Genomic DNA, 57,671 nt, shown 5'->3' with positions numbered 1-57,671 from the left:
ATGGTCGAGGCGTTTAAAAATAGTGTTGCTGTGTATCCGAATGGGATTACAGTTGAATTAAATGATCAGCGACAAGGTGTTGTTGTAAGACAAAACAAGCATTTATGTGATCGGCCGGTTATTCGTATTATAAAGGATGGGATGAATAATCCGGTAGAACCATATACGGTGGATTTGTCTAATCAATTGAATATTACGATTACGAAATGTAATCTCGGCTAAAAATCGCTAAATTAACATGTCTAACCCCCTTCAAACAAGCATAGATTGTTTTGAGGGGGTTTTTTGGTATGAGGCAGCGAATGGGGTTTAAAAGAAGACGAACGTCACCTCCATCATCAAGATATATCATAATGATTTCCTTTATATTATTTATTGTGATTACTTATATCAGTTTAGAATTTATAGATGAACAAATAACACCAACCATTATGGAGGTAGCGGAACAAAAAACTACTGAATTTGCCACTAGAGGGATTAATTCTGCAGTGAAATTTGCTGAAGCATATACATTTGAAGACGTCGCGATTTCCGAGAAGAATGAAGGTGGCAATATTTCAATCGTTGGTTGGGAACAGTCCGTTGTAAATAAAATTAATCGAGCTGCTACAGATCGAGTTGAAGAATTTTTTCATAGTATGAATAAAGGTACACCTCCACAATATAGCGATCCTCTTGGGAAGCCGGAAGTTTATGGAGATACAGTAGAGGAACTAGTTGATCGTGATCCAACTGTAATCGAAATACCAATAGGTCAAGCAACAGGGAATTCGATATTAGCTAACCTAGGACCAAGAATACCAGTAAACCTTGAATTAACAGGAAGCGTTCGTACAGAATTAGTCGATGAAATAGAATACGGTGGCATCAATAATGTGTTCGTCTCAATTTGGGTTGAGGTAGAGGCGGATGTTCAAATTGTTGTTCCATTCATGACGGATGTAAAAACTGTGAGTACAAGAATCCTAATCGATAAGGCCCTCGTTATGGGAGAGGTACCAGAGTTTTATGGTGACAGTACTGATGGACCATCCATCGCTGTCCCAAAGGAAGACTTGCAAAATGATGAATAATCTAGTATAGTATTTGTATTAATTGAATAATTACCTTGTCAGATCGGTGAGGTAGAGGCGCATGCAAGATTAGTAGTCAATCGGAGAATGACAACGATGATGATTGATAAAAGGCTTGTGTGCCGAAGCGTAATAAGGGTCGAACTTATTATTGCTGGGGTGTCTTTGAATAAGAGGCAGACTGTCATGCTAACGTACGCATGGAGAACTACTGATCAATTTGGAGGATAACGTATATTGTAAAACAATGATGGGTTATTTTCTGTCATTGTTTTTTTGTGTGGAAAAATCTATTTTTTTCTTAAGCGTATCTCCATGTACGAACAGCATAGATTAATAAAAATAATAAAAATGGGGGTATTCTTGATGGAAGGAACAATTTATTCCATTATTCCGGCACTAATTATGTTAGTGCTCGTGTTATTAACTAGAAAAGTATTATTATCGTTAGGAATTGGCATTATCGTTGGAGCATTATTTATCCATGATTTCAATGTAATAAGCAGTCTACAAGAAATATGGTCGGTGTTTTATAGCATTTTTATTTCTGATGGTGCACTTAATATTGGGGATCTTCAATTAATTGGTTTCTTGCTTTTACTCGGAGTGATGACCGCATTTCTACAAGCATCTGGTGGTAGTAAGGCATTTGGGGATTGGATGATAAGCAGAATTAAGACGCGTAGAGGCGCACAATTCATGGCACCAATATTAGGTATCATCATTTTCATTGATGACTACTTTAACGCATTAGCTGTTGGCCAAATTGCTCGACCATTAACAGATCGTCATCGTATTTCTCGAGCAAAATTAGCTTACTTTATTGACTCTACATCAGCTCCAGTAACCGTACTTTCTCCAATATCAAGCTGGGGTGCTTATTTAATAGGGTTAGTTGGCGGCTTGGTAGTGGTAACAGATTTACAACCATTAGAAGCATTCGTGCAAATGATTCCCTACAACCTATATGCAGTCGGTGCCTTGGTACTCGTATTTTTAGTTGCAACTTTTAATTTGAATGTCGGTCCGATGAGAAAACACGAGGAATTGGCACAGGAGACAGGTGAGGTTATCCCAGCAGGTGCAAAAGTGCCTGGGGATTTAACGAATACGTTTGAACCTAGTCAGAAAGGTAAAATTTATCACTTACTTGTTCCGATCATAGCCTTATTAGTAGCTACGATTTTATCAATGTTTATTACCGGTGCAAATGCAAGCGGTGATACAGTTACGATTTTATCTATTTTTGAAAATACCAATGTTAATTTTTCCTTGTTTATTGGTGGTATCGTAGCTGTAGTAGTTGCATTGCTGATGTACCTTATGCAAGCAAATTCTGATGCCAAGACTGGATTAGTATTTGTGGAAGGCATAAAAGCCATGCTGCCAGCCATTTATATATTATTATTAGCTTGGATGATTGGTTCCATAATTTCTACCTTACAAACTGGTGAGTATCTTGCGCAAGTAGTAGAAAATGCTAACATTAGTTCCAATCTATTACCTTTACTATTCTTTGTCATAGCAGGATTCATGGCATTAGCTACCGGTACATCATGGGGAACCTTTGGCATTATGTTACCAATTGCGGCAGATGTAATGACCATTGCAGATGTATCGTTACTTATCCCATCACTAGCTGCAGTATTGGCTGGGGCTGTATTTGGAGATCATTGTTCACCAATCTCGGATACAACGGTTCTATCTTCAACAGGTGCGGGTTCTAATCATATTGATCACGTCATTACACAGTTACCGTATGCCTTAATTGTTGCAGTAGCATCAGCAATCGGCTATCTCTTAATTGGCTTAACGAGTCAACTATATCTAGGCTTAATTATCACGTTAGTATTAATTGTCTTAATTTCTGTTATCGTGCATAAACTTTCAACAAAATAAATGATCCTAAAAAGACCTTTCATGCATTAAATTGAAAGGTCTTTTTTAGATAGTTACCCACAAGTTATATTGTATAGAAAATTTAAAAAATACTTTGACACAGGTAAAAAGTACCGTTATAATACAGACAAGTTTAGTAATTTCAGAAAAAATAAAATATACATATGAATCTGTAATTACGAATATTTAAATTCTTGTTACCGATACGAATCGTGTAATAAGAATATAATGATGAGGAGGTCTTTAAATGGAAACTCGTTCTCAGTGGGGAACAAGAGCAGGCTTTATTTTGGCTGCAGTTGGATCTGCTATTGGTTTGGGAAATATATGGCGCTTTCCATCGGTAGCCTATGAAAATGGCGGTGGGGCATTCCTCGTGCCATATCTATTCGCACTATTAACAGCAGGGATTCCGTTGTTGATTTTAGAATTTACAATGGGTCAGAAGTATCGAGGTTCTGCACCACTTACGTACAGACGCATGAATAAGAAAACTGAGTTTATAGGTTGGTGGGCTGTACTAATTGCCTTTGTAATCTCAACCTACTATTCGGTTATTATTGCCTGGGCAATGTCTTATTCCGTATTTTCATTCAATCTGAGCTGGGGATCAGATACACAAGGTTTCTTGTTAAATGATTATTTAAAGGTTGTAGATGCTGGTCAGGTAGGAAGTATTGTCCCTGGCGTTTTCATTCCATTGATTTTAGTATGGGTCATTACATTAGGGGTTTTATTTAAAGGAGTTAAAAAAGGAATTGAAATTGCAAATAGAATTTTTATTCCAGCATTGGTCATTATATTCCTTATTATCGTTATTCGTGCCATTACATTACCTGGAGCAATTGATGGACTGCAAGCTTTCTTTACTCCAGATTTCAGCAAGATTTTAGAACCAGATGTGTGGGTAGCAGCATATGGACAAATATTCTTTAGTTTATCCATTGCATTTGCGATTATGATTACGTATGCAAGTTATTTACCGAAGAAATCAGATATTACCAATAATGCCTTTATTACTGGATTTGGGAACTCTAGCTTTGAAATCTTAGCCGGTATTGGTGTATTTGGAATTTTAGGTTACATGGCGGGGCAATCAGGTGTTGCAGTTGATGAAGTGGTTAGTAGTGGGGTTGGGTTAGCTTTCATGGTATTCCCAGAAATTATTAACCAATTCCCAGGATTGAACGGGTTATTTGGGTTTTTATTCTTTGCATCACTTGTGTTAGCAGGTTTAACATCATTAATTTCAATTACAGAGACGTTTGTAGCTGGTCTTGTTGATAAATTTAATATTTCCCGTACAAAAGCAGTTGCATTTGGTGGGGGATTATCAGCGCTAATTTCTATTTTATTTGCAACGCAGGGTGGATTAAACTTCCTAGATGCTGCAGACTACTTTATTAACCAATTTGGTGTTGCCTTAATGGGATTGGTTGAAGTTATCTTGATTGCATGGATTTTAAGGCAGTTGAAGGATTTGAAAGAACATGCAAATGGAATTTCAGATATTCGCTTAGGTAGCTGGTGGACAATTTGTTTATCTATTATTACACCTATCGTATTAGGGTATATGATGTTTGGATTATTCAAGCAAAATTTATTGAAGGAATTTGATACACCAAATGGTAACTATGAAGGTTATCCAGATGCATTTATTGCTTGGGGTGGATGGGCAGTAGCAATTGGAGCATTAGTTGTTGGTGTCCTTATAACGTTAACTAAATGGAAAAGACCATCTACAGCAGAAGAGGAAGAAACACTTACAAAGGAGGCACAATAAGATGAGTTGGATTTTCTTTATGATACTTTCTATTGTAATTGTTTGGGGAGGTTTAGCAGCAAGTATTATGCATGCTGTGAAAAAAGGAAAAGAAGCAAAATAAAGCCGAAAGACTGTCTTAGATTTATCTAAGGCAGTCTTTTTCTTAGTTTTTATTCTTTGCCATTCGTTCCCACTTTTTTAAATATGGATAAGGGTCAAAGGACCATTCACTATAGCCATTGTCCTTGTACATTCCATAATGTAAATGAGGTGGGAATTTACCAGAGGTGCCAGGAGGTCCGTATCCAGTAGAGCCGACTTTACCAAGTACGTCACCTGGTTTGACGATTTGCCCAACTTTCACCCCATCTTGATAACCAGCAAGATGCGCATAATAATGATAAATATTATAAATGTCTCGAATGCCAATTCGCCAACCGCCATATAGATTCCATCCTTTTAATTCGACAACACCATAAGTAGTTGATTTCACCGGTGTTCCGTAGTCAGCAAAAATATCCGTTCCTTCATGAATTCGATTACCACCAAACCCTCTTCGATCCCCCCATGTATTTCGGTAACTATAAGTATGATTAATCGCTAAAGGGAAATCACGGTCTGTTAAATAAATATCGTTAAACTTCTTAAATACTTTCGCCGTATTTTTAATCGTTTGGACAGTTAAGTCTCGTTTATAATAATTCCATAAGCCAATTTTAATATCCTCTTCAGTATGGCCGTATTCTTGTAAAAAGGAAGCCATTGTATATAAAGCATCCTCGCCATCGGATGGGTCGGCTTTGTTATCACCGTTACCATCTTTTCCTTTTCCATCAAAGAATTCGATTTTTTTAATGTCCATGGAATTGTTCCCAGCACCGTACCATAAATCAGATGGAAAACGAATGGATATGACTTGATCATCTTCTATATCCTTATAGATTTGCCGCTCATATTGATCTACGGCCGCAATGTAATACCATGGAATCTGTGTTAATGCTGCCGTTTTCTTATAGAGAGCCAGACGCTTATCATATACGGTTTCTTGTTCTTGAGCTTCTACTGGAGTATTGGATAGGCAGAACATTAGAATTAGTACGATATAAAGGGAATGAATGCTTCTTGTGTACAATGTTTTTCACCTCTTTTTTTGGAAAGGAGAACCGGACTAACAGAGAGATGTTAGTCCGAAATGTCTTCCTTATGTTGAATACCTTGTGGGGATTTTTTCATTTCTGAGATAATTTGTTCTAATGTGTTATGATAATTTTTGTTGTTTGCTGAAGAATTATGCAGGCTTTGAATATCAGGGATAAGTGATTCATTATCCGATACATATACATCAAAATAGCCTGGCATGACGGACACAGCAGTTTTACTAGCGATTTCTGCAGCGGTTTCTCGGTCTACTTCATCACTTCGATCGTAGGCGATTAATACCTCTGCATCCGTAACTAATGTTGCTACCTCATTAAACCCTTCATTTCGCAGAATTAAACGTGCAATCATATCGGCCATTTCAATACGATTTAATGTGGCAACATGATGTTCCTCAGAATCCTCTTGGATTTGATCTCTTGTATAATTGACATATCCTAACTTATCTTGCATGTCTGTATTGTTTTGGGTTTTATTTTCTCGATTTGGATCTAACTCATCCAGCATTTGTTCCCGTTCTCCTGATGAGCTATCAGTATGAGAGCATGCCGTTAGAAAAATTCCTATGGATATCATACTGAGCAATAAAATTCGCTTCATGAAATTGTTCCTCCTCAGCTAAAAGTGCTTAGACTAACATTACTAGTAGTTTGTTGTATAATAAAGAAATCATGCAATGAAAAACGGAATAGCTGATATTGGCAAAAATGTGGTAAACTATACATAACGCAAGAGGGGTGAAGTTGGTTGGTAGAACTATTTGGAAAAAATTATGAGTTAATTGAGAATGTGAAAGATGGATTTCAAAAAGAAGTGCTTGAAGAACGGTATTCTGATATTTTGAAGAAATATGATTTTATTGTGGGTGATTGGGGATATGAGCAATTACGGTTAAAAGGCTTCTATCATGATCACAATTCTAAAGCAACAGACGACTCGCGTATTGGTGCTTTGGATGATTATTTATATGAATACTGTAATTTTGGCTGTGCCTATTTTGTATTAAAGAAAGTAGATTAACAGCCAGGACAAAATGTGTAGGCACTATACCTGCTTCGGGAATTATACTCCGCTTTCAATTCAGCACAGGGGAGACATCTGCTCGAAAGAACCTCGCAGTGTCTACCTTGACCACGGGCGGATGCTGAGTCTCCTTAGATATATCGCTCTTCCGTGGTCTCACCTAGGGCAGTCTTCCTGCAGGACAAATGTATTCGGTGGGCGGGTAATCACTGTCCCAAGGAACACTTCAGCAGCGATATTTCACACGAAGAAAAAAACGGTTTTCTATTTCAAGGAATTCCCGTAAATTCCCTACGCTGAATTAGTACATTGTTCGTTCTTTAATCTCCTCATGTACTTATATGTCAACTTAAATTTCATCATCGTAATCATGAAGTGGATGTGCGCCATCAGCTTGTCTTGGTACATCTTCATGTTGTTCTCTATCAGGGTAGACAAATGCACTGTCTCTTTGTTGCCCTTCCTGCCATGGTGTTGACTTACTTTGAACTGGCTCATCCTGTTTTATGCTAGAGCCAAAGGCACCTTCTGGAAATTCTTCTGGAATTAAGTAATTCTTCTTCCTCCTTACATTGGAAAAATCGGCGTATTGCTTCTTCTTATCCTGCTTAGTCATCATCCTCATTCCTTTCTTTACGAGTAGCTTTTGCAACAATTGCTATTCTACTATTCCATTTGTTGGCGTTTCTAATTTATTGTCGAAATTTTTTATGATATGATAAACACATGACGGTACAGGAGGTTACATCATGTATTTTGTTGATCGCAAAAAGGTAGAGGAAACTTTACAATTTATTGAAAAATTATTAGCTGAAAAAAAATCCTTTAGCACAGATTCCTTTTTAGAAAAACTGGCATTTGAGAGATTGGCGCAGCTATTAGTGGAAGCGATTATTGATGTTGGAAATATGATGATCGATGGATTTATTATGCGTGATCCGGGTAGCTATGAGGATATTATTGATATTTTAATTGATGAAAGAGTCATCCCTACTTCACAAGGTGATGCATATAAAGAAGTTATTGCACTTCGAAAAATGCTTGTTAACGATTATTTACATGTTGATTATAAGCAATTACATGAAACACTTATGGAATATGATGCAATGTTAAATCAGTTTACGTTACATATTAGAAATTATTTAACCAATGAATTAGGGGTAGCAAACGCATTTACAACGGAAGAATAATACGCTAGGTATGATATTGAAGGAGAATTAGAATTGAAGAATTACCGAGGTTATCTAATTGATTTAGATGGAACGATGTATCGAGGAAATGAAGTGATTGAGGAAGCACCAGATTTTATAAAAACTCTCAAATCACAAGGGATCCCGTATTTGTTCTTAACTAATAACTCATCCAAAACACCAGAACAAGTAACGGAAAAGCTAATACAATTAGGTATTGAGGCAAGTACAGAAGAGGTATTTACAAGTAGTATGGCAACTGCCAAGTATGTGAAGCAAACCATGCCAAATGCAAAATGCTTTGTGATTGGCGAAGTTGGATTATTTGATTCGTTGCAACGAGAAGGTGTCGAAATTACAGATGATGAAAATTGTGATGCTGTTGTAATAGGAATCGACCGGGACATTACCTATGAAAAATTAGCAAAGGCATGTATTGCAATCCGAAACGGTGCTGCCTTTTTCTCAACAAATAGCGATAATGCTCTACCAACAGAAAGAGGACTGCTTCCAGGGAATGGTGCGATGACATCGGTTATTACGTTTAGTACTGGAAAGCAACCAGTGTTTATAGGTAAACCAGAAACAATCATCGTACAGGAAGCATTAGCTGTATTAGGTACAACGAAGGAAGATACCATTTTGGTAGGAGATAATTATAATACAGATATTCAAGCTGGTATTAAATCTGAAATGGATACATTAATGGTATTTACTGGTGTTACACCGTTTGAGGAATATGAATCCTTACCAATTAAGCCAACTTATTTTATAAAAGATTTAAGTGAATGGTTCCGAGACTAAAAAAACAGGCTGGGACATAAGTAAAATGAGAAGATAAAAGGACGAACAATGCACTGTTCAACGAAGTATATTCCGGAGCGGGTATCGTGCACCAACGTTCGGATTTTATCTAACCATTAACACTTATGTCCCAGCATCTTTTTAATCGTCAAGTAATTTGTCATCTGCAGATGAGTGGGCAAGTCTGCTTGAGGCAGCGGCAGCGATTGCGCCAACAATATCATCTAAGAATGTATGGCATTCACCACTTGATTTATCATTTAGTCGTTTTAAAACACCTGGTTTTTGTTTATCGATATAGCCATAGTTCGTAAACCCGATTGACCCGTAAACATTGACGATGGAGAAAGCAATAATCTCATCAACCCCATATAGGCTTTCGTCAATTTCAATCGCAGTTTGTAATGGCTCCTCTAATAACTTCTTCTCAGCAAGTTTATCCAATTGAATACCAGTAAGAATGGCATTCTGCACCTCTCGCTTTTCTAAAACCCGGTCTACATTATATAAGCAATCATCCATACTTAAATTTTCGTGGTAATTTGATTGAAGGTAGTACACTAATTCTGCAATCTCTTCTAATGAAACACCACGTTCCTGTAATAATTCTCTCGCTTTTTGTTCAAGTTCACTTTGATTTAAGTTTTTTCCCATGTTTTGTATTGATTCTCCTTTTACAGGTTAAGATTAACTGATTCCTTCATACAATTTATAGTAATGGGGTTATCGGGAGGGAATCTTTATATGAAAGAATTACTGTTAACTAATTATAATATTTATGTGAAGGATTATGTAAGTGTTCTTGGAAGAACAGGATTTCGAGATCAAGATTATACTTATTTTATCATTAACGCTACGAACAAGGAAATGATTCAAATGGAGCAAGCGGCACTTGCTTATTATCTTTCCGAAAACGGCTATAATCATACGGCGCTTCCAATACCGACTAATGATAATAAGTGGTTTGTCAATCAAGAGGATAATCGTTACCTCGTATTACGAGTAGCTGAATTACAGGAAAACCTGCGAGATTCTCATGGTGTGACCCTTGCACAGTTTCATGAGAAAACAGCAGCATATCCGTATGAACCGAAAGAAATCTCAAGCTACGGTCTGTGGAAAAACCTATGGATAAATAAGTTAACAGCCTTTGAACAGAAAATACAAAAAGAAGCAATAGAGCACCCGACTGACTATTATCGCCTTCTGATTGACGTTCTCCCATATCTTGTCGGAATAAGTGAAAATGCTATTCAATATATACAAGAGAGTGAAAGTGATAAGCGATATCATTATGGGGATCAGGGTGTTTTTACATTTCAACGCTATAAGGAAAATTTAGTAGAACCAGTGATTTGGACCGATGAGTTAGTATATGATCATCCTAGCCGGGATCTAGCCGAATTCATACGGTATAAATTTTTAGAAAATGATGAAAAAATTACAGACGAAGTAGTCAAGTTTATGAGTGATTATCAATCCATCCGACCATTATCTGTTTTTAGCTGGAGACTTTTATATGCACGATTAGTCTTTCCTATCCATTTATTTGATTTTATTGAAAGGTGCTTTTATGGGAATGATTTTGATCAGTATCATGTTGCCTTAAGGGGGTATATGGAAAGACAGAAGCTTTACGAACAGCGGTTGGGACAGCTTTATGATGTGATGGAAGTTGATTATAAAAGCTTCGATATACCAATTATTCAATGGTTGTCCTAAAGGGAGTTACCTAATGTATTGATTTGAGTATTCCATAAAAAAAGCAGACAAATCAAGTTGTCTGCTTTTTGCTATTTTAAATTAAAATACTTGTTCAATTTCCTTAACGCCTGGTACTTCAGCCATTAATGCACGCTCGATACCAGCTTTTAATGTAATTGTTGAGCTTGGGCAGTTTCCACATGCACCCATGAGACGAAGAAGTACAATGCCATTATCATCAACATCAATTAACTCCACATCTCCACCGTCTCGAAGTAAGAATGGGCGTAATTTATTTAAAACTTCCTGTACTTGTTCACGCATTATCCATCTTCTCCTTTCCTATCTATATTATAAAGGTAATTCGGTAAAAAATCTATTGTTAAATTCATAGCTACTAATAATCATTATTATTTTATCTTTAGTTAAAGTTTTTGTAAAATAAAAGAAACTATAAGAAAATTTCGGAATCGGAGGTTGTGAATTGGATAAGGATAAAGTGATTATCACAGTATATGGTGCTGAACAGATTTGTGCAAGCTGTGTCGGTGCTCCGAGTTCTAAGGATACGTATGAATGGTTGCAGGCTGCTATTGCAAGAAAGTATGAGGTAGACCAACTTGAATATGAATATGTTGATATAAATGAATCACAGGAATTGAAAAAACATCGTGATTTTATTGAAAAAATGGTGGAAGAAGATATGTTTTATCCCATTGTTTTTGTAAATGATGAAATGGTTGCAGAAGGAATTCCAAGATTAAAAGATATTTATGCGGAGCTTACCAATTATCATGTACCATTATTAGAACAAATGAAATGAGGCTGTTAAATGGAAATACCTTTTGTAAAGATGCATGGCTTAGGCAATAATTATATTTATGTTGATTTATTCCAATTTGAAATAGAAGAAAAACGTTTACCAGCCATCGCTAGGGAAATTTCCAATGTGAATACGGGCATCGGATCAGATGGGTTAATTTTGATTCACCCTAGTACGGTAGCTGCAGTAGGCATGCGAATATTTAATAAGGATGGCTCAGAAGGGAACACCTGTGGGAATGGCCTCCGCTGTACGGCTAAATACGCTTTTGAACAAGGACTTGTAAAATCGCGTGACTTTCAAATCGAAACGAAGGCCGGAATTGTGGATGCAACTGTTCAAACGAATGGTGGCTCTGTTACAGAAATCACAGTCAATATGGGTAAGCCACGTCTTAAGCGTTCGCTTATTCCAATGCGTGGTGAAGAACGGGAGAGCATAGTAAGTAAGCCATTTGACGTTGCCAATCGAGAATTAAGACTAACAGCTGTATCCATGGGAAACCCTCATGCTGTCTTTTTCGTGGATGACATTACAACAGCTCCTTTATATGAATTGGGCGAAATCATTGAACAAGATTCTCGATTTCCAGAAGGAGTGAATGTTGAATTTGTGGAAGTAGTAAATGAGACAGAACTTAATTTTCGTGTGTGGGAAAGAGGTTCTGGTGTGACTCAAGCTTGCGGAACTGGGGCATGCGCTGCAGCAGTGGCGGCAATCTTAAATGGTTTTGCATCAAATGGAAAGCCCATTACGGTTCATTTGCAGGGGGGAGATTTAGAAATTAAGTGGGATGATGATGGTTTTGTTTGGATGACGGGTGGAGCAGAAGTTATTGCAACCGGAAGTTATTATTTTCTTTAACTTAGTAAAACATTTTATTTGAAAAGCATATGCTAGTGTCCTTATAATAAGGATAAGCAATCTTTTAGGGAGGAATTAAGATGGTTATTTCGCTAACAGATAGTGCAAGTCTTCAAATCAAGGATATGATGAAGGACGAATCTGAAAATGCGCGTCTGCGTTTTGGGGTAAAAGGTGGCGGCTGCAGCGGATTATCTTATTCACTCGGATTTGATGAAGAAGTTAATGAAGAATTAGATTTAATAGAAGATATTAATGGTGTCCCGGTGGTTATATTTAAACAGGATATTCCAATCATTGAGGGGACTAAAATAGATTTCAAGCAGAATATGATGGGTGGCGGATTCAGTATCGATAATCCGAACGCAATTGTATCCTGTGGCTGTGGCTCGTCCTTCCGCGCAAAAGACAGAGAAGGAACACCAGGCGAATGTTAAAAAAAAGCTAGAATACGTAAGCCGTATTCTAGCTTTTATATTTTAAAACATACTAGTTGAATGTTTAGGTTGTACACGGGCTTTTGGATCAATATATTGTTTAGCATTATTGATAGCAGTTGGCCCTTCGCCAAATCCTGTAGCAATTAATTTCACCTTACCAGGATATGTACAAATATCTCCAGCAGCATAAATACCAGGAATGTTGGTTTCCATTTTCGTATTCACAACGATACTATTTTTTTCGATTTCAAGTCCCCAGTCTTTTATCGGACCTAATGTAGAGATGAAGCCATAGTTACAAATTACATCATCAACCTCTAATGTGATTTTTCGTTCCCCTTTGACTTCTTCAAGCAGTACTTCGTCAATTGTATTTGTTGCTACAATTTCAGTTGGGGTAAACGGTGTTATAACATCTACACTTGAATTCTTTAGTTGCTCTACACTATGCTCGTGCGCACGGAATTCATCTCGGCGATGTACAAGCGAAACTTTTTCCGCGATTGGCTCCAGCATAAGTGCCCAATCAACCGCTGAATCTCCTCCACCTAAAATGGCAACCTTTTTATCCTTAAATTGATTCATGTCCTTCACATAGTAGTGTAAATTAACACCTTCAAACTCCTCAGAGTTATTAATGTTGAGACGGCGAGGTTGGAAGGCTCCATTACCAGCAGTAATAATCATCGTCTTCGTGTAATGAACCTCTCCAGTGTTTGACGTTAACTGGAACGAGTCATCTTCTAATCGTTCCACCTGTTCAATGGATTGACCAAGAACAATGGTTGGATCGAACATACTAGCTTGTTTCTCTAAATTATCCACTAGCTCCTGTGCACGTACCTTAGGAAATCCTGCAATATCATATATATATTTTTCTGGATATAGGGCAGATAATTGCCCACCAGTATGTGGTAAACTTTCAATTATTTTAACACTAGCTTGACGCATTCCACCATAGAAGGCGGTAAATAATCCAACTGGACCAGCGCCAATAATCGTGACATCATATAGCTTTTCCGACACATTAACTACCTCCTTTAGCAATTCAAAATTCCACTAACATCGTACCATAAAACCCTATTGTTTGTAATTCCTTTGTCTTCAAGTATTTAGGAAGAGTTGAAAAATTGTTTTTAGGGTTGAAAATAATTACTAAAAGGTCTATCATATAGGTTGGATAATATATTACGAATATGTGACAAGCCATGTTGGCTTTATCTCTTTTTTTGTATTCATACGTGAAAGTTGTCACATACTCAAAAGTAATAAAAAACAAATAAATGGATGTGATTATGAATGAAAAAGCCTAACATTGTTGTTTTAGGTGCTGGTTATGGGGGAATGATGACAACTGTCAAGCTACAGAAGTCATTAGGTTCAAATGAAGCAAATATTACACTAGTGAATAAGAATGACTACCATTATCAAACTACTTGGTTACATGAGGTTTCAGCTGGAACTGTTCATCAGGATCAAGCTAGAGTCGCAATTAAAGATGTTGTGAATCCACATAAAGTTAACTTTGTACAGGATGCGGTTGTTGAGATTAAGCCAGAAGAAAAGAAAGTTAAACTTGAAAATGGCGAATTAGACTATGACTATCTAGTTATTGGACTAGGGTTCGAACCAGCAACATTTGGTATTCCTGGATTAGAAGAAAATGCATTCATGATTAATGATATTAATACATCTCGTCTTATTAGAGAACATTTAGATTACAACTTTGCACAATATCATAATGAAAAAGAAAAGAACCCTGCGCGACTTAATATTGTTGTAGGTGGAGGCGGATTCACAGGTATCGAATTCGTTGGAGAATTAGCAAACCGTATTCCGGAATTATGTAAGGAATATGATATTGATAAGTCTCAAGTGCGAATCATTAACTTAGAAGGTGCTCCAACTGTATTACCAGGATTTGATCCTGAATTAGTGGAATACGCAATGAATTCATTAGAAGCTCGTGGCGTAGAATTCATTACTGGTGCATTGCTTAAGGAAAGTAAACCTGATGGAGTTGTCTACGAAAAAGATGGTAAGCTAGTTGAAATCCCGACCTTAACAACAGTTTGGGCTGCAGGTGTAAAAGCTAACTCCATCGTTGAAAAGTCAGGATTTGAAACAAATCGTGGAAAAATTCAAGTGCGTAGCGATATGCGTGCACCTGATTATGATAACGTGTTTGTAATTGGAGATTGTGCACTAATTATGAATGGTGAACGTCCTTACCCTCCAACAGCACAAATCGCTATTCAACAATCTGCAACAGTTGCACATAATATTGTTGCACTTGTAAAAGGGCATAGCGAGCTAGAAGGTTTCGAATACAATTCACAAGGTACACTTGCTTCACTTGGCCATACTGATGGTATGGGTGTTGTCTTCGGTGACAAGAAGCTATTCGGTTGGAAAGCTACTTTCATGAAGAAAATGAGTGATAATCGTTATCTATTAAAACTAGGCGGAATCGGCTTAGTTCTGAAAAAAGGTAAATTTAATTTCTTTTATTAATTTGTATACAAGTAAATAAAAGAAGATGACAAAGCAAAGATGAGGAACTCGTCTTTGCTTTTTTTATGAATTGAATATAAAATTGTGTTTGAATGATTGTGTAAAAGAAGAGGGGAATAAATTTGATACAATTCGTCGTTTCCATCGTATTGTTTTTTGTGATTTTTTTTGGAATCGCCTTTATTTTAAATATGTTACTTAGAAGAACATGGTTAATGGCCTTTATTTATCCATTTATTGTCTTATTTATTGTCGATAAAATCGCGATTGGAGATTATTTTAAAGCTCCAGGAGCTTCGTTTTCAAAGGGATTTTCTGAATTATTGTCGATAACGCCAGCTGATATTGTTATTTTATCAGCAGGATTTGTAGGTACGATTGTATCAGGAGTTGTCATAAAATTTTTACGGAAAAATGGTTATCAGATGTTCTAATAGTATTCTAGCTAAATCCATTCCTTATTCAACATGAATAAAATCTTACTAGATTGGAAATGATGACATCCAGAGAGGTGTTATTATTGAAAATCAGTAAAATTATAAGAAGAATGGGCATGTCCATTCTGTTCATATTAGCATTCTGGACGACTATTTCCAGTATTTCTAATGTCACGTACGCTGACATTGCAGTACGATTTGAGCAGGATCATGTTGCTTCTTCGCGGGAATATACGTTTCACCCCGCAGAACATAGAAAGATAGCTTTGAAGGAAAAGGATTTATTGTATAGTAAACAACAGCAACACTATATATCCAGTGAACATATTGAAGGGCCAAAATCAGTAGAAGAGGCAATGGAAATTGAAAATTACCCAACTGCTACTGTTATCGCTACAGGCTACACGGCTGGTGTGGAATCAACAGGCAAAACACCAGATCATCCACAATATGGTCTCACGTATTCCGGTGTGAAGGTAAAACGTGATTTATATTCAACCATAGCAGCAGATTTAGATGTTTTTCCGATTGGTACCATTTTATGGATACCTGATTATGGATTTGGTGTAGTTGCTGATAAAGGTAGCGCTATCAATGATCATAAAATAGATCTATACTTTGATACAGTTGACGAAGTTTACAGCAAATGGGGTAAACGTGAAGTTGAGGTTTACATCCTGGAAAAGGGAAAAGGGACTTTATCTGAAGAGGTTTTGAATAATCTTAATGAAAATAAAGCATTACAGGTATTTCGAGAACAAATAAATAAAAGTTAATGAATAAGAGGCTGGAAAAAAGAAATATAATTATGAATTAAACACGAACGTCGTGCACTAATATTCGAAGTGGATATTGTGCACGACGTTCAAATTTTATCTTGGAATACCTTTTGTCCAGCCTCTTAATATAACTGAAAGAGTACGATGGCAACAATAATGCCGGTCAGGGCTCCAAAGAAAACTTCTATTGGCTGGTGACCTAGTAGCTCTTTTAAATCTTCTCGTTTTTCATAGTTCCCTTTTTTCTCCCAATTTTTAGCTCCGTCGATGAGGACTTGGAAATCTTTGACTAGTCGATTAAGCACGGTCGCCTGTTCACCGGCATGTCTTCTAACCCCCGATGCATCAAACATCGTTATGATACTGAACACTGCTGCCACTGCAAATAGTGTGGAGCTAAACCCTTCTGTTAGTCCAATTGCTGTTGACAGTGCTGTCACGGCAGCAGAATGGCTACTTGGCATCCCTCCAGTACTAAACGCAAGACCAGGCATGAATTCACGAGTCGCAATCAGGCGAATCGGAATCTTAACAACTTGCGCAAAGATAATGGCGGTGAGCGCTGCTGTTAGAGGGTAGTTCGAAATTAAATGCATTAGCCAATTCCTTTCCGTTATGTCTTCAAAATTGAAAAACCTAATGATGTCGTTATTTTATCATAACCGAAGGAAAATATAATATGATTTTAACGTTATTATCCAAAAAGAAAGTGGGAAATGCGCTTAAGCGTTTATCGTTTTCCATTTCATTGGTAGGCGATTGATTACCCTAGCAGTAAATAATGCAGCTAAACATGCTAATGCAAAGTCCTTTACCAAAAATGGTACCATGCCAATCCATGCTGCTAAGTAGGAAATTTCTAAATGAAGCCAAGCATTCATTGCAACATACATGAAAGTAACACCAAAGGCAAAATTTATAACTAGCCCAAGTATGGAGGCAAGTAGGTAACGAGATAAATTAGGCAGTGTTTTACGTTCGGCAACCCATCCAGCGACAAATGCTGTGAAAACAAACGAAATTATAAATCCACCAGTCGGTGTCAATAATTGCATCGGTCCACCATGCATCCCCGCAAAAACTGGAACACCAACGACACCAATTAGAACATAGGTAATCATGGCAAAGCTGCCTAACCGTTTTCCAAGCATAAGGCCAGCTAAAATAGCAAAAAATGTTTGGAGAGACAATGGAACTGATGTGCCTCCAATTGGTACAGCAAGGAAAGGAAACCACACTGTAATGTTGGCACCAATCACCATTAAACAGACAAATAATGCACCGATTGTTATTTCTACAGGACGTATATTTTTCATCATTTTACTCCTCTCATTATCTTTAGAATAATAAGATGAAAAATAATTGTCAACCATAAGCAAGTTAAGGGTGACAATAAAAAAACCAACCCCACTAAATGGAGGCTGGTTTCACGCTTTTAATGGACTATTTAATTGCCGTTTCTAGAGCAATTTCCATCATTTCATTAAATGTTGTTTGTCTTTCTTCAGCAGTTGTTTCTTCTCCAGTGATAATATGGTCAGAAACGGTTAGAACGGACAGTGCCTGGCGATTCGATTTCGCTGCAAGTGTATATAATGCTGTCGTTTCCATCTCAATTGCTAGGACATTATATCTTGCTAATAATTCATTTATCTCAGCAGCATTTTCACGATAGAATGTATCACTAGTAAAGACATTCCCAACTCGTAAATTCATGCCTTTTGCAGTTCCTACTTCATAAGCTGTTCTTAGTAATTCAAAATCAGCTAGTGGTGCATAATCAATTCCATTAAAAATCATTCGATTTACTTGTGAATCAGTTGTTGATCCCTGTGCTAAAATAACATCTCTAACCTTTACATCTTTTTGGATGGCACCACAGGTTCCAACGCGTATTAATTTTTGTACGTCATAGCTTTGGATTAATTCATTTACATAAATAGAAATTGAGGGAACTCCCATTCCAGTACCTTGAACGGAAATGCGCTCACCCTTATAAGTCCCGGTAAATCCATACATACCACGTACCTGATTGTACTGTGTAACATTCTCTAAGAAGGTTTCGGCAATATATTTTGCTCGTAATGGATCCCCTGGTAGTAAAATTTTATCAGCAATTTCGCCTTGTTTTGCACCGATATGTACACTCATGTTTTTTTCCTCCTAAAACGCTTACTAGAAATAAAGTTATCACAACCATACACTAAAGACAAACAATAAAATTACACTTTTTAGTTTCATTACCAAAAGAAATTGTATATAATACAGGTAAGTTCAATTATTCACGATTTGATCACTGAATAATTGAGAGGAAAGTACATAAAATTTGTACAAGCGAATCTTACGTTGGAAGGATGAATAGTTTATGAAAGAACAAGCATTCAAGATTACTGCAGAAACAGGTGTGCATGCTCGCCCTGCAACACTATTAGTAAATAAAGCGGGTCAATATCAATCAGAAGTAGAAATGACATACAATGATAAAACCGTTAACTTAAAGTCTATTATGGGTGTTATGTCACTAGGTATTCCAAAAGGTGCGGAGATTACTGTAACAGCAACTGGAAGTGACGAAGAAGAAGCAATCCAAGGAATTGCAGACGTTATTAAAGAAAATTTAGGTGAGTAAGGCTAAGCCAGAGCATATGTCTCTGGCTTTATTTTTTTGATTTTAGTAATTGCGCCCAATATAATAGCTTTTTTCTACTGTTTCGAGTGCATGTAATGCCTGTGTATAATAGGCACCTTCTTTACGTTGTAATTGCTCGCGATATGTGGTGACAGCACGTTTTAATGACTCGCCATAGTCGGGAATAGCATCTTCTTCATAGGGTGTAACGATATCCTTTAACACATTAATTTTCTCATATTGTGCTAATGCTTTCCTTTCGTGAAAAAGGACTCCGTCAACCTGCTTGGGGTGATGCAAATCCCCTTGGATCGGATGTTTTTCAACTGCTAAGATTTTAACGAGAAATTTATCGCTTCGGTCTTCAATAATTTCCCCAATATAGATGCCAGATTTGTATGGTGTTTTCACAAGATTACCTATCGAAAAAAGATGCATAAGCCAACCCCCTCTTCTTCATTGTGCCAAATTTTTAACAAATTGGCGAACATTTAAATAGAACGGTTTAGTAATCCATTATAATTTGGTATACTTATTGGAAAGAAGGACGTGAAGAAATATGATGCCATTTTTGTATTTTCCAGAGGATAAATCAGAGTACATACCTGCAGCGATATCACTTACTATTTTTGTAATTGGAGCAGTTGTCGCATTATATGTATTTTATAAGCACTCCAAAAAACAAGAGAAAGAATTTGAACATCAATACCATGAGCAAATCAGTAAACAAGATCATAATCAGCCATTATCATAACGATACTTGCTTTTAGAGCAGGTATTTTTTTTTTGTTAATCAAACTGTTTTTGGCAAATACTATTCCTACAATGAGGATAGAGGAGTAGTGAAAATGCGATTAAGACTTGGATTCCTATTATCAATTGTTTTATTGGTATCCTGTCAAAGTACCGCTGAAACAACGAAAACGGTAGATATGTATAACACATCAGGCGATATGGTTGGAACCGCACGCCTTCTAGAGCAGCCAGATGGGGTCCAAATTAAATTGAAATTAGAAGGTCTAACACCTGGGTTCCATGGAGTACATGTTCATGAATATGCGAAATGTAAAGCACCAGATTTTAAAACTGCTGGGAATCATTTGGATCCAGAGGGAAAAGAACATGGTTTAATGCATCCTGATGGTGCTCACCTAGGAGATTTGCCTAATATCGAAGCAGATGCAGGTGGTCTAGTTGATGCAGAATTAATGCTTCCCGGTGCAACATTAAAAGAGGGGAAGATGTCCTTGCTCAGAGGAGAAGGAACCTCTTTGATCGTCGATGAGACACAAGATGATGGTGTTAGCCAGCCAAGTGGAAATACAGGTGCACGGATTTTGTGTGGTGAGATTAAATCCGGCAATAAATCAGAATCTACTGAATCACCAACAGACCCGACCGAATTTAATGAGAAACAGGAAGAATAAATAGCTGAGCTAGTCGTTAATTAATGCGTTCTTACGATAAGGATGGCAGGGACATAAGTAACTATTTATGTCCCAGTTCATCGCTTTAACTTTTCAAAGCATGGATAATACGACTTACACCTTCTTCTAAAGTAGTACGTGGACAAGCAATATTCATACGCATGAATTGCGCACCTTCTTCTCCATACTGAAATCCGCTATTTAATCCAACACGAGCTTCTTGAATGAAGAATTTGTTCAATTGTTTATGGTCTAGTTCGAGTGCGCTACAATCAATCCAAAATAAGTAGGTACCTTCAGAACGTACAACACGTAAATCAGTATTCGTTTCAAGTTGATCGATAACGTATTTCTTATGTTCCGCTAAAATAATACGAAGCTCGTCTAGCCATTCCTCTCCATGACGATAGGCTGCCTCCAAAGCAGTACTTCCCATCATGTTTAAGCCATGAAATCCTTGACTCGAAAATTGCTCGTCTAGTTTTTTTCGTAGGGCTTGATTTGATGTAACTACATATGAGGCTTGGAGTCCAGCTAAATTAAAAGTCTTTGATGGTGCCATACAGGTGATTGTTCGATCAGCAATTTCCTCTGATAACGATGCAAAAGGAATATACTGATAATCTGGAAAAGTAAGGTCACAGTGTATCTCATCCGAGAGAATGAGGACATCATATTCCAAGCATAGTTGTGCGATTTTTTCTAATTCTTCTTTTCTCCAAACCCGTCCGACAGGGTTATGGGGATTACATAAAATAAAAGCTTTTACACCTTGCTTGAATTTTTCCTCTAAGTCGTGAAAATCTATTGTGTAATAATCCCCATTATATACAAGGGGACTTCTAACTAACGTACGATTGTGTGCTTCTATGACATCGTAAAATGGTGTGTAAACAGGCGTCTGTAGTAATATTGAATCACCAGGTTCGGTTAGTGCTTGTATCGCCATATGTAAAGTTGTAACAACTCCAGGGCTAAAGCTGAGCCAATCTGCTTCTATTTGCCATTGATGTCGTCTCGAAATCCACTGTACAATGGAAGCTTTTACTTCAATGTCTAATACTGTATAGCCATAAATACCATGTTTCACGCGTTCTATTAATGCTTGATTAACTGCTTCAGGTGCCTGGAAGTCCATATCTGCAACCCACATTGGTAAGACATCCCCTGATTGAAATACGGTTTCTAACATATCCCATTTCACAGATCGTGTGTTTTTACGATCATGAACAACCTCAAATATTCCCATTATTCTCGCCTCCCGAATTTTCTATTATAGCCATTATAACGAAACCTAAGAAAATAAGCACAAAAAAAAGCAAAGCGTTTTAATACGCCTTGCCTACAGGGGGAATACGAGAAAGTCTTACGTTATTAGTTATACCCTGTTACAATAAATATAAACATACAAATTTAAAAAAATAGTGGCTTCTTGAAACCTTCACCAGGAGATAAACGTTACATAGAAAGGGCAGTCGTTGTCACAAAGGGGGATAATGTCTTGGATGAGGGACAGATTATTCAGTATATGAAAGTAGACAAACAAGAAGCATTAAAACAGCTTGTGGAGCATTACATATCGTATGTAGAACGCTATTTATTTCAGGTTGGTGTGGATCCTGATCAGATTGCAGACGCCGTAGAGGAAACGTATACGTACATTTATCGAAAATTTGATCGGTATCAGGATGGTACATTGTCAACATGGTTATACCAACTATTAATAAATACTGCGCGTGATTATGTTCGAAAGCAGAAAAAAGAGAAGAAATATATGACTATATCACGTGACGAACAGCTTTATGATCAATACGGGTATTACTTTGAAAAGCAGGAGCAAATCGTCATTCATACTAATATAAGTAAGCTTGATATGAAATATAGGATTCCATTAATCTTGTATTATTTTCATGGGAAAACGGAAGCGGAAATAGCGGTTATCTTAAAACTCAACACAGAAACATTAAACAAGGTAATGGAACGAGCGAGGAAATTATTCCAACAAAGTCTTGATAAAGTTTCTCTACATATTAGGGATGAGAATCACCTGGAAGAATTGCTACTCGATATGAATTATGAGTATGAGCGGCTACCCGATTTTGCTAACAAAGAAGAGGTTATTTTAAAAGCAGAACAGGCGATAAGTAACCAATCTTGGAAAAAATATATCCCACAGGTAGCGGTTGTGGTAAGTTTGCTATTGTTTTCAGTCATTGCTTTGCATTATTTAGAGAATCAGAAACAACAAGCTATAAGTGAAACAGAGAATTCATCTGTTCAGCAAGATGAAGAAACGATTGAAATCGTGGAAGAACCGAAAGAACTGGATCCAGAGATTGTTGCACATTTCGAATTAGCAAAGGAAGAATTCGCAAACGAACTAGGGCTAGAGGATGTTAGTAATTTTCCTACTATCATTCAAATTGAGTCTATGTTTGAGGAAATGCTAGGATACAGCGATTCATTTTTAAGTGATGTAACAGAAGCAAAGAATTATATCGATACGTTACTAATGTTACCGTCCCAACGTATTCGAGAGCTAGATTCAACAAATCCAGAGAAAAATTATGAAGTAGTGGAACTGATTAACATTCTATCAATGTATGAAAGTTATTTACAACAATATATAGATCAAGTTGTTGGGCAACTTCCAGTTGAAAAATATGATACGGTGATTCAGTATCAGGACAATGTTGAAAATTATAAGGGATCAGAAGAAATTAAACAAGCTCTGCGGATATTGAATGAGCAAGGGTATACACTAGCAGAGGATTCGCAATATAAACAATTACTAGTAAAAGTGGATTATGATGCTCTTAAACCAGTATTTGAACAGGCGGGGTATGGCGAAGGATATTTGGCATATGTTGATTATTTCTCGAATCAAGCAACATTGAATTGGGACGATTGGCAGTACAATGGTGAACTTCTATTAGAAGTGGAAAGCCTGTTAAAAAATTATGGAGATACGTATACAGAGTATTTTCGTGAAAGGTTATATTGGGACGTAATTAGACATCTCGAGAGCTATTTACAATTACATGACGAAAATAACCAAGTTAGTGAAAGCAATAGAGAAGTGTATTTCCAGTTTCTTGAGGATCATAAAGATTCTATCCTTTGGGAGCCGATTAATAGTACTTTACGAGAATGGGAAGAAAATAATTGGGTTAAAGCTACGGCTATTAATAGAAATTTTTTAAACAGTGATGTTGTTAAAATTCTATTTGATAATAGATTCGAAAATGTAAAATATGAAGATATATACACATTAGAGGGTTGGCCGTATAAACCGGGAATGGGGGCTGTTTACAAAGACTATAGCAACACTTTAGATACAACTATTCTAAATGAACTGGATCCACTTGATATAGTATCCTTATTTGCATATGCATACGTAAAAGAGGACACGAAAACGTATAGCTTATTATTACTTGATCCGGAATCATCCATCAAGGAAAATCTTACGATAGATTGGTCATACTACCGAGGCGGTAATTATGCTCTGACAGAATATCCAACAGAAACTACAGCCATTGTATCTATTGTCAGTAGGGACCTTACTATACATACCAAGGTACAACTTCAAAAGGTAAATGGAATATGGAAAATCCAAAATTAAAAAGAAGACAGTTCACGTCAGGGTGAGCTGTCTTCTTCCTTATTACTTCAATCGTTTTTCTAATTCTTCCTTCTCTTTCTCAAATCCAGGCTTACCTAATAAGGCAAACATGTTTTTCTTATAAGCTTCTACACCCGGCTGGTTAAACGGATTAACACCTAATAAATATCCACTTAGAGCACATGCTTTTTCAAAGAAATAGACCATGTATCCAAACGTATAGGCATCTAGTGCAGGTATATCGATGATTAGATTCGGTACGCCACCATCGGTATGGGCTAATAAGGTACCTTGATATGCTTTATCATTGATTTCATGAATTGTTTTCCCTGCTAAGTAATTAAGTCCATCTGAATCCTTTTCCTCAGCTTCTAAGGTTACATTATGTTTCGATTGATTCACATGAATGACGGTTTCGAATAAATCACGACGTCCTTCTTGTATATACTGACCTAATGAATGGAGGTCCGTTGAGAAGTTAGCAGAAGTAGGGAAAATCCCTTTTTGATCCTTCCCTTCACTTTCTCCGTAAAGCTGTTTCCACCACTCGGAAAAGTATTGTAAACCCGGCTCGTAATTAACGAGCATCTCAATCGTTTTTCCTTTGTTATATAAGACATTACGAGTGACTGCATACTGGTAGGCGATATTTTTGTCTAAAGAAGATTCATTTAAATCTTTCATTGCAGCTTGAGCACCTTGCATGATGTCATCAATTGAAACGCTACTAACTGCAATCGGTAATAAGCCAACTGCGGTTAAGACAGAGAAACGCCCACCGACATCATCTGGGATAACGAATGTTTCATATCCTTCTTCGTCAGCTACTCCTTTAAGTGCGCCTCTTGCTTTATCAGTTGTCGCATAAATACGAGATTTTGCTTCTTCCTTGCCATATTTTTCTTCTAAGTGTTTCTTGAAAATACGGAAGGCGATAGCTGGCTCTGTCGTTGTACCACTTTTAGAAATAATATTAATGGAAAAGTCTTTTCCGTCCAGTACATCCATTAATTCCTGCATATAGGTAGAACTCATATGATGCCCAACAAAAATCACTTGTGGAGCATTCCGTTGTTCCTTGGAAAGTAGGTTTTGGAATGAGTGGTTTAGCATTTCGATTGCTGCTTTAGCACCTAAATACGATCCACCAATCCCGATGACAAGTAGGATATCAGAGTCCTGTTTAATCTTCTCTGCTGCAGCTTTTATTCGGCTATACTCTTTTTGATCATAGTTTTGTGGTAGATCAACCCAACCTAAAAAGTCATTTCCTGCGCCTGTTTTATTATGTATTGCGTCATGTGCAACCGTTACATAGCTAGCTAAATTATCTAATTCGGCATTATTAAAAAAATCTAATGCGTTTTGATACGAAAATTGGATATGTGTCATGTTGTCCTCCTTGTGCTACGGTTTCTATTTGTACAGTCTTACTTTACCCGATGCAACGTAATGAAATCAAGAACGAGATTATTTTAGAAAAGAAAAAGGCTTCTCCCATCAATATTACATTCTTGGTAATGTTGATAGGGGAAACCTCTAATAGGAATTAAAAATTAGTTTTTAAATGATCCACGATCTTCTGATTGCTCAATCCACTCTTCAAGTTTTTCTTTAAGTGTATTGAATCCAGAAGTATTTTCTTCTAGTTTTACAGCTTTCTTAGGTTGTCTTGGTTTTGCTTGTTTTTGTGGTGTTTCTTCTGTAGCACGGATAGAAAGAGAAATTTTATTCTTTTCTTCATCAATGCTTAGTATTTTAACGGATACTTCATCACCTACTGTTAGGTGCTCATTTATATCCTTCACATAACCATGAGTAACTTCTGAAATGTGAACTAATCCTTGTACTTCATCATTAAGTGCAACAAATGCACCATATGGTTGTATACCTGTAACTTTACCTGTTAATACTTGACCAGTTTCAAACTTGTCTGTCATGCTGAACATCTCCTATACCTTCGTTTCTTGTCACGCAAGTAATTATTCTACCATACAATTTGGCATGAGGCAAAAATATACTTAATCCCAAGAGATTAATGTAAGTACGATATCTTCTGGTTGAAGGATGGTTTCTTTATCGGGATTGAGTATCCATTTTTCGTCACGTATGATACCAATCAATAAGTGATTTGTTTTCTGAAGTGCGTATAAAACTTCTATAAAAGGTTGATAATGATAAGCTTCTGGAAGTTTATATTGCCGAAATTGTTGACTAGCTAGTAATTGTAAGACAGATTCAAATGGTCTTGATTTGTTTTTAAATATCTCGTGATAGAGTAGTGAACTCATAAAATCATTGGGTCTAAGGATTGTTGTTGCGCCAGCTCGAATAGCATTGTCGATTTGATTAGTTGACAGGATTTCAACGATAATTGGAATTCGCTTATTATTCCCTCTAATGGCAACTGTAGTCAGAATGGAATGATTATCGGCCTGTTTTTCGTCTCGCTCATTATCAGCGGTAATTATTACTTTGCTTGCTTCTTGGATATTAGCCATTTGTAAATAATAATCATCTGTTGGATCACCATGAATAAAGTGGATTTTGTACAGCTGATAAGATAGATAGGAAAGGGATTGGTCGATGAGTACGATTTCTGTCTTCGGACTATGCTGGATAGTTCGATCAATTAATATTTTTGTTCGTTCATTCCACCCAACTAAAATAATATGGTGATTTCCTTTATAAGCGACTTTTCCATCAGATAGGTTTCGTTCATGTTGTACGATGGAAGCTGCAAATACGGTGATATAGAAGGTAATTAATCCTCCACCAGTCAGTATTAGCAGTATAGCAATAATCCTACCTAATCTTGTTAAAGGGATATAATCGCCATATCCAACGGTCGAACCTGTCACAAATGCCCACCAAATTCCGTCAAAAATTGTTGGGAATGTTTGTGGTTCGATGAGATGAATTGTTACACCAAATAAGAGCATGGCGAGAAGAAGTGTAAGGATTATCCGGATAAGTCTTGGTAAACGAAAATAGACGTGCTTAAATAGTTCAAGATTCATGTACTCACCCAATAGTTGACGTCGTGTATTTGTAGTATGTACCATTTTTACGACGATATAAAAAGGATGCGACATAAGTATTTATGATTAGACAAAAGAAGAACATTGCACATACCCGCTTTGGGAATCGTGCAATGTTCTTCTTTTATCAGTTAATGTATGTCTCGTCAACATTCATTTAGCTTTTTAATAGGGTTTGTTTAATACTGGTATATACTTGATCCCAGAGTGCTGTATTGGTTGTAAAGGTTTTCGTCATCGTTGTGATCATTTCTTGAAATTTTTCCTGATAGTCTTCTGCTTCTTTAGCTGGCAAATCGGCACGAATCTCGTCTACAAATTGTTGAACTGTTTCTGCACGTGGTCCCCATTTTGCCACTTCATTTCCTGCTTGGTCAATGAAGATGAAAATTGGAATCGAGCGAGAGGTCCCATTGGTTAAATACTGATCCATTAGTTCTAAATTTTGATCGCGTAGCAACATTCGCACGTCAATTGCTGCATGTTCAGCAATTTTAAGGAGGATGGGGATGTTCATCATAGCATCTCCACACCAATCTTCTGTCAGTACAATTGCCCGGAGTTTCTTTTCTTTTACATTCTGGAAGAATTCCGTATCCTCTGGCACAGAAAAGTTATTATAAATATGATTCAGATTGTCTTTATGTGTTTCCATTGCATTTACATAGTCCTCGGAAGGGATTGCTTTGTCAAACCAATTTTCAAGTGTCATTTCAAATTCCTCCTTTTTATGCTTAGTGTAAAGAATCAATTGTTTTTGGTAAATAAATGTGCTTACGAAAATGTAATTTGATATGATAATTAGTAGAAAATACTAAATAGAAAAAGGAGCTAGCCATTTTGGATAAGACAAATCGAGAATTTTTATTAACCTTACTTAAGACACCATCGCCATCAAGTGATGAAGTGATGATTCAAAAGAAAATGCTTGCCTATTATCAAGCCTTTGCAGATGAGGTGCGAACAGATAATGCTGGGAATGTTATCGGAGTATTAAATCCTGAAGCTCCATTTAAAGTGTTATTAGCAGGTCATTGTGATGAGATAGCGCTAGTCATTAATCGTATTGATGAAAATGGTTTTTTGCATTTTGATAAAATGGGTGGCATAAATCCAAAGGCAGCTGTTGGAATGAAGACAGAAGTATTGGGTTATGGAAAAACCGTCACAGGAGTCATTGGTGTTAATGCGCAGCATCATGGTGGTTTAAAGGGAGACTTTGATTTAGAGGAATTATTTATTGATTGTGGGTTTAAGTCAAAGGAAGAAGCTCAGAAGTATGTGCAAATTGGAGATTTAGTTGTATACCAGACAGAACCGGAAATTTTGATGGACAGGTATATTTCAGGACGTGGTTTAGATAATAGAACTGGAGCATTTATTGTTGCTGAAGTGCTTCGCCAATTAAAAAAACGAGGCTGTCAGGTTGGGGTGTACGCTGCAAGTACCGTAAATGAAGAGACCAACATGGGTGGCGCTTATTTTGCTGCGGCTGGGATTGAACCGACAATGGCAATTGCTTGTGATGTGACGTTTGCAACGGATTATCCAGGTGTCAATAAAAATAAGTATGGTGATATTCGCCTTGAAAATGGCCCTGTATTAGCAAAAGGTGCACCGATTAATCGAAAAATTAATCAATTATTGGAGAAAGTAGCGAAGAAATTACATATCAACGTCCAGTACGAATTAACACCACGTTCAACTGGAACAGATGCAGATAAGATGCGTTATACTGGTCGCGGAGTGCCTATTTCTTTAGTTTCACTTCCGCTTCGATATATGCACTCACCAGTTGAAACAGTAAGCCTCGCCGATATCGATCAAGAAATTGAACTATTGGTTACGATGATTGCAAATTTAACAGGTGAAGAGAGTTTAAATCCGTTAGAGGATTAAAAAGCTCGGAGCAACCCCAAAGCCGCTCAAAGGTTTTGGGGTTTTTTGTCGAAAAATGACATCATTTGCTGCGTGATTAGCAGTAAAGATTACAGCCGTTAAACACGTGATGCGTGAAAAATAAGGAAATTGGTCACTGGTTGTACCAACTAAATATAGGGATTTAAGGGGATAAAGGACAACCTTTTGCATTATTTTTAACGAAACTAACAATCTATTACGTAAACTAGTATAACTTTGCTAGTTTTTAAAAACGCTACATAGTGCTATTGATTTATTTTTCTTTCCTCTTTTAGTAAAGAGAAAGTTCCACTTGACGGATAATCAGGTATTCTGTGGAAATTTCATGAATATGGGCAATTTAATACTTTCTTTATGCCTACTGCGAAAAGGTAGGAACTAGTCCAAAGTAATTATTTTTAAATATTCATATTTTTGATACCTTATTTCGACACCATCTCGCCATTCTATCTTCTATAGTTAATATAGCAACTAGATTCCTCCAAAGTTAATATAACAACTAGATTCCTCCAAAAAGCGACCATCCAGATTTATACAGCTTTGCAATCTTTCTAGAAAAGGGGGATAGAAGAGTAGTACGTAATACATCTCAAAAATATGGTGGGAGGATTGAAAATGAATCGAAAAAGACGCAACAAAGTCAGATCGTTTAGTATCGTTGCGATCGTGTTAATGCTATTTAGCCTAATAACACCGATGATGGCAACCGCTGAATCTCTTTCTGGTTCCAATGTGAGCTTAAATGGTTCTGCAAAGGCATCGACTAACGCAGCGAAATTAACAGAACGAGTAGCAAGTGACTTCGAGAAAAACGATAAGGCTACTTTTATTATTAAGTTTTCGGAAAAAGCGGATGTAATGAAAGCTGCAAATAAAGCGAAGGCGAATGCTAAAAAGGCTAATCTTTCGGCATTTAATGCTGAGTTTGCACAGCGTTCAGCAGTAATTTCTGAATTGAAAACTACTGCTAGCGAATCACAAAAAAATGTCATGGCATTTCTGGAAGAAGAGGCAGCTAAAGGGAATGTCGAAAACATTGATCCATTATATATTGTTAATGGTATTGGTGTAACCGCAACAAAAGATGTGGCGGAAAAGTTAACTAGCTTTCCAGAAGTAGAAAAGCTACTTAAAAACGAAACAAGAAAATTATTTGAAGTAGAAGTTGATGAGAAAGCGAAAGCAACAGATTCCGAGATTGCTAATGTCGAGTGGAACATTGACAGAGTTGGTGCTCCACAAGTATGGAACATGGGATTTGATGGATCTGGAATCGTTGTAGGAAGTCTTGATACTGGTGCTGATTGGGATCACCCAGCATTGAAAGAAAAGTATCGCGGTTATAATGCTGCAACTGGTGAAGTAGACCATACGTATAGCTTCTATGATGCTGTTGCTGGTCAAACAGAGTCATATGACGATCATGGCCACGGGACACACGTAACCGGCACAATGGTAGGTAGTGAGCCAGATGGTTCCAACCAAATCGGTGTGGCTCCAGGTGCTAAATTTATTGCAGCTAAAATATTTGACGCTAGTGGTAGTGGCGCAGATTTACCAATCCTGAATGCTGGTGAGTGGATGCTAGCTCCAGGTGGAGATGTTTCTATGGCGCCAGATGTGGTTAATAACTCTTGGGGAGGCGGCCCTGGTCTTGATGAATGGTACCGAGATGTTGTCATCGCTTGGCGTGCTGCTGGAATTTTCCCAGAGTTTTCAGCTGGTAATACAGATTTATTTAATCCTGGTGGTCCTGGTTCAGTTGCGGTACCAGCAAACTATCCAGAATCCTTTGCAACAGGTGCAACGGATATAAATAATAATTTAGCTAGCTTCTCATTAGAAGGCCCATCTCCATATGGAGAAATCAAACCAGAGGTCTCTGCTCCAGGGGTGAATATTCGTTCTTCTGTTCCTGGTGGTAGCTATGAGGGTGGTTGGAATGGTACATCAATGGCAGGTCCTGCAGTATCTGGTGTTGTAGCACTATTGCTACAAGCTAATGCAGGGTTATCTATTGATGATATTGAACAAATTTTAACAGATACGGCAATACCATTAACCGATAGTGAATATCCAGAATCACCAAATAATGGTTTTGGATGGGGTCTAGTTAATGCATATGACGCCGTTTCTTCCGTTGTAAATGGTCTTGGTACGATTCAAGGTCAAGTAACAATGGACGGGGAAGATACAGAAGCACCTACTATCGAACATAGTGGTCCTTCCGAAACATTTGCTGGAATGGACTTAGATTTGGTGGCAACTGTATCAGATAATATTGGGGTCGTTTCAGTAGAGCTAAGCTATCAAAGCAACGATGGCGAGTGGCAAACTGTTGAGGCTGCACAAGAATCTGGTGACTATAAGTCTGGTGAATTTGCTGCCACTATTCCTGGAGAGGAATTAGAAGTTGGCACATTAAATTATAAATTTACCGTGACTGATTTTGGTAATAACCCAGTAGAGAGTGATGAATTCTCAATCCCTGTAAATGCGGGTATTACTACAGGCTACTTCCAAGATTTCGAATCCTCACCAGCAGGTTGGACTTCTTCTGGTGCAGGTGATGAATGGGAGTGGGGCGAGCCTGTATCTGGCCCTGGGGAAGCATTCTCAGGTGCAAAAGCTTATGGTACAGATTTAGATAACACATATGAAAACAATGCAAATGCAACGTTAGTTATGCCGCCAGTTGATCTTCCAGAAGGTCCTGCTTTCTTACAGTTCCAGCAATGGCATAACCTAGAAATGTATAGTTCAGGAACTGCATATGACTTTGGTTATGTGGTTATCTCAACAGACGGTGAGAACTGGACGGAATTAGTAGAATACAGTGGTGACACAGCTGGCTGGGAAAGTGCTGAGGTAGATCTATCTGAATATAGTGGTCAACGTGTCTATATCGGATTTAAACTTACTTCAGACTTTACGGTAGTACGTGAAGGATGGTTTATTGACGATGTTGCTTTATCAGATACATCGTTAGCATTAGCAAAAGATAAAGGAAAAGAAATTACGCAAGAAAACAACTTAAAAGCAAAAGAATCTGCGAAGAAGCTTTCACTAGCTAAAGGAGCTGCTTCTAAAGAGAAGGCTGAAGTGGAAAAGGTGGAAAAAGTTAGTCCAATGGCGTTACCACTTGCAGCACAAGTAAGTGTTCTAGAAAGTGGTCGCTCCGTACAAACCAATCCAGCTGATGGTTCGTATTCGTTAACACATCCTGCTGGTGAATTTACTGTAGTAGCAGAAACTTACGGATTCCGTTCACAGGAACAATCTGTAAATCTTGAAGCTGATGCAAGTGTTACAGCTAACTTCAATTTAGAGGAGTTACCACAAGCAACTGTGACAGGTACTGTTACTAGCCAAAAGTCGGGTAATCCGATTGAAGGTGCTACGGTGCTATTGGTGGAAGATGCCAATGTAGAGCCAGTTGTAACAGATGAAAATGGTAATTACTCGCTTACTGCATATGAGGGAACATATACCCTTAAAGTAGTAGCAAGAGATTATCATGGACAGGAAATAGAAGTAACATTTGATTCCGATAAGGAACTAAATGTTGAGCTTGAACCATATTTCACATATCCTGGTGGAGAAATTGGTTATGATGATGGTACAGCTGAAAATGCACGAGCATTCTATGATGCAGGTAATGGTTGGGCTGTGAAAATGTCCTTGCCAGAAGGTCAAGAGAGTGCACTGGTTACAGACGGTGTATTCCAATTCCATGGTACTGATTGGCCACTTCCGGGTGGAACAAACTTTGCTGTTGAAGTTTGGGATGCTTCAGGTCCAGATGGAACTCCTGGTGAAAAATTAGCCGGACCTATTAATGCTGAAGCAATCAGAAGTCTAGATGAATGGACCGTAGTCGACTTACGTGAGGAAAATATCCAAGTAGATGGCGACTTCTATATGGTTTATATTCAAACAGATCCAAATCCAAATTCACCAGGATTAGCAACTGATGAAAGTAGCACAAATGCAGGAAGAAGCTATCAATTAGTTGGTGGTGCATGGAGTGCTTCACCTGCAATTGAAGGTAACTACATGATTCGAGCACGAATTGCTTATCCGGTAGAAACACCTGAAATCACTTCACCAACAGATGGTTTATTTACAAATGAAGCAAGTGTAACGGTAGAAGGAAATGCATCTCCTACAACTACTGTTAAGCTATCCAATAACGGTGAAGAAGTCGGAAGTGCTGAGGTTAGTGAAGATGGTACCTTCGCAATTGACACAGAACTGTCAGAGGGTGAAAACGTCTTTACTGCTGCATCATTTGCAAATGGTGAGGAAGCTACCGTATCAGAGGCAGTAACTGTGACATTAGATACAGCTGCACCAGAATTATCGATTGATAGTCCAGCAGATGGTGACAAGACGAATCGTGAAACAGTTACGGTTGAAGGTACAGTTGATGATGCAAACCTAGATTTTGTCAAAGTAAATGGACAACTAGCAACCGTTGAGGATGGAAGCTATTCGAAACGTATTCTACTTGATGAAGGTGAAAATACGATTGAAGTAGAAGCATCTGACTTAGCTGGTAATACAACGACTCAATCTGTAACCTTGCTAGCTGACTATACAGCACCAGAAATTGAAAATCTAACACCAGCAGAGGATCATACGTTACAAGCTGGTGAAACGGTTAAGATTGAGTTTGATAGTGAGGCTGATCTAAGGGCAACCTTCGTCATCCATATGCCACTAACAAATCTTGGTGACCGTGTTACTGTTCAAAATGCAACTGAGTTACCATTAATGGAAACTTCAGATGGCCATTATGTCGGTTACTGGACAGCACCAAGCAATCTAAAAGCAGATGGAGCTGTCATCGAGGTGAAAGTCAGAGATGACTTCGGTAACGAAACCCGTGAACAAGCAGAAGGTAAACTTTACATTAATGTGAGTGAGTAAACCGAACGCTTTTGAGAGGGAATATAGTATTCAATCTAAAAGTTTTGGGAAAAGGTGTAGGAGCTTCGGCTTCTGCACCTTTTTTGATTGAAGACGATCAATATGGTTAAACCACTACGCAATTTACTCACCAAAAATTTAAAGTGCAAATCCCTTTTCAAACCGATATACGCTATGTATAATAATTAGTGACAATAAAATATCGATTCCATCTTCGGGGCAGGGTGCAATTCCCGACCGACGGTAATGAACGAAGGTTCAAAGTCCGTGAACTGTTTGATCAATTCAAACGGTTGACCTGGTGTGAGTCCAGGACCGACAGTTAAAGTCTGGATGGGAGAAGATGTCGAGCTAATTTATTGGTGTATTTGAATACGCCTTTATTTCCTATGAATGATAACCCTAAAGCCCCGATTAGGTCGCGCTTTAGGGTTTTTAAATTTGTGGGAATAGCTCTCCTTCATCACAAGATGTGAATCGATAATTAGATGAAGGAGGAGAACGATGATGCAAAGAACAAACAAGCAATCATCAAATTTAACAAGACTGATCATTTTAGCTTTACTGGGGGCAATTTCATTATTGCTATTCTTTATTAATTTCCCCTTACCACTTTTGCCGAGCTATTTAAAAATTGATTTTAGTGATGTGCCTGCCATTATGGCATCGCTAATCTTTTCACCATTAGCTGGTTTAATCGTAGTTGCGATTAAAAATGTATTATATTTAGCAATCGGTGGAGGCGAAATCGTTGGGGTAACTGCTAACTTTTTAGCAGGGGCACTGTTTGTACTACCAGTGGGAATACTTTATCATCGCTATCACAAAGGTGTAAAAAGTATTGTATCAGGTCTTGTAACGGGAACGATTATTATGGCAGTAGGTATGGGTGTATTTAATTATTTCGTGTTACTACCGGTATATGCTGTTATGATGGGCTGGGGAGATATGACTTCCGCTGCCAAGATTGGAACAGTTCTAGTTGGAATTTTGCCATTCAATGTCATAAAAGGTATTATCGTCGGGTTATTATTCATACCGATCTTTATAAAATTACGTCGTTGGATTGAACAACAACAAACAAAATTTATATAATACGAAAAAAGCTAATCCTCATTGAAAAAAGGATTAGCTTTTTTTCGGTACAATACCGATGGTACATCGTGATATACAAAGTAGGTTTTCTTCTTCATCACGAATGTTCACTTCCCAAACCATAGTTGTTTTCCCGATATGGATTGGTTCTGCTTTTGCGGTTACCATGCCATCGCGCTTGCTTTTGACATGATTGGCATTGATTTCAATCCCGAATACATGATACTGGTTGAGATCCACATGTAGACATGCTCCGATACTTGCAGCAGACTCAGCGAGTGCCACATTAGCCCCGCCATGTAAAAATCCTAATGGCTGATGAGTACGGCTATCTACTGGCATCGTCATTTCAACAAGATTTTTTTCTAATGACACTACCTCAATGCCAAGTGACTCCATTAATGTATTCTTAAATTCCATCTAATTCCCCTCCAACTAATTGGTTTTTTAGCCTATCTTAGATGAAATAATGAAGCAGTAAAGAAATTCCTAATAGAATGCCATAAATCGTATTCGTTTTACCAGTTAATTTCATTGCTGGCATCATTTCAAGAGGTTGTGTTTTGCCTTTGAAATTTTTAATGACTTTAATTGCAGGTATCACCGCAAGAAGTGTAATAAGCGACCATAGTGGTAATAGACCAATTACGGTATAAATTAACGTAAGGCCGAAAGCAATAATAAACAGAATAGCTAAAAAACGAATCGCATATGGTCTACCTAAAAGAATTGCAAGTGTTTTTCGACCACTTGCTTTATCGCCATCTAAGTCGCGAATATTGTTTGCAAGCATAATACATGCAATGAAAATCGCTACTGGTATGGAAATAATTATAACATTAGCTGTGATCATTAATGTCTGGACATAATAACTAATTCCAATTATCACAGTACCCATCAGTAATCCTGAAAATACTTCTCCAAGTGGTGTTGTGGAGATTGGTAGTGGACCACCGGTATAGAAGTAGCCAAACAGCATACAAACAAGTCCTATAACGGCAATTAACCAGCTAGACATAATACAAATGTAGACACCCAATAAAAGAGCGACAGCATAAAACACAAGTGCAAGTGTAAGTACTGTTTTTGGTTTAATTCCATCACGTACGATTGTACCACCAATGCCGACTGATTCCTCTGTATCGACCCCTCTAACGAAATCATAGTATTCATTAAACATATTGGTAGCTGATTGGATTAGCATGGATGCAATAAGCATTGCTAGAAAAACTACTATATGAAATGATTCATTGTTCAATGCTATCATCGTTCCAACAAAGACAGGAACAAAGGATGCTGTTAGCGTATGTGGGCGAAGTAGTCGCCACCATATTTGGAAGCCTTCTCGTTCGTTTAATGCTTGCTTAATTGAATCTTTATTCGTTGTTCCCATATGTGTTATCCCCTCTAAAGTTCTCAGTGTTTATCCTATTTAAGTTTAGGCAAAAAGGATTGGGGTGTCAATGAAGGAGCAAGTTTTTTGCGGGAAGAAGATTTCTGCTTGTGATTAGATTTCAGTGGTAAATGGTGGATTCCTTGAGAAACTAGTAAAAAGGGAATAGAATATAATGGAGTTAGTTTGTACGTAACGGAGGTTTTCCTAATGGTTAAGGTGAAAGAGGAATCACTAGAAGTAACACTAATAAAAGCTATTCAAAGTCTTAAATCCTCTGAAACAAGACTTGTTAGTTATACGAAAGAAATAGATACGATTGATCCAATCGAATTGTTTAAAGCGGGGGAACAGCTAAGAACGAATCGTGCATTTTGGAAGAGTTCCCTTGATGATTTTACCTTAGTTGGATTTGGAACAGTCTTTTCATTAGTGTCTGAGAAGGCGGCTGCCAAACAGCTAGAAGCAAAATGGAATGACGTCTTACGGAACGCATTTATTTATAACCCTTATCAAACACCGGGTACAGGAATAAATGCAATAGGTGGCATGGCATTTGATCCGTTACAAAAGCAGTCGGACTTATGGAGGCACTTTGCAACGAGTGAACTTCGAATACCAGAATTCACGCTAATAAAGGATAAAGGTAGTTGTTATGTAACCATTACGACGCTGGTATCGAGCGAGGATAACCCTTCTGAAATATATAATCAACTGAAGCGTAAAGAGGAAATGTTGTATACGCAACAGAATGTAAATGAAGTATCGTTACATATTGAAGAACGGGAAGCGATTCAACCAGAGGAATGGAAGCGCACTGTTCAGAAAGCAACCAGTTATATTACAGAGGGACATGCAAAGAAAATTGTCCTTGCGCGGGAATTACGATTAACACTCTCTAATGAGGCAGATATCGCAGCAGTGTTAGAGGGATTAGTGGAGACACAATCAACTAGCTATATATTTGCATTCGAACAAGGAAATGACTGCTTCATTGGTGCTTCGCCGGAACGGCTTGTCAAAGTGGAACAGAATCAGCTATTATCCACCTGTCTTGCTGGGACTGCTCCTAGGGGCCAATCAACTGAAGAGGATGAAAAAATCGGATATGCGTTGTTGCACGATGAGAAGAACTTACAGGAGCATGATTTTGTTGTACAAATGATAAAAACTTCTATAGCGAAGTTTTGTGACACGATTCAAGTGCCAGATAAGCCTGTCTTATACAAATTACGTAACCTCCAGCATTTGTATACACCTGTACGAGGAGGATTTAAAGCAGGCTCCAGTATTTTTAATGTGGTGGAAGCATTACATCCAACACCTGCCCTTGGAGGCGAACCAAGAGAGGCAGCACTGGCTTTTATACGTGAAGAAGAATTACTAGAAAGAGGCTGGTATGGTGCACCGATTGGCTGGATAGACAGTAATCAAAATGGTGAATTTGCAGTTGCTATCCGCTCTGGTTTAATACAGGGAAATCAGGCATCCTTGTTCGCAGGATGCGGAGTGGTAGCAGATTCGGATCCAGAAGCGGAATTTGAAGAAACAAGTATTAAGTTTTTACCGATGTTAACAGTACTAGGGGGATAACCATGAATCACACAGAAGATTTAACAAGATATGTAGCAAACTTTGTAGATGAACTTTCCAAAAGTGGATTAACTGATGTTGTCATCTCCCCTGGATCTAGGTCAACACCACTTGCAATGACCTTTGCTGAGCATCCAGCTATTAAGGAATGGGTTATTGTGGATGAACGTTCTGCAGCCTTTTTTGGATTAGGGCTAGCCAAACAAACCAATCGCCCAGTGGCGCTTGTTTGTTCATCTGGTACAGCGGCAGCGAATTATTTCCCAGCGATTGTAGAAGCGCATCAAAGTAGAGTTCCATTAATTGCACTAACTGCTGACCGGCCACATGAGTTACGAGATGTTGGCGCTCCACAGGCCATTGATCAGATTAAATTGTATGGAGATTATGTTAAGGACTTTCATGAAATGGCATTACCTGAAGCAACGAGCGGCATGCTGGCTTATGCTAGAACAAAAGCGGCTCGGGCTGTTAATCAAGCCATATCTGGTAATCCAGGCCCAATTCACTTGAATTTTCCTTTTCGAGAACCATTAGTTCCGGACTTTACAGTAGAACATTTATGGGGAGAACCGATTAGAACGCCCTATACTTCTTGGTATGAAGGGAAAAAGAGACTGCCAGAGGAATTGGTACACCATTTGGCAGCTAAGCTAAGTCTACATGCTCGTGGTGTTATTGTGTGTGGGCCACAGGTGGATGACGATTTCGCTGAAGCGGTTACGCTATTTGCTGAAGCGTTCGGGTTACCTGTTTTAGCGGATCCCCTTTCTCAAGTTCGAACAGGACATCATTCGAAGCGGAATATCATCGAAGGCTATGATGCTTTCTTACGGAATGAGGAAATTCGTCGTGCGTTAAAACCAGACTTCATCATTCGTTTTGGGGCAATGCCGGTATCAAAAGCGTATATGTCCTATGTGAAGGAAAATCAAGATGTAAATCAATATGTTGTCGAATCACATGATGGATATCGTGAGCCAGTAGGCAATTCTACTGAGTTTATTATAGCGGATCCGATAATGCTTTGTTCGGATTTAGTAGAGGTAGGTTCGATTAATAGTGCGCAGAATTCAGCATGGCTTGATAAATGGCAAGAAATGAATAAGATCACAACCACACATGTAACGGAAGCCACAGATGCTGTCATAACGGAAGGAGATGCAGTCAAACAATTACTGCAGGTAATTCCAGATAAGAGTAGTCTCTATGTTGGAAATAGTATGGCGATCCGAGATGTAGATACGTTTTTGCTTGCTTCGGATAAACGGCTTAATTTATTGGCCAATCGTGGAGCTAATGGGATAGATGGAATGGTATCAAGTGGGGTTGGAGCAGCGGCATCGGGTGAGCCGGTAACGCTGTTACTCGGAGACTTATCCTTTTATCATGATATGAATGGCTTATTAGCAGCAAAGCATTATCAGCTCAATATTACGATTCTGTTGGTTAATAATAATGGTGGTGGTATCTTCTCGTTTTTACCACAAGCAGCACAGGAAAAGCATTTTGAAGCCTTATTTGGAACTCCAGTGGATATTGAGTTTCAAAAAGCAATCGAAATGTACGGTGGTTCTTATCATGCACCAAGGAGTTCGAGCGAGCTAGCAGTGGCATTACGAACAAGCTATAGCGAGCAAGGGTTGTCCGTTGTCGAAGTGAGAACTGAACGGAAGCAGAATCTTGATTGGCATAGAAGGTTATGGAAAACAATCGAAGCGGACATTTTAAAGCGGGTGATTGCTTGCGATTAACATATTCTGGAGTGAGCTATTGGTATGAAATACATGGTGATGGAGAAGCGGTTGTTCTATTACACGGCTTTACCAGTAGTTCGCGGACTTGGTCTGATTTCATTGCGAATTATCAAGCAGCTTTTAAAATCATTGTCATTGATTTGCCAGGTCATGGAAAGACAAGTTCAGCTGAAGTATCTATGGAACAATGCTGTCAGGCAATTCGCGCTATCCTTCAAGAAATTGGGATAAATTCCTTTCACCTGTTAGGTTATTCCATGGGTGGTAGAACAGCATTGTCTTATGCGATGTGCTATCCAGAACAGTTGCTATCCTTAACATTAGAAAGTGCGTCACCTGGACTCGAAACGGTAGAAGAGCGTGATAGTAGAATAAGAAATGATGAACGATTAGCGAAGAAACTTGAGCAAGAAGGAATAGAGTCGTTTGTGGATTTCTGGGAAGCTATTCCGTTATTTATTTCTCAAAAAAAGCTAGCGCAGCACGTGCAAAACACTATTCGCGAGGAAAGGCTATCCCAAACAGCTGAAGGGTTAGCATTATCACTACGAGCAATGGGAACTGGTAGGCAACCAAGCTGGTGGTTGAAGCTAATCACTTTTGAAAAACCAGTATTATTAGTGGTTGGTGAACTGGATGAGAAATTTGTTACCATTAATAAACGCATGCATGAATTGTTGCCAAATAGCAATCTAACGATCATAAAAAATGCTGGACATGCAATTCATGTGGAACAACCAGATTTTTTTGGTAAAATAGTAGAGAAGTTTATTTTAGCTGAAGGGAAAGGATAAGAATCCTTCCTGCTGGCATAAATAAAACGAACGCGATCGCTAGTAATTAGCGAATGCGAGTTTCTATTTTCAATACATAGTTACTATAAGGAGGATTTCCATGACAGTACAATGGGAAAAAGTTCGAGATTACGAAGAAATAATCTACGAAAAATATAATGGTATTGCGAAGGTAACCATTAATCGACCAGAAAAGCGTAATGCATTTACGCCATTAACCGTAAATGAAATGATTGATGCGTTTGCAGATGCACGTGACGATTCATCAGTTGGTGTTATCGTATTAGCTGGTGCAGGTGATTTAGCGTTTTGTTCTGGTGGTGACCAATCAGTACGTGGACATGGCGGATATGTCGGAAAAGACCAAATTCCGCGTTTAAACGTATTAGATTTACAGCGATTAATTCGTACGATTCCGAAGCCGGTTATCGCGATGGTATCAGGCTATGCCATCGGTGGTGGTCATGTACTACACATCGTATGTGATTTAACAATTGCTGCGGACAATGCAATCTTTGGTCAAACTGGACCAAAAGTAGGAAGCTTTGATGCTGGTTATGGTGCTGGCTATCTAGCTCGTATCGTTGGTCATAAACGTGCTCGTGAAATTTGGTTCCTCTGCCGTCAGTATAATGCAGATGAAGCGTATGAAATGGGCTTAGTAAATAAAGTAGTTCCGCTTGATCAATTAGAAGCAGAAACACTACAATGGTGTGAAGAAATTTTAGAAAAATCACCAACGGCATTACGCTTCTTAAAAGCATCATTTAATGCAGATACAGATGGTCTTGCAGGTCTTCAGCAAATGGGTGGAGATGCAACATTGCTTTATTACACAACGGATGAGGCAAAAGAAGGAAGAGATGCTTTCAAGGAGAAAAGAAAGCCAGATTTCGATCAATTCCCTCGTTTCCCGTGATTGGTAATATAACTTATGAGAAAAACCTTTGCTTTTAAGAGCAAAGGTTTTATCGTTTTTGAAATGAGGTGTTTAGAGGTGGCTGAGGTTATTCCACATTGGTTAGTGAAGCAGGCGTCACTTTCGCCAAATCAACCAGCAATTGAACTAGTTGATGGAACTGTTATAACGTTTAATGAATTAGTTGAACAGAGTCAAACGTTTGCCAGAAAACTAGCTAGATTAGGAATCGGAAAAGGGGCTCATGTTGGTGTTCTGTCGGATAATAATCCCTTGATGATAGTGACCATACATGCATTAAGTTTTCTTGGAGCCGTATCTGTATTATTAAACACAAGATTAACGACATCTGAATTAGATTACCAGCTAAAGGATGCTAACGTATCTATCGTAATTAGTTCGGATAGGTTGCTAGAAAAAGCAGAAACATTACAAGTGGAACAGGTAAAGAGTTTTACAACAGTTGGAAAATTAATTCCACAAACAGTTGACCTTGTGACCGAACTAGACTTAGATGATCCATTTACCATTATTTATACTTCGGGTACAACTGGTCATCCTAAGGGTGTTGTTCACACGTATGGTAATCATTGGTGGAGTGCAATTGGATCTGCTTTAAATCTCGGTTTATCAAAATCAGATAAGTGGCTCGCTGTTTTACCTTATTTTCATGTGAGTGGCTTATCAATATTCCTAAAAAGTGTTATTTATGGCATGCCGGTGTATTTAGTGGAGAAGTTTAATGAGCAAATCGTAGTTGATGCCATTATCAATAGAAAAGTTACGATAGTTTCTGTTGTAACGGTATTACTGCAAAAAATTATGAATACATTAGGAGAAAATCAATTTCCTGATTCTTTCCGCTGTATGTTATTAGGTGGTGGACCAGCTCCAAAGCCATTACTAGAGACAGCGAAGGAGCGTAATATTCCTGTATTTCAATCCTATGGAATGACGGAAACATCTTCACAAATTGTTACACTAAGTCCACAAGATGCGCTAGTGAAGATTGGTTCAGCTGGTAAGCCATTATTTCCAGCACAATTACAAATAAAGGATAAAGTACCAAATGAAATTGGTGAAATTTTTGTAAAAGGGCCAATGGTTACACGCGGCTATTTTAATAATGAAACAGCAACAACCAAGGCTTTTGAAGATGGATGGTTATCTACTGGAGATCTAGGTTATGTAGATGAGGAAGGTTATTTATATGTCGTGGATCGCCGGAAAGATTTAATTATTTCCGGAGGCGAAAATATTTATCCGTCCGAAATTGAGAGTGTCTTATCAGGATTTGAGGGGATTATTGAAGTCGGTGTTGCTGGTAGATCGGATGAGACTTGGGGGCAAGTTCCAGTGGCATTTGTAGTCGTACATGATCAGTCAGTTACGATTGAGCAAATCCTTGCCTATGCAAAAGAGCGACTTGCAGCCTATAAGATTCCAAAAGAGATCCATATGGTAAAATCGTTACCGAGAAATGCTTCGAATAAGCTAGTGCGAAATAAACTTTGTGACTTGTTAGAGCAATAAAGTCGAACGCCTACTAAGATATAGATACAAGAGTTGCCAAGACAACTAATCCTATCGGCAATTTCCTGCTGACAAAATAGCGGGGAATTGCCTGTTTTTATCATTTCCCGACAGAAGACTCCCTCTTCAAGCCCAATGGTAAGGGGGAGATGGATGTCGGTTGGTGATATATTTTTGTTGGCTTTTATATCGCTATCGTGATGGTTGTGGCAAACAGGACAAGTCCAATCTTCAAACAACCCGAAAAGGTGTTAAGTGGTGAGTAGTTCAAGGTTTTTTATAGGATAAACTTGAAGTGTGCAGTTCAAAACGCCCCTTTCATACATGCTTTTCCTTTTTTTAGACAAATTAAGACTAGGAGGTGTGTTATGGAGAAAAAGAAGTATTATGTGAATATTGGTAGTGGGGAAATATCGCAAATAAAATACGATAATAATGATAGCTTTACCATCCATGCAACAGCTGACGAGATTGTGATGCTTCGAGCGAAATTGGATAATATGGGAGAATCAGCTAATCGTACCTACTGGCGTGCACACGTTCCTATTATGCCCTATCATAATGATCAGTCTAATGATGCCTATGATTCGGAATTAGTAGAGACGTATCAACTGTTACATGACTTGGGTGATGATGCAACGCGAGAGCATATTGAGAGTATCGGAATTTTAGGAGAAAATCATATGTAGCTAGAAGTTGGAATAGGATAGTATATCTTATTCCTTTTCTATTGTTTAGTAGTAAACAGGAAGGGGAAGTGATAATACTAGTAGGTCGTAGGAGGGTATTGGATTGAATAGAGTAGGTAGTTTCGCCATCATACTAGTGCTAATGGGGATCGGGTTGTCTTATATATTACCATTATCAGCGAGTGAAAATAGTGCTAATCAGCAACTAGAAGGTGATGCCCATAATAAGAATACGGATTCAACGATTACACATGATGAGATCATACGATTGACGGATCGGTTCATGAGTACGATATTGCAGGACATTGATGACAATTACCGGGTTAAAAACTACGATACGAAAGATGAATTGCTAGAAGAATTTGCTACGTTTTCTACCAAAGAGGCTGCCAAAGACTATGTCGACTACTATTTTTACGAGGAAATTGAAGGCTTATATATCGTCCCTACGGAAACTCCACCATGGTTTGATAAACAGAATGATTATGATGTGGTACAATTAGATTATCAGAAGGCCTTGGTTAAACAAGAAAACGACACTGCCATGTATGGAAAATATACAATAGAGCTTGAGTTTACGCTAGAAAACCAAGGATGGAAATTAACAAAGATATCACATCATTGATGTAGAAAGTAGAATTAAAGGTAGCTGACATATGTTAACATTTCGAGATTATTACAATAATGAGATCCAACTCTCATTTCAAGATCATCCATTTTCAGGTAACCCCAAAAATGTTTGGGTTATCTGTCGTTATAACAACCAATGGTTACTTACAAAACATAAGGACCGGGGATTGGAGTTCCCAGGTGGCAAAATTGAATTAGGGGAGACACCTGAACAAGCAGCCCATCGTGAAGTGATGGAAGAAACCGGTGGAGTCATCACGAAACTGCATTACCTCGGACAATATCATGTTGCTGGTAAAGCGAATCAGGTTGTTAAGAATGTTTATTTTGCAGAAGTAGGGAGCTTGCCAAAGCAAGAAACATACTACGAGACAGAAGGACCTGTCTTACTTGATTCGATACCAAAGGACGTCAAATATCACAAGGGATATAGTTTTATTATGAAGGATGATGTGTTAACGCATTGTCTGAAGAAAGTGAAAGGAATGCTAGGTAAGTAACCGTTAATAAGACCATTTGGTGGTGCACCTCAAAAATTGTGCGAAACAACCTTTGAGGTGTTTTTCTATATTGATAACTATAATAGTTAGAAAATTATGGTAAAATAACAGGTAAAGTGATTGATAAACGGAGTGATAACCGATGAATTTAGGTAAGCAAATCGCCAGCGGAAATACGGCAAGAATCTATCTTTCTGAAGATAAGATTATCAAAATCTATCATGATTATTTACCGGATAATGAAGCTACGTATGAGGCGAATAAGCAACAGTTTGCATTTGATTGTGGTCTTCCTGTTCCAAATATACTGGAGATAACAGAAGTCGATGAAAAACAAGCTATCGTAATGGAATATATTCAAGGTAGAACATTTGGAGAGCTCGCATTAGAAAACAAGGATCAAACAGAATATTACATGGGTATTTCTGTTTCTATTCAACAAAAGATTCATTCCGTAGAAGCAACTACACTGGAGCCGATGGAAGGAAAACTAAGACGTCAACTTGAATCCGCTAATAAATTGACTAAACTCCAAAAGATTGCTTTACTTCAAAAATTGGATTCTATGCCATTTGACCAGAAGCTATGTCACGGAGATTATCATTTATTTAATTTACTATTATCAGATCAACAAGTGACCATTATCGATTGGGTTGATTCTAGTGCTGGAACTATAAGTGCTGACGTTTATCGTACCTATCTGCTGTACTCATTCATTTCCATGGATTTAGCTACTCTCTATGTTAACCAATATTGTGAGAAGAGTGGCATGCTGAAGGAAGAAGTATTCCAATGGGCTCCAATTATTGCTGGGGCAAGACTATCTGAAAGTCTACCTGAAAAAGAATCTGACTACCTTTTGGAAATCGTCAATCAGTATGTATCAGTATAGCCTAAAATTCCAAAGTCATATAAGGAGCATCGTCAACTTTTAGACGATGCTCCTTTTTATGCAATTAGGCTTCTAATGGATTTCTGCTATTACGTTGTATGCTTAATCAACCAGTTCTCGATCATCTCCACAATTTTATACATAATGGCAGCGAAGATTGCAATTAAGATTAAGCTGGCCATCACTTGGGTAAAATCGAATACCTGGAATCCATAAACAATTAAGTAACCTAATCCTTCTCTTGATACAAGAAATTCACCTACAATAACACCGACCCATGATAAACCAACATTCACTTTTAATGTGGAAATCATAACTGGTAGAGTAGCTGGAAATACGCCGGATTTAAAGCATTGCCATCTAGTCGCACCGAAGCTTTTTAGTACTTTTTCATAGTTTGGATCTACTTCTCGAAAGCCGGTGTAAACGACAATTGTGGTAATGATAACCGATATAATGGCACCCATGGCGATAATAGAAAAATACCCCGGTCCAAAAGCAACAATGATAATCGGACCTAATGCTACTTTTGGCATTGCATTGAGGATTACCAAGTAAGGATCCATGATTTTAGAAAATCTAGTTGATGCCCACAGGATGGAAGCAATTAGAATTCCGAGCACTGTTCCAATAATGAATCCAAGAACAGTTTCGAATAACGTTGCTTGTGCATGTGAAAGCATGGAACCATCTGAAAACTTGGTAACTAATTGTGTAAAAACCCTTGAAGGAGAGCTGAATAGCAATGGATCAATCCATGTCATTCTACTGGCTAGTTCCCAAAGTCCAAAAAATGCTAGTAAAATGATCACTTGCCAATAGAGGACAATGCGTTTTTCACGCTTTTGAGTCTGGATATGCTTCTCAAGTAATAATTGATCTTCTTTATTGGTCATGTTACCAAAGCCCCCTTTCAATCGAAATAGTGTTAATCGGAATGGGATTCATTTTTATTTAACTCCTCCCAGACCTTATCAAATATAGGTTGGTATTTTGGATGTCTTCGCACGAGAAAAGGCATTTCGTTTCGTAATTCAATTGGTACTTCCACTATTTTGACAATTTTTCCAGGGCTTGTGCCCATAATAATGATTCGATCACTCATTGCAATCGCCTCTCCGATATCATGAGTGACTAAAATCGCTGTTTTTTTGTAGGCATGTAACAGCTTAAAAACAAGATCTTCTAATTTCAGCTTCGTCTGAAAATCAAGTGCAGAGAAGGGTTCATCTAGTAGAAGTATTTTAGGATCTGTTATTAATGTCCGAACAAGTGCTACTCGTTGCCGCATGCCACCAGAAAGTGAACTTGGATATTGATTGGCAACATTATCAAGACCAACTTCTGCCAATAGCTGCTCTGTTTTTTCGCTTATTTCTGCATTCACAGTATCTTGGATGGTTGGACCAAGTAACACATTGTCTAGGATAGTTTTCCATGGAAATAAATAATCCTGTTGTAGCATGTAGCCAATTGCTAAACCTGATTCTGTAATAGGCTTATTGTTGTGAAGGACTTTTCCTGACGTATGCTCCATGATTCCAGCAACGATGGAAAGTATGGTTGATTTGCCACAACCACTTGGCCCCAGTAATGCAATAAATTCTCCTTCTTTTACCGAAAAGGAGATATCCTCTAAAGCTTTCGTGTAACTATCTTTTGTAAAATAATGATGATTTACATGTTCTAAGGTTAGAAAGGACAAGGTTTTCACTCCTTAGTTATTGATAACGTCCTCTGCTATTTCTGTATTAACTAGATCCTCATAAGTAATATCGCCATTTGGTAGTTCGCCAGCTTCATCCATAATCGCTTTTAAATTATTCCATTCGTCTTTTTCTAAAATTGGATCAGTCGCAAAGGAATCTTGATTCTTATAACGCTCGATGGATGTGGTTAGAATGTCTAAGTCAACATCTTCAAAATATCCTTGAATGGATTTTGCTATTTCAGCAGAATCTGTTTCTTCTACCCAAAGTTGTGCTTTATAAATCGCACGGGTGAACTTTTCCACGTTTTCTTTGTTTTCATCGAGATAGCTTTGCTTCGCCATAAATGCGGTATATGGTACTTGACCAGACTCTTCTCCAAACGATGCAATGACATGACCATTGCCTTCCTTTTCAAATACACTTGCTGTTGGTTCAAATAATTGTACATATTCATAGTCACCAGATAAAAATGCGCCTGGAATATTAGCGTACTCGATGTTTTGATGTAAATTTAGATCACTGTGAGGGTCAATCCCATTCTGTTTCAGGACGAATTCGCCAACCATTTGTGGCATTCCACCTTTGCGTTGTCCGAGAAAGTCTTTATCCTTTAAATCCTCCCAGTTAAAATTAGGAAGTTCTTCTTTGGCAACGAGGAAGGTACCATCTGTCTGAGTAAGTTGTGCGAAGTTAACTGCATAGTCATTGGAATCCTGTGCATATACATAAATGGATGTTTCAGAACCGACTAGTGCAACATCAATCCCATCTGACAATAGTGCTGTCATCGTTTTATCTCCGCCCCAAGTAGTTTGTAGCTCCACTTCTAAACCTTCTTCTTCAAAAAATCCTTGCTCGATTGCAACATACTGTGGTGCATAGAACAACGAGCGGGTCACCTCTCCTAACTTAATCGTAGTGTTCTCGCTTGAACCACCACATGCTGAAAGAATAAGAAGCATCACACATGAGGTGATAGCTAGAAAAGTTATTTTTCTCATTCTGTTCGTTCCCTTCAGGTCACAAGTATTTAGTCAAAACAGTCTATGCAATGGGCGAAAAATGTGTGAACGCCTAGCTAGAGAATGCAGGCATAGAGGGGGAACGTTGCAGATGGTCGGGAAATGCTGCTGATACCCGGGCCAGCACCACCACATGCTATCAACAGAACGTGAAAAAACCGACCTATAAATAAGGTCGGTCAATTATGGTAAGTAACAAAATTATGCTACTTTTAATATAATAACCCTCTTGGGATGAGGTACAGCGTTTACCTGTCTAACTTAATGGTAGGCAGGGCCAGCCTGAGCAATCTCGGTGCTGACATTAGTAAATTTTTTAAAGTTTTCATGGAATTTCAATGCAAGTTCCTTTGCTTGTTTTTCATATGCAAGTTGATCTATCCAAGTGTTCTTAGGGATGAGTACCTCGTCGGGTACACCTGCAACATGGGTTGGAATTAGCAATCCAAATACGTCATCTGTTGTTGTTTCAACATGGTTCATTTCACCCTCAAGGGCTGCGTGAACCATTGCTCTTGTGTATGAGAGCTTAATGCGGCTACCAATTCCATAGGAGCCACCAGTCCAACCAGTATTGATTAAAAATACATTCGTATTGTACTGGTCAATTTTCTCACCAAGCATTTTCGCATAGGTTGCAGGCGATAACGGAAGGAACGGTGCCCCGAAACATGCAGAAAAAGTTGCCTCTGGTTCCGTGACGCCTCTTTCTGTTCCTGCTAGTTTACTTGTATAGCCACTTAAAAAGTGATACATTGCTTGTTCTTTGGAAAGCTTACTAATCGGTGGCAGTGTACCAGAGGCATCTGCCGTTAGAAAAATAATCGTATTTGGATGACCAGCGATGCTTGGACTGACACTATTATCAATATGATCTAACGGATACGCTGCGCGTGTATTTTCTGTTAAGGTCGTATTGTCATAATTCGGTATACGTGTCTCTTCATTCATGACAACATTTTCTAATACAGAACCAAATTTTATCGCTTGAAAAATTTGTGGTTCTTTATCTTCGGAAAGATTAATGCATTTTGCGTAACATCCACCTTCGATATTAAAGATCCCGCTAGAACTCCATGCATGCTCATCATCGCCAACCAACTGGCGGTAGGGGTCTGCTGACAGGGTTGTTTTACCGGTACCAGAGAGACCGAAAAATAGCGCGACATCGCCTTCTTTTCCTACGTTAGCGGAACAATGCATCGGCAAAATATTACGTTCTGGTAATAAGAAATTCATAATGGAGAAAATAGACTTCTTAATTTCACCTGCATATTCTGTTCCACCAATTAAAATAACATTATGTTTAAACGAAATTAATATAAAAGCTTCTGAATTTGTGCCGTCTATAGTCGGATCAGCTTTAAAAGTAGGTGCTGAAATTACGGTAAATTCGGGTTCGTGCGAGACAAGTTCTTCTTCCGTCGGGCGAATAAAAAGTTGTTTAGCAAATAAATTATGCCATGCAAACTCGTTTATCACCTGAATAGGTAGTCGATACGTATGGTCAGCTCCAGCAAATCCGTTGAATACAAAGACGTCATCTTTTTTCTTTAAATGGGTGATTACTTTCGTATATAATCGTTCAAATACTTCCTCATCAATCGATTGGTTCACATTTCCCCAGTCTACTTTTCCTTCAGAAACTGAATCCATAACAATAAACTTATCCTGTGGCGAACGACCGGTATATTTTCCAGTCGTAGCAAGTACAGCACCAGTATCTGTTAAGACACCTTCATTTTTTGCTAGTACTTTTTCAACTAATCTAGCAATCGATAAATTATGATTAACATTTTTTTGGGAGAGAAGCTCTTCCAGAAGTGAAGCTTTAAGTACCGAATTCATTAAAATTACCTTCCTTTTAACCAGAATTATAGAGGAAAGATATCCTTTCCAATACAGCAATTTCCTGAAATCTTTAATTAGTATAACATATTAATTTAAATAGTCCATACTAATCATCGTTTTTTATCATATTATTTTAGAAAAATTACGTGACTCGAAATCAATTACAGTTGACATTCGCTAATTGCTTCGGGTAACCTAAACAATGAGCGGACACTCTCTTATTCAGAGTCGGCGGAGGGACAGACCCTATGAAGCCCAGCAACCATCACTGCGGTGAAAAGGTGCTTACCTGATGCAAGGAAAACTCCTTGAACAATAAGAGCGAAAGGCTGATAATCAATCCCTTTCCTCATGTAGAAGGAAAGGCTTTTTTGCATGGTAAAAGTGTTTTAATATTCTCATGCACAAAGCAACTAGGTCATTTGACATATTTAAATGGCATCTAATTGATTGGGATAATATACTGATAACATTAGAGTTCCGTACCAATATAATAAAGGGAGGATTTAGCCAAATGGCTAAAAATCGTCGATTATTTACTTCAGAGTCAGTTACAGAAGGACATCCAGATAAAATTTGTGATCAAATTTCGGATGCAATTCTAGATGAAATTTTAAAGAAGGATCCATTAGCACGTGTAGCGTGTGAAACTACCGTAACAACAGGTTTGGTATTAGTGGCTGGCGAAATCACTACGACAACCTATGTGGATATCCCACAAGTGGTAAGACAAACGATTAAGGATATTGGATATACCCGTGCGAAATACGGGTTTGATGCAGATACTTGTGCTGTTTTAACGGCAATAGATGAGCAATCACCTGATATTGCTGGTGGCGTAAACCAAGCGCTAGAAGCTCGTCAAGGGAAAATGACAGAGGGTGAAATCGCCGCAATCGGTGCAGGTGACCAAGGATTAATGTTTGGTTTTGCTTGTAATGAAACAGAGGAATTAATGCCGTTACCAATATCGTTAGCGCATAAATTATCGAAGCGCCTTGCTGATGTGCGAAAAGATAATACGGTTCCATACTTACGCCCTGACGGAAAAACACAAGTAACCATTGAATATGATGAGCAGGATCAACCAGTACGAGTGGATACGATTGTCATTTCAACACAGCATCATCAAGACATTACACTCGAACAGATCGAAGCAGATCTAATCGAACATGTTATTAAGCCAGTGGTTCCTGAACATTTATTAGATAACCAAACGAAATATTTTATCAATCCAACGGGTCGTTTTGTAATTGGTGGTCCACAAGGTGATGCTGGATTAACTGGTAGAAAAATAATTGTGGATACGTATGGTGGCTATGCACGCCATGGCGGTGGTGCATTTAGTGGGAAAGATGCGACTAAGGTTGACCGTTCGGCTGCTTATGCTGCTCGATATGTGGCCAAAAATATTGTCGCTGCAAAGCTTGCTGATTCATGTGAAGTACAGTTAGCCTATGCGATTGGTGTTGCTGAGCCAGTATCTATCTCTATAAATACATTTGGCACAGGTATCGTGAGCGAAGAGGAATTAGTAACTGCGGTGCGTAATATATTTGATTTGCGACCAGCAGGAATTATCCGAATGCTGGACTTGCAGCGCCCGATATATAAGGATACTGCAGCATATGGGCATTTTGGTAGAACAGATATCGAATTTCCATGGGAAAAGACAGATAAAGTTGCTGCATTAGTGGAACAGACTAATCAATAAAAATATGAAAGTCACGATCGCTCTGATCGTGACTTTCATATTTTTATAAAGTTATAATGTCTTGCCAAGGGTAGTGTGATTCTTATAGTATTGTCCTTTTTCCACATACGATTTCCGTACTCGTTCCATTTCTTTATAGTCATCTTCAGTCAGCTCGCGTACAACTTTTGCAGGACGACCAAGTGCTAATGTATGGGGCGGGATTTTTTTGCCAGGAGGTACAAGGCTTCCTGCGCCAATAAAAGCATTTTCGCCAATTTCAGCACCATCTAAAATAATGGAACCCATACCAATTAATGCGTTTTTACGGACAATAGCAGAGTGTAGTGTCACCTGATGACCTACCGTTACATCATCTTCTAAAAGTAGTGTTCGATTCGGACTTTGATGAAGCATAGATAGGTCTTGGACATTTACTCTACTTCCTATTTTTGTTGGCGCAACGTCACCACGAATGACGGTTTTAAACCAAACACTGGATTCTTCTCCGATGGTCACATCTCCTACAATGACCGCATCGTTTGCAATGAATGCAGTTGGATGAATAGATGGGGTGCTATTTTTATACGGATGGATCATTTCATTTCCTCCTGTATGTTATTTTTTCTGAATCCCAATAATAAAGGGTGGGTTGTTTTTCTGATTTATAAACCCATACTGTAAGACACTGTATTGCTTTTGATCTAATGACATAACGTGTTTCAGAATTGCGTTTTTTTCATCCTCGCCACCTTCATGGCCATAATACACGACAAGAATGATACGACCTTCATGCTTTAAATATCCTAAGATTGTATCGATTGCCTTCACTGTAGACTCTGCTTGTGTAATAATCGATTTATCGCTTTTCGGCAGGTATCCTAAGTTAAAGATGGCACCACCTATTTTTCCTTCTAAATCCTTCGATAAATAATTTTCTACATTTGCATGACTATCTAGTACGAGGGAAACATTGGAACAATGATTCTCCATTAGTAATTGGTCTGTATTGTCAATCGCTTGTTCTTGGATGTCAAAAGCTATTACTTCACCAGTTTCTCCAACTAATCCACTTAAAAATAATGTATCATTACCATTTCCACATGTTGCATCAATTACTGTTTCACCAGGCTTGATAATTTCTTCTAATAGGTAATGCGAATATTTTAGAATACTTTTCACTTGTATTAGACTCCTTATGCTGTAAATCAATCTGATATAAGGATAGCACGGAACATTGTATTTCGAAAATGAAAAAGATAGCCATGTTCGTTCTCGAAAATATAATACTTGTATAAATCAGGAAATTCTTGACAAAGCTAGAACTATTCTTTAAAATCAATTTAAATAATCGAAAAAGCGATGCGAAGGAGTAGTAGTAAGACGGCTCAGGTCAAGAGAGGCAATGGTTGGTGTGAATTGCCCCTGAACGATTACGAACTCGCCTTTAAGGTTGCAGGAATGAACCGAAGTAGTTTCTGCCGTTAATCCGCGTTAAGGATACAAGTGAACGATTTATTTCGTTAATTTGGGTGGTACCGCGGGAAATATAGCTTCTCGTCCCTTCTTTAGGGGCGAGGGGCTTTTTTATTTTTTATCGATAGAAAAAGGAGGAATTGACATGAGCTTTAAGCATCAAGAAATCGAAAAGAAATGGCAAAAGCACTGGCTTGAAAATAAAACTTTCAAGACTGATTCAGCATCAAATAAGGAAAAGTTTTATGCATTAGATATGTTTCCATATCCGTCTGGAGCGGGGTTGCATGTTGGACACCCTGAGGGATATACTGCAACGGATATTCTTTCCAGAATGAAACGAATGCAAGGATATGAAGTACTTCATCCAATGGGGTGGGACGCATTTGGGCTTCCTGCAGAACAATATGCTTTAGATACGGGAAATAGTCCACGTGAATTTACCCAAGTCAATGTCAATACGTTTAAAAGACAGATCCAGGAACTTGGCTTTTCCTATGATTGGGATCGTGAAGTAAATACGACAGACCCCAATTACTACAAGTGGACACAATGGATTTTTACAAAGCTATATGAAAAAGGACTTGCTTATATTGATGAAGTAGCTGTTAACTGGTGTCCAGCGCTTGGAACAGTACTTGCGAATGAAGAGGTTATCGATGGTAAGAGTGAGCGTGGTGGTCATCCGGTAGTTCGTAAACCTATGAAGCAATGGATTCTAAAAATAACGGCATATGCTGATAGACTATTGGATGATCTAGAAGAGTTGGATTGGCCTGAAAGTCTAAAAGACATGCAGCGTAACTGGATTGGACGCTCGGAAGGTGCCGAGGTAACGTTCGCAATTGATGGTCATAATGAACAGTTTACTGTCTTTACAACAAGACCGGATACATTGTTTGGCGCAACCTATGCAGTACTTGCACCAGAGCATCCGTTGGTCGGAAAAATTACAACTGCAGAACAAAAAGAAGCCGTTCAAAAATATCTGGAAGAAGTTCAAACAAAATCAGATCTTGAACGTACTGATTTGGCGAAAGATAAAACAGGAGTTTTCAGTGGCGCTTATGCAATAAATCCGGTAAACCAACAAAAGATGCCAATCTGGATTGCCGACTATGTGCTAATGTCTTATGGAACAGGTGCCATTATGGCAGTACCAGCACATGATGAGCGTGACTATGAATTTGCAACAACATTTGATTTGCCAATTGTAGAAGTAGTGGCAGGTGGAGATGTTACGAAAGAAGCGTATACTGGCGACGGGGAACATGTGAATTCTGAATTCCTTAATGGATTGAATAAGGAAGAAGCTATTACGAATATGATTACTTGGCTTGAAGAGAATGCTATTGGGACGAAAAAAGTAACGTATCGTTTGCGCGATTGGTTGTTCTCAAGACAACGCTATTGGGGTGAACCAATTCCGATTATTCACTGGGAAGACGGTACGATGACAGCTGTTCCAGAGGAAGAATTGCCAGTCGAACTGCCAATCATGACGGAGATTAGACCTTCTGGTACTGGCGAATCACCGCTTGCTAATAGTGATTGGGTAAATGTAGTCGATCCAAAAACAGGTATGAAAGGACGACGTGAGACGAATACAATGCCGCAATGGGCAGGAAGCTGCTGGTATTTCTTGCGTTATATCGATCCGAACAATAGTGAGAAGTTAGCTGATCCAGAGCTACTTAAAAAATGGCTTCCGATTGATATTTATATCGGTGGCGCAGAGCATGCTGTACTTCACTTGTTGTATGCTCGATTCTGGCATAAGTTCTTATACGATATTGGGGTAGTCCCGACAAAAGAACCTTTCATGAAGCTATTCAACCAAGGGATGATTCTTGGAGAAGGCAATGAAAAAATGAGTAAATCAAAAGGGAATGTCGTGAACCCAGATGATATTATCGCTTCTCATGGTGCAGATACACTACGTCTATACGAAATGTTCATGGGACCTTTAGATGCTTCTGTAGCTTGGTCAACAAATGGATTAGATGGAGCGCGACGTTTCCTTGATCGTGTCTGGCGTCTATTTATTAATGAAGATGGAACTGTATCAGATAATATTGTTGAGGATACAAATGATTCGCTGGAAAAAGTCTATCACGAAACGGTGAAAAAGGTTGCGGAGGACTTTGAAAACCTTCATTTTAATACGGCAATTTCACAAATGATGGTATTTATTAATGAGTGCTACAAAGCGGATAAATTGCCAAAGGCTTATGTTGAGGGCTTTGTGAAACTACTTTCACCAGTCGCACCGCATGTAACAGAAGAATTATGGAATCGTTTGGGTCATGCTGAAACCATAACTTATGTGACGTGGCCGACCTATGATGAATCAAAACTAGTGGAAAACGAAGTGGAAATTGTTGTCCAAGTAATGGGGAAAGTTCGTTCTAAACTTACAGTTGCTAAGGATATATCGAAGGAAGAATTAGAAAAGATGGCACTTGAAGATGAAAACATTCAAGAATGGATAGAAGGAAAAACAATTCGTAAAGTAGTTGTTGTTCCCGGCAAGTTAGTTAATATCGTCGCCAATTAACAAAGAGCCAGGGACATAAGTAAAATGAAAAGATAATAAATACGAACAGTGCACGAATTCAGTGGAGTATATTCCCGAATTGGGTATTACGCGCAAACCCGGATTTTATCTTGTCAAAAGTACTTATGTCCCTGGCTCTTCTAATTACTAAATTATTCACTTGGCATCCATTGTGTTTTTAATAGGATCCATTTATCGCGATCAAAGTACCACAAGGATTCTATGGTTCCGAGTTGATCTGCATGATAAGCACCACTTACTTGTTGATAGCTTTTTAATCCATAGCCTTTACTCTTACTAATTAATTTTGGCTCGAAAAAGGCAATTGGATCCACCATAGCTGATGTTTCTTTTAACAGCTTACCATCCTTTCTATAAATGCCCAGTCGTATATAGTCATCCGCGCGATTGGAGACATCAACAATCGCTGGTTCCATGTCTGGCGAAATGGTAACCTCTACTTTAAAGTTTTCTAGAAACTTTCCTTTAACAAAAGGTTGTTCTGGTAAAGGAATTTCTGAGAGTTTATTTTGAATTAATGTGTGAAGATGATATTGATATAGACCACCACTACCACCAGTTGCACTCTGGAAGAAAATATCATTTACCTTGTCATGATTTAAATCGATGAACGTTAAAGTAGGTTCATATCCACCCATATAAGGAATTTCCCAAACCTGATTTTCCGAAGAAGTAATTATTGCAACAATATCGCGATAATACGTTGAGTCAGGTGAGAAGAGGACCCCTTTCAGTTCTATTATTTCTTTTAATCCATCTCCGGTGACATCCTCCTCATATGTTTTTATTAGTTGAAGATCGGGATTATTATTTTCTTCTGCAAGGAGGACATATTCACCCAAGCTTATTAATAGAAATAATAGTAGAGTTAATAAAAGTAATTTTTTCATAGTATCTCCTTTTTCCATGGTAATAAGAATAGGATTTGTAGATTTAGTAATACTATACAGAATTTAGATGAACATTCCTTACACGAATGGAATATAATTAGTACGTGTAATAAAAGTGTTATAAAAATGGTAAGTGTATTTCATTGACTACTATGGATAATGGGTGTAATATGTGTATTCTACTGATACTGAACTTCAGTAGAAATACCTTTATGAAAATGTAAACTTCTAGTTGACATAATTCGTGTTAACGTGGTATATTGGAATACGTCGCTGATGAGTCAGTTGGCGAAGGTGAACAATTTTAGTTGAATAAAGTTGTTGACATAATATCGACAGCATGTTATGATATAAAAGTTGTCGCTAAAACAACAAATGATTATTTTGCTCTTTGAAAACTGAACAAAACAACCAATATGTCAAGAAAAAACATACTCTGTTTTTTCTATTAAAAGAAATACAGAAGCTAGCGCTTCTTTGCTAAGAACTTTCCTATAATGGATTGGTGTCCATTATAGACAAACTTTTTTGGAGAGTTTGATCTTGGCTCAGGACGAACGCTGGCGGCGTGCCTAATACATGCAAGTCGAGCGCGTGAAACATTTCTGAT

At 38.1% G+C, this 57,671-nt stretch carries 57 protein-coding genes, 1 rRNA gene, 3 riboswitches and 1 other annotated feature (1 of these 62 running past the window's edge); of the genes, 34 read left to right on the top strand and 24 right to left on the bottom strand.

Features of this window, described 5'->3' with window-relative positions; translation table 11 throughout:
- The 5 genes from JF53_RS07420 to JF53_RS17435 all read left to right on the top strand — a co-directional run.
- On the top strand, positions 1–222 hold the final stretch of the coding sequence (locus JF53_RS07420; protein ID WP_047979633.1) for an HD-GYP domain-containing protein. It extends 864 nt beyond the left edge of the window; the window shows 222 of its 1,086 coding nt (coding positions 865–1,086); its start codon lies off the left edge, out of view; its stop codon occupies positions 220–222.
- 68 nt (positions 223–290) lie between these two features.
- A complete protein-coding gene (yunB, locus tag JF53_RS07415; RefSeq protein WP_053071819.1) occupies positions 291–1,073 on the top strand; it encodes a sporulation protein YunB in 783 nt (260 codons plus the stop codon).
- Positions 1,074–1,117: 44 nt separating this feature from the next.
- Positions 1,118–1,292, top strand: a riboswitch (Lysine riboswitch).
- A 147-nt stretch (positions 1,293–1,439) separates the two neighbouring features.
- Positions 1,440–2,972 carry a Na+/H+ antiporter NhaC family protein gene (locus tag JF53_RS07410; RefSeq protein ID WP_047979634.1) on the top strand — a complete coding sequence of 511 codons (1,533 nt, stop codon included), beginning with the start codon at positions 1,440–1,442 and terminating at the stop codon, positions 2,970–2,972.
- A gap of 247 nt (positions 2,973–3,219) precedes the next feature.
- Complete coding sequence (locus JF53_RS07405; protein ID WP_047979635.1) at positions 3,220–4,755, top strand: sodium-dependent transporter; 1,536 nt, start codon at positions 3,220–3,222, stop codon at positions 4,753–4,755.
- Between the two features lies 1 nt (position 4,756).
- A complete protein-coding gene (locus JF53_RS17435) occupies positions 4,757–4,858 on the top strand; it encodes a MetS family NSS transporter small subunit (RefSeq protein ID WP_157052475.1) in 102 nt (33 codons plus the stop codon).
- Positions 4,859–4,900: 42 nt separating this feature from the next.
- On the opposite strand, the gene JF53_RS07400 is transcribed toward JF53_RS17435, so the two are convergent.
- On the bottom strand, positions 4,901–5,824 hold the full coding sequence (locus JF53_RS07400; protein WP_047979686.1) for a M23 family metallopeptidase: 924 nt from the start codon (positions 5,822–5,824) through the stop codon (positions 4,901–4,903).
- A gap of 95 nt (positions 5,825–5,919) precedes the next feature.
- A complete protein-coding gene (locus tag JF53_RS07395) occupies positions 5,920–6,495 on the bottom strand; it encodes a YhcN/YlaJ family sporulation lipoprotein (protein ID WP_047979636.1) in 576 nt (191 codons plus the stop codon).
- 147 nt (positions 6,496–6,642) lie between these two features.
- Here JF53_RS07395 and JF53_RS07390 point away from each other — a divergent pair, with 147 nt between their 5' ends.
- A complete protein-coding gene (locus JF53_RS07390; RefSeq protein ID WP_047979637.1) occupies positions 6,643–6,915 on the top strand; it encodes a YutD family protein in 273 nt (90 codons plus the stop codon).
- 352 nt (positions 6,916–7,267) lie between these two features.
- Here JF53_RS07390 and JF53_RS07385 read toward each other — a convergent pair whose 3' ends face one another.
- Positions 7,268–7,534, bottom strand: coding sequence for a hypothetical protein (locus JF53_RS07385; RefSeq protein WP_047979638.1), 267 nt, complete (start codon positions 7,532–7,534; stop codon positions 7,268–7,270).
- 133 nt (positions 7,535–7,667) lie between these two features.
- Here JF53_RS07385 and JF53_RS07380 point away from each other — a divergent pair, with 133 nt between their 5' ends.
- Entirely contained in the window at positions 7,668–8,108 is a 441-nt protein-coding gene (locus tag JF53_RS07380) for a DUF86 domain-containing protein (RefSeq protein WP_047979639.1), read from the top strand.
- A 33-nt stretch (positions 8,109–8,141) separates the two neighbouring features.
- Positions 8,142–8,912 (top strand): TIGR01457 family HAD-type hydrolase, encoded by a 771-nt coding sequence (locus JF53_RS07375; RefSeq protein WP_083443571.1) that lies wholly within the window; start codon positions 8,142–8,144, stop codon positions 8,910–8,912.
- Positions 8,913–9,053: 141 nt separating this feature from the next.
- On the opposite strand, the gene JF53_RS07370 is transcribed toward JF53_RS07375, so the two are convergent.
- Positions 9,054–9,566, bottom strand: coding sequence for a phosphatidylglycerophosphatase A family protein (locus JF53_RS07370; protein ID WP_047979640.1), 513 nt, complete (start codon positions 9,564–9,566; stop codon positions 9,054–9,056).
- 90 nt (positions 9,567–9,656) lie between these two features.
- Here JF53_RS07370 and JF53_RS07365 point away from each other — a divergent pair, with 90 nt between their 5' ends.
- Entirely contained in the window at positions 9,657–10,634 is a 978-nt protein-coding gene (locus tag JF53_RS07365; protein WP_053071820.1) for a protein kinase family protein, read from the top strand.
- A gap of 81 nt (positions 10,635–10,715) precedes the next feature.
- On the opposite strand, the gene JF53_RS07360 is transcribed toward JF53_RS07365, so the two are convergent.
- Positions 10,716–10,940 (bottom strand): NifU family protein, encoded by a 225-nt coding sequence (locus JF53_RS07360; RefSeq protein ID WP_047979642.1) that lies wholly within the window; start codon positions 10,938–10,940, stop codon positions 10,716–10,718.
- A 160-nt stretch (positions 10,941–11,100) separates the two neighbouring features.
- Between JF53_RS07360 and JF53_RS07355 the strand changes: the two genes are divergently transcribed.
- The 3 genes from JF53_RS07355 (at position 11,101) to JF53_RS07345 (ending at position 12,740) form a co-directional block, all read left to right on the top strand.
- Positions 11,101–11,439: a YuzD family protein gene (locus JF53_RS07355; protein WP_083443570.1), complete on the top strand. Its 339-nt coding sequence runs from the start codon at positions 11,101–11,103 to the stop codon at positions 11,437–11,439.
- A 9-nt stretch (positions 11,440–11,448) separates the two neighbouring features.
- Positions 11,449–12,303: a diaminopimelate epimerase gene (gene dapF / locus JF53_RS07350; protein WP_047979644.1), complete on the top strand. Its 855-nt coding sequence runs from the start codon at positions 11,449–11,451 to the stop codon at positions 12,301–12,303.
- Between the two features lie 80 nt (positions 12,304–12,383).
- Positions 12,384–12,740, top strand: a complete 357-nt coding sequence (locus JF53_RS07345) for a HesB/IscA family protein (protein WP_083443569.1) — start codon at positions 12,384–12,386, stop codon at positions 12,738–12,740.
- Between the two features lie 42 nt (positions 12,741–12,782).
- On the opposite strand, the gene JF53_RS07340 is transcribed toward JF53_RS07345, so the two are convergent.
- Positions 12,783–13,769 carry an NAD(P)/FAD-dependent oxidoreductase gene (locus JF53_RS07340; protein ID WP_047979646.1) on the bottom strand — a complete coding sequence of 329 codons (987 nt, stop codon included), beginning with the start codon at positions 13,767–13,769 and terminating at the stop codon, positions 12,783–12,785.
- 273 nt (positions 13,770–14,042) lie between these two features.
- Between JF53_RS07340 and JF53_RS07335 the strand changes: the two genes are divergently transcribed.
- The 3 genes from JF53_RS07335 to JF53_RS07325 all read left to right on the top strand — a co-directional run bounded on the left by JF53_RS07335 (position 14,043) and on the right by JF53_RS07325 (position 16,470).
- A complete protein-coding gene (locus tag JF53_RS07335) occupies positions 14,043–15,257 on the top strand; it encodes an NAD(P)/FAD-dependent oxidoreductase (protein WP_047979647.1) in 1,215 nt (404 codons plus the stop codon).
- Between the two features lie 122 nt (positions 15,258–15,379).
- Positions 15,380–15,691, top strand: coding sequence for a YuiB family protein (locus JF53_RS07330; RefSeq protein ID WP_047979648.1), 312 nt, complete (start codon positions 15,380–15,382; stop codon positions 15,689–15,691).
- 86 nt (positions 15,692–15,777) lie between these two features.
- Positions 15,778–16,470 carry a 3D domain-containing protein gene (locus tag JF53_RS07325; RefSeq protein WP_047979649.1) on the top strand — a complete coding sequence of 231 codons (693 nt, stop codon included), beginning with the start codon at positions 15,778–15,780 and terminating at the stop codon, positions 16,468–16,470.
- A gap of 125 nt (positions 16,471–16,595) precedes the next feature.
- Here the strand turns inward: JF53_RS07325 and JF53_RS07320 are convergent, their stop codons facing one another.
- From JF53_RS07320 to deoD, 3 genes are all read right to left on the bottom strand, one after another.
- Positions 16,596–17,069 carry a divergent PAP2 family protein gene (locus JF53_RS07320; RefSeq protein ID WP_047979650.1) on the bottom strand — a complete coding sequence of 158 codons (474 nt, stop codon included), beginning with the start codon at positions 17,067–17,069 and terminating at the stop codon, positions 16,596–16,598.
- Positions 17,070–17,195: 126 nt separating this feature from the next.
- On the bottom strand, positions 17,196–17,792 hold the full coding sequence (locus tag JF53_RS07315; RefSeq protein ID WP_330218282.1) for a biotin transporter BioY: 597 nt from the start codon (positions 17,790–17,792) through the stop codon (positions 17,196–17,198).
- A 124-nt stretch (positions 17,793–17,916) separates the two neighbouring features.
- Entirely contained in the window at positions 17,917–18,624 is a 708-nt protein-coding gene (gene deoD, locus JF53_RS07310; protein ID WP_047979652.1) for a purine-nucleoside phosphorylase, read from the bottom strand.
- A gap of 214 nt (positions 18,625–18,838) precedes the next feature.
- On the opposite strand from deoD, the gene JF53_RS07305 reads away from it, so the two are divergent.
- A complete protein-coding gene (locus JF53_RS07305) occupies positions 18,839–19,102 on the top strand; it encodes a phosphocarrier protein HPr (protein WP_047979653.1) in 264 nt (87 codons plus the stop codon).
- Positions 19,103–19,144: 42 nt separating this feature from the next.
- Here the strand turns inward: JF53_RS07305 and kapB are convergent, their stop codons facing one another.
- A complete protein-coding gene (kapB, locus tag JF53_RS07300) occupies positions 19,145–19,540 on the bottom strand; it encodes a sporulation phosphorelay system protein KapB (protein ID WP_047979654.1) in 396 nt (131 codons plus the stop codon).
- A 121-nt stretch (positions 19,541–19,661) separates the two neighbouring features.
- Here kapB and JF53_RS07295 point away from each other — a divergent pair, with 121 nt between their 5' ends.
- Both JF53_RS07295 and JF53_RS07290 read left to right on the top strand, forming a co-directional pair.
- Positions 19,662–19,856, top strand: a complete 195-nt coding sequence (locus tag JF53_RS07295) for a hypothetical protein (protein ID WP_047979655.1) — start codon at positions 19,662–19,664, stop codon at positions 19,854–19,856.
- Positions 19,857–19,950: 94 nt separating this feature from the next.
- Entirely contained in the window at positions 19,951–20,529 is a 579-nt protein-coding gene (locus JF53_RS07290) for a superoxide dismutase family protein (protein WP_047979656.1), read from the top strand.
- A gap of 85 nt (positions 20,530–20,614) precedes the next feature.
- Here the strand turns inward: JF53_RS07290 and JF53_RS07285 are convergent, their stop codons facing one another.
- Entirely contained in the window at positions 20,615–21,778 is a 1,164-nt protein-coding gene (locus JF53_RS07285; protein WP_047979657.1) for a MalY/PatB family protein, read from the bottom strand.
- Between the two features lie 252 nt (positions 21,779–22,030).
- Here JF53_RS07285 and JF53_RS07280 point away from each other — a divergent pair, with 252 nt between their 5' ends.
- Complete coding sequence (locus JF53_RS07280) at positions 22,031–24,151, top strand: RNA polymerase sigma factor (protein ID WP_047979658.1); 2,121 nt, start codon at positions 22,031–22,033, stop codon at positions 24,149–24,151.
- 42 nt (positions 24,152–24,193) lie between these two features.
- On the opposite strand, the gene JF53_RS07275 is transcribed toward JF53_RS07280, so the two are convergent.
- The 4 genes from JF53_RS07275 to JF53_RS07260 form a co-directional block, all read right to left on the bottom strand.
- Entirely contained in the window at positions 24,194–25,543 is a 1,350-nt protein-coding gene (locus tag JF53_RS07275) for a glucose-6-phosphate isomerase (protein WP_047979659.1), read from the bottom strand.
- A gap of 164 nt (positions 25,544–25,707) precedes the next feature.
- On the bottom strand, positions 25,708–26,091 hold the full coding sequence (gene yugI / locus JF53_RS07270; protein WP_047979660.1) for a S1 domain-containing post-transcriptional regulator GSP13: 384 nt from the start codon (positions 26,089–26,091) through the stop codon (positions 25,708–25,710).
- 81 nt (positions 26,092–26,172) lie between these two features.
- On the bottom strand, positions 26,173–27,171 hold the full coding sequence (locus JF53_RS07265; protein WP_047979661.1) for a potassium channel family protein: 999 nt from the start codon (positions 27,169–27,171) through the stop codon (positions 26,173–26,175).
- A 178-nt stretch (positions 27,172–27,349) separates the two neighbouring features.
- Complete coding sequence (locus JF53_RS07260) at positions 27,350–27,904, bottom strand: thioredoxin family protein (RefSeq protein ID WP_047979662.1); 555 nt, start codon at positions 27,902–27,904, stop codon at positions 27,350–27,352.
- A gap of 128 nt (positions 27,905–28,032) precedes the next feature.
- Here JF53_RS07260 and JF53_RS07255 point away from each other — a divergent pair, with 128 nt between their 5' ends.
- The 3 genes from JF53_RS07255 (at position 28,033) to JF53_RS07245 (ending at position 35,139) form a co-directional block, all read left to right on the top strand.
- Positions 28,033–29,091: a M20/M25/M40 family metallo-hydrolase gene (locus JF53_RS07255; protein WP_047979663.1), complete on the top strand. Its 1,059-nt coding sequence runs from the start codon at positions 28,033–28,035 to the stop codon at positions 29,089–29,091.
- Between the two features lie 636 nt (positions 29,092–29,727).
- Entirely contained in the window at positions 29,728–34,044 is a 4,317-nt protein-coding gene (locus JF53_RS07250) for a S8 family serine peptidase (RefSeq protein ID WP_047979664.1), read from the top strand.
- 206 nt (positions 34,045–34,250) lie between these two features.
- Positions 34,251–34,393, top strand: a riboswitch (FMN riboswitch).
- Positions 34,394–34,551: 158 nt separating this feature from the next.
- On the top strand, positions 34,552–35,139 hold the full coding sequence (locus JF53_RS07245; protein ID WP_047979688.1) for an ECF transporter S component: 588 nt from the start codon (positions 34,552–34,554) through the stop codon (positions 35,137–35,139).
- Between the two features lie 33 nt (positions 35,140–35,172).
- Here the strand turns inward: JF53_RS07245 and JF53_RS07240 are convergent, their stop codons facing one another.
- A complete protein-coding gene (locus JF53_RS07240) occupies positions 35,173–35,559 on the bottom strand; it encodes a PaaI family thioesterase (protein WP_047979665.1) in 387 nt (128 codons plus the stop codon).
- Positions 35,560–35,596: 37 nt separating this feature from the next.
- Entirely contained in the window at positions 35,597–36,532 is a 936-nt protein-coding gene (locus tag JF53_RS07235) for a 1,4-dihydroxy-2-naphthoate polyprenyltransferase (RefSeq protein ID WP_047979666.1), read from the bottom strand.
- Positions 36,533–36,742: 210 nt separating this feature from the next.
- Between JF53_RS07235 and JF53_RS07230 the strand changes: the two genes are divergently transcribed.
- From JF53_RS07230 to JF53_RS07190, 9 genes are all read left to right on the top strand, one after another.
- Entirely contained in the window at positions 36,743–38,125 is a 1,383-nt protein-coding gene (locus tag JF53_RS07230) for an isochorismate synthase (RefSeq protein WP_047979667.1), read from the top strand.
- Between the two features lie 2 nt (positions 38,126–38,127).
- On the top strand, positions 38,128–39,879 hold the full coding sequence (gene menD, locus JF53_RS07225; protein ID WP_047979668.1) for a 2-succinyl-5-enolpyruvyl-6-hydroxy-3-cyclohexene-1-carboxylic-acid synthase: 1,752 nt from the start codon (positions 38,128–38,130) through the stop codon (positions 39,877–39,879).
- The gene (menH, locus tag JF53_RS07220) at positions 39,870–40,676 is read left to right on the top strand and encodes a 2-succinyl-6-hydroxy-2,4-cyclohexadiene-1-carboxylate synthase (protein WP_053071821.1); all 807 of its coding nucleotides are present in this window, start codon (positions 39,870–39,872) and stop codon (positions 40,674–40,676) included. Before menD ends, menH begins: the two co-directional genes overlap by 10 nt.
- Before the next feature lie 100 nt (positions 40,677–40,776).
- Positions 40,777–41,595, top strand: a complete 819-nt coding sequence (gene menB / locus JF53_RS07215) for a 1,4-dihydroxy-2-naphthoyl-CoA synthase (protein WP_047979670.1) — start codon at positions 40,777–40,779, stop codon at positions 41,593–41,595.
- A 78-nt stretch (positions 41,596–41,673) separates the two neighbouring features.
- The gene (locus tag JF53_RS07210) at positions 41,674–43,128 is read left to right on the top strand and encodes an o-succinylbenzoate--CoA ligase (protein ID WP_047979671.1); all 1,455 of its coding nucleotides are present in this window, start codon (positions 41,674–41,676) and stop codon (positions 43,126–43,128) included.
- Between the two features lie 368 nt (positions 43,129–43,496).
- The gene (locus tag JF53_RS07205) at positions 43,497–43,817 is read left to right on the top strand and encodes a hypothetical protein (protein ID WP_047979672.1); all 321 of its coding nucleotides are present in this window, start codon (positions 43,497–43,499) and stop codon (positions 43,815–43,817) included.
- A gap of 103 nt (positions 43,818–43,920) precedes the next feature.
- On the top strand, positions 43,921–44,442 hold the full coding sequence (locus JF53_RS07200) for a hypothetical protein (protein WP_053071822.1): 522 nt from the start codon (positions 43,921–43,923) through the stop codon (positions 44,440–44,442).
- Positions 44,443–44,473: 31 nt separating this feature from the next.
- Positions 44,474–44,947 (top strand): RNA deprotection pyrophosphohydrolase, encoded by a 474-nt coding sequence (gene ytkD, locus JF53_RS07195; RefSeq protein WP_047979673.1) that lies wholly within the window; start codon positions 44,474–44,476, stop codon positions 44,945–44,947.
- 142 nt (positions 44,948–45,089) lie between these two features.
- On the top strand, positions 45,090–45,839 hold the full coding sequence (locus JF53_RS07190; protein ID WP_047979674.1) for a phosphotransferase family protein: 750 nt from the start codon (positions 45,090–45,092) through the stop codon (positions 45,837–45,839).
- A gap of 89 nt (positions 45,840–45,928) precedes the next feature.
- On the opposite strand, the gene JF53_RS07185 is transcribed toward JF53_RS07190, so the two are convergent.
- From JF53_RS07185 to pckA, 4 genes are all read right to left on the bottom strand, one after another.
- A complete protein-coding gene (locus tag JF53_RS07185) occupies positions 45,929–46,735 on the bottom strand; it encodes an ABC transporter permease (protein WP_047979675.1) in 807 nt (268 codons plus the stop codon).
- 32 nt (positions 46,736–46,767) lie between these two features.
- Positions 46,768–47,544: an ABC transporter ATP-binding protein gene (locus tag JF53_RS07180; RefSeq protein WP_047979676.1), complete on the bottom strand. Its 777-nt coding sequence runs from the start codon at positions 47,542–47,544 to the stop codon at positions 46,768–46,770.
- 12 nt (positions 47,545–47,556) lie between these two features.
- Positions 47,557–48,552, bottom strand: coding sequence for an ABC transporter substrate-binding protein (locus JF53_RS07175; RefSeq protein ID WP_047979677.1), 996 nt, complete (start codon positions 48,550–48,552; stop codon positions 47,557–47,559).
- Positions 48,553–48,834: 282 nt separating this feature from the next.
- Positions 48,835–50,421 (bottom strand): phosphoenolpyruvate carboxykinase (ATP), encoded by a 1,587-nt coding sequence (pckA, locus tag JF53_RS07170; protein WP_047979678.1) that lies wholly within the window; start codon positions 50,419–50,421, stop codon positions 48,835–48,837.
- Positions 50,422–50,639: 218 nt separating this feature from the next.
- A riboswitch (SAM riboswitch) is annotated at positions 50,640–50,746 on the top strand.
- A 192-nt stretch (positions 50,747–50,938) separates the two neighbouring features.
- Between pckA and metK the strand changes: the two genes are divergently transcribed.
- The gene (gene metK, locus JF53_RS07165) at positions 50,939–52,138 is read left to right on the top strand and encodes a methionine adenosyltransferase (protein WP_047979679.1); all 1,200 of its coding nucleotides are present in this window, start codon (positions 50,939–50,941) and stop codon (positions 52,136–52,138) included.
- A 51-nt stretch (positions 52,139–52,189) separates the two neighbouring features.
- Here the strand turns inward: metK and JF53_RS07160 are convergent, their stop codons facing one another.
- Both JF53_RS07160 and JF53_RS07155 read right to left on the bottom strand, forming a co-directional pair.
- Positions 52,190–52,717 carry a gamma carbonic anhydrase gene (locus JF53_RS07160; protein ID WP_047979680.1) on the bottom strand — a complete coding sequence of 176 codons (528 nt, stop codon included), beginning with the start codon at positions 52,715–52,717 and terminating at the stop codon, positions 52,190–52,192.
- An 18-nt stretch (positions 52,718–52,735) separates the two neighbouring features.
- On the bottom strand, positions 52,736–53,299 hold the full coding sequence (locus JF53_RS07155; protein WP_047979681.1) for a tRNA (mnm(5)s(2)U34)-methyltransferase: 564 nt from the start codon (positions 53,297–53,299) through the stop codon (positions 52,736–52,738).
- 171 nt (positions 53,300–53,470) lie between these two features.
- Positions 53,471–53,685 (top strand) — a binding site (T-box leader).
- Between the two features lie 53 nt (positions 53,686–53,738).
- On the opposite strand from JF53_RS07155, the gene leuS reads away from it, so the two are divergent.
- On the top strand, positions 53,739–56,150 hold the full coding sequence (leuS, locus tag JF53_RS07150; RefSeq protein ID WP_047979682.1) for a leucine--tRNA ligase: 2,412 nt from the start codon (positions 53,739–53,741) through the stop codon (positions 56,148–56,150).
- A 152-nt stretch (positions 56,151–56,302) separates the two neighbouring features.
- Here the strand turns inward: leuS and JF53_RS07145 are convergent, their stop codons facing one another.
- The gene (locus JF53_RS07145; protein ID WP_053071823.1) at positions 56,303–57,061 is read right to left on the bottom strand and encodes a hypothetical protein; all 759 of its coding nucleotides are present in this window, start codon (positions 57,059–57,061) and stop codon (positions 56,303–56,305) included.
- Between the two features lie 525 nt (positions 57,062–57,586).
- Between JF53_RS07145 and JF53_RS07140 the strand changes: the two genes are divergently transcribed.
- A 16S ribosomal RNA gene (locus JF53_RS07140) occupies positions 57,587–57,671 on the top strand; the annotation flags it as partial.

The sequence above is a fragment of the Ornithinibacillus contaminans genome (assembly GCF_001038425.2).
GTDB lineage: Bacteria > Bacillota > Bacilli > Bacillales > Amphibacillaceae > Ornithinibacillus > Ornithinibacillus contaminans.
Note: the sequence above shows the minus strand (reverse complement) of the source record. Positions and strands in the feature narration are given on the sequence as shown.

What these genes read in the sequence shown, in the direction of transcription:
- JF53_RS07205 (WP_047979672.1), top strand. Translation starts at nt 43,497, where the DNA reads ATGGAGAAAAAGAAGTATTATGTGAATATTGGTAGTGGGGAAATATCG.
- yunB (WP_053071819.1), top strand. Translation starts at nt 291, where the DNA reads ATGAGGCAGCGAATGGGGTTTAAAAGAAGACGAACGTCACCTCCATCA.
- JF53_RS07240 (WP_047979665.1), bottom strand. Translation starts at nt 35,559, where the DNA reads ATGGAATTTAAGAATACATTAATGGAGTCACTTGGCATTGAGGTAGTG.
- JF53_RS07185 (WP_047979675.1), bottom strand. Translation starts at nt 46,735, where the DNA reads ATGACCAATAAAGAAGATCAATTATTACTTGAGAAGCATATCCAGACT.
- JF53_RS07235 (WP_047979666.1), bottom strand. Translation starts at nt 36,532, where the DNA reads ATGGGAACAACGAATAAAGATTCAATTAAGCAAGCATTAAACGAACGA.
- JF53_RS07265 (WP_047979661.1), bottom strand. Translation starts at nt 27,171, where the DNA reads ATGAATCTTGAACTATTTAAGCACGTCTATTTTCGTTTACCAAGACTT.
- JF53_RS07400 (WP_047979686.1), bottom strand. Translation starts at nt 5,824, where the DNA reads ATGTTCTGCCTATCCAATACTCCAGTAGAAGCTCAAGAACAAGAAACC.
- JF53_RS07345 (WP_083443569.1), top strand. Translation starts at nt 12,384, where the DNA reads ATGGTTATTTCGCTAACAGATAGTGCAAGTCTTCAAATCAAGGATATG.
- deoD (WP_047979652.1), bottom strand. Translation starts at nt 18,624, where the DNA reads ATGAGTGTACATATCGGTGCAAAACAAGGCGAAATTGCTGATAAAATT.
- JF53_RS07145 (WP_053071823.1), bottom strand. Translation starts at nt 57,061, where the DNA reads ATGAAAAAATTACTTTTATTAACTCTACTATTATTTCTATTAATAAGC.
- leuS (WP_047979682.1), top strand. Translation starts at nt 53,739, where the DNA reads ATGAGCTTTAAGCATCAAGAAATCGAAAAGAAATGGCAAAAGCACTGG.
- JF53_RS07290 (WP_047979656.1), top strand. Translation starts at nt 19,951, where the DNA reads ATGCGATTAAGACTTGGATTCCTATTATCAATTGTTTTATTGGTATCC.
- JF53_RS07260 (WP_047979662.1), bottom strand. Translation starts at nt 27,904, where the DNA reads ATGACACTTGAAAATTGGTTTGACAAAGCAATCCCTTCCGAGGACTAT.
- metK (WP_047979679.1), top strand. Translation starts at nt 50,939, where the DNA reads ATGGCTAAAAATCGTCGATTATTTACTTCAGAGTCAGTTACAGAAGGA.
- JF53_RS07385 (WP_047979638.1), bottom strand. Translation starts at nt 7,534, where the DNA reads ATGACTAAGCAGGATAAGAAGAAGCAATACGCCGATTTTTCCAATGTA.
- ytkD (WP_047979673.1), top strand. Translation starts at nt 44,474, where the DNA reads ATGTTAACATTTCGAGATTATTACAATAATGAGATCCAACTCTCATTT.
- menD (WP_047979668.1), top strand. Translation starts at nt 38,128, where the DNA reads ATGAATCACACAGAAGATTTAACAAGATATGTAGCAAACTTTGTAGAT.
- JF53_RS07175 (WP_047979677.1), bottom strand. Translation starts at nt 48,552, where the DNA reads ATGAGAAAAATAACTTTTCTAGCTATCACCTCATGTGTGATGCTTCTT.
- JF53_RS07230 (WP_047979667.1), top strand. Translation starts at nt 36,743, where the DNA reads ATGGTTAAGGTGAAAGAGGAATCACTAGAAGTAACACTAATAAAAGCT.
- JF53_RS07305 (WP_047979653.1), top strand. Translation starts at nt 18,839, where the DNA reads ATGAAAGAACAAGCATTCAAGATTACTGCAGAAACAGGTGTGCATGCT.
- JF53_RS07275 (WP_047979659.1), bottom strand. Translation starts at nt 25,543, where the DNA reads ATGACACATATCCAATTTTCGTATCAAAACGCATTAGATTTTTTTAAT.
- JF53_RS07285 (WP_047979657.1), bottom strand. Translation starts at nt 21,778, where the DNA reads ATGGGAATATTTGAGGTTGTTCATGATCGTAAAAACACACGATCTGTG.
- JF53_RS17435 (WP_157052475.1), top strand. Translation starts at nt 4,757, where the DNA reads ATGAGTTGGATTTTCTTTATGATACTTTCTATTGTAATTGTTTGGGGA.
- dapF (WP_047979644.1), top strand. Translation starts at nt 11,449, where the DNA reads ATGGAAATACCTTTTGTAAAGATGCATGGCTTAGGCAATAATTATATT.
- yugI (WP_047979660.1), bottom strand. Translation starts at nt 26,091, where the DNA reads ATGACAGACAAGTTTGAAACTGGTCAAGTATTAACAGGTAAAGTTACA.
- JF53_RS07245 (WP_047979688.1), top strand. Translation starts at nt 34,552, where the DNA reads ATGCAAAGAACAAACAAGCAATCATCAAATTTAACAAGACTGATCATT.
- JF53_RS07250 (WP_047979664.1), top strand. Translation starts at nt 29,728, where the DNA reads ATGAATCGAAAAAGACGCAACAAAGTCAGATCGTTTAGTATCGTTGCG.
- JF53_RS07295 (WP_047979655.1), top strand. Translation starts at nt 19,662, where the DNA reads ATGATGCCATTTTTGTATTTTCCAGAGGATAAATCAGAGTACATACCT.
- kapB (WP_047979654.1), bottom strand. Translation starts at nt 19,540, where the DNA reads ATGCATCTTTTTTCGATAGGTAATCTTGTGAAAACACCATACAAATCT.
- JF53_RS07370 (WP_047979640.1), bottom strand. Translation starts at nt 9,566, where the DNA reads ATGGGAAAAAACTTAAATCAAAGTGAACTTGAACAAAAAGCGAGAGAA.
- JF53_RS07190 (WP_047979674.1), top strand. Translation starts at nt 45,090, where the DNA reads ATGAATTTAGGTAAGCAAATCGCCAGCGGAAATACGGCAAGAATCTAT.
- JF53_RS07395 (WP_047979636.1), bottom strand. Translation starts at nt 6,495, where the DNA reads ATGAAGCGAATTTTATTGCTCAGTATGATATCCATAGGAATTTTTCTA.
- menB (WP_047979670.1), top strand. Translation starts at nt 40,777, where the DNA reads ATGACAGTACAATGGGAAAAAGTTCGAGATTACGAAGAAATAATCTAC.
- JF53_RS07365 (WP_053071820.1), top strand. Translation starts at nt 9,657, where the DNA reads ATGAAAGAATTACTGTTAACTAATTATAATATTTATGTGAAGGATTAT.
- pckA (WP_047979678.1), bottom strand. Translation starts at nt 50,421, where the DNA reads ATGAATTCGGTACTTAAAGCTTCACTTCTGGAAGAGCTTCTCTCCCAA.
- JF53_RS07360 (WP_047979642.1), bottom strand. Translation starts at nt 10,940, where the DNA reads ATGCGTGAACAAGTACAGGAAGTTTTAAATAAATTACGCCCATTCTTA.
- JF53_RS07380 (WP_047979639.1), top strand. Translation starts at nt 7,668, where the DNA reads ATGTATTTTGTTGATCGCAAAAAGGTAGAGGAAACTTTACAATTTATT.
- JF53_RS07405 (WP_047979635.1), top strand. Translation starts at nt 3,220, where the DNA reads ATGGAAACTCGTTCTCAGTGGGGAACAAGAGCAGGCTTTATTTTGGCT.
- JF53_RS07410 (WP_047979634.1), top strand. Translation starts at nt 1,440, where the DNA reads ATGGAAGGAACAATTTATTCCATTATTCCGGCACTAATTATGTTAGTG.
- JF53_RS07320 (WP_047979650.1), bottom strand. Translation starts at nt 17,069, where the DNA reads ATGCATTTAATTTCGAACTACCCTCTAACAGCAGCGCTCACCGCCATT.
- JF53_RS07335 (WP_047979647.1), top strand. Translation starts at nt 14,043, where the DNA reads ATGAAAAAGCCTAACATTGTTGTTTTAGGTGCTGGTTATGGGGGAATG.
- JF53_RS07160 (WP_047979680.1), bottom strand. Translation starts at nt 52,717, where the DNA reads ATGATCCATCCGTATAAAAATAGCACCCCATCTATTCATCCAACTGCA.
- JF53_RS07315 (WP_330218282.1), bottom strand. Translation starts at nt 17,792, where the DNA reads ATGATGAAAAATATACGTCCTGTAGAAATAACAATCGGTGCATTATTT.